This window comes from Mycolicibacterium rutilum, from assembly GCF_900108565.1.
Taxonomy (GTDB): domain Bacteria; phylum Actinomycetota; class Actinomycetes; order Mycobacteriales; family Mycobacteriaceae; genus Mycobacterium; species Mycobacterium rutilum.
In genome coordinates, this window is sequence record NZ_LT629971.1 from 4998440 (window position 1) to 5054963 (window position 56524).

The 56524-nt window shown below is 69.7% G+C and carries 54 protein-coding genes (2 of these 54 cut by a window edge); 20 read left to right on the plus strand and 34 right to left on the minus strand.

Features of this window, described 5'->3' with window-relative positions; translation table 11 throughout:
- The 3 genes in view from BLW81_RS24355 to BLW81_RS24365 are tightly spaced (at most 31 nt apart) and all read right to left on the minus strand, a layout consistent with a single transcriptional unit that may run on beyond the window.
- Positions 1-342, minus strand: partial view of a MarP family serine protease gene (locus tag BLW81_RS24355; RefSeq protein ID WP_083409414.1) — the 5' portion only. It extends 423 nt beyond the left edge of the window; the window shows 342 of its 765 coding nt (coding positions 1-342); it begins with the start codon at positions 340-342; its stop codon lies off the left edge, out of view.
- Between the two features lie 31 nt (positions 343-373).
- Positions 374-565: a ferredoxin gene (locus BLW81_RS24360; RefSeq protein WP_083409415.1), complete on the minus strand. Its 192-nt coding sequence runs from the start codon at positions 563-565 to the stop codon at positions 374-376.
- Positions 566-575: 10 nt separating this feature from the next.
- Positions 576-1808: a cytochrome P450 gene (locus tag BLW81_RS24365; protein ID WP_083409416.1), complete on the minus strand. Its 1233-nt coding sequence runs from the start codon at positions 1806-1808 to the stop codon at positions 576-578.
- A gap of 38 nt (positions 1809-1846) precedes the next feature.
- On the opposite strand from BLW81_RS24365, the gene BLW81_RS24370 reads away from it, so the two are divergent.
- Positions 1847-2383: a TetR/AcrR family transcriptional regulator gene (locus BLW81_RS24370; protein ID WP_083409417.1), complete on the plus strand. Its 537-nt coding sequence runs from the start codon at positions 1847-1849 to the stop codon at positions 2381-2383.
- Here the strand turns inward: BLW81_RS24370 and BLW81_RS24375 are convergent.
- On the minus strand, positions 2364-3530 hold the full coding sequence (locus tag BLW81_RS24375; protein ID WP_083409418.1) for a CaiB/BaiF CoA transferase family protein: 1167 nt from the start codon (positions 3528-3530) through the stop codon (positions 2364-2366). The genes BLW81_RS24370 and BLW81_RS24375 overlap by 20 nt on opposite strands.
- 44 nt (positions 3531-3574) lie before the next feature.
- On the opposite strand from BLW81_RS24375, the gene BLW81_RS24380 reads away from it, so the two are divergent.
- From BLW81_RS24380 to BLW81_RS24395, 4 genes are read left to right on the plus strand one after another with little or no spacing between them, the layout of a single operon-like run.
- Complete coding sequence (locus tag BLW81_RS24380) at positions 3575-4678, plus strand: phosphotransferase (protein ID WP_083410784.1); 1104 nt, start codon at positions 3575-3577, stop codon at positions 4676-4678.
- 42 nt (positions 4679-4720) lie between these two features.
- Entirely contained in the window at positions 4721-5257 is a 537-nt protein-coding gene (locus tag BLW81_RS24385) for a TetR/AcrR family transcriptional regulator (protein ID WP_083409419.1), read from the plus strand.
- Between the two features lie 31 nt (positions 5258-5288).
- The gene (locus tag BLW81_RS24390) at positions 5289-6773 is read left to right on the plus strand and encodes an aldehyde dehydrogenase family protein (RefSeq protein ID WP_083409420.1); all 1485 of its coding nucleotides are present in this window, start codon (positions 5289-5291) and stop codon (positions 6771-6773) included.
- Positions 6770-7180, plus strand: coding sequence for a nuclear transport factor 2 family protein (locus BLW81_RS24395; RefSeq protein WP_173839672.1), 411 nt, complete (start codon positions 6770-6772; stop codon positions 7178-7180). The genes BLW81_RS24390 and BLW81_RS24395 overlap by 4 nt, the downstream gene beginning before the upstream one ends.
- A 73-nt stretch (positions 7181-7253) precedes the next feature.
- On the opposite strand, the gene rlmN is transcribed toward BLW81_RS24395, so the two are convergent.
- Entirely contained in the window at positions 7254-8378 is a 1125-nt protein-coding gene (gene rlmN, locus BLW81_RS24400) for a dual-specificity RNA methyltransferase RlmN (RefSeq protein ID WP_083409422.1), read from the minus strand.
- Positions 8379-8445: 67 nt separating this feature from the next.
- Here rlmN and BLW81_RS24405 point away from each other — a divergent pair, with 67 nt between their 5' ends.
- On the plus strand, positions 8446-9399 hold the full coding sequence (locus BLW81_RS24405) for a DMT family transporter (protein ID WP_235632082.1): 954 nt from the start codon (positions 8446-8448) through the stop codon (positions 9397-9399).
- Here BLW81_RS24405 and BLW81_RS24410 read toward each other — a convergent pair.
- Positions 9327-9875, minus strand: a complete 549-nt coding sequence (locus tag BLW81_RS24410) for a methyltransferase family protein (protein WP_083410785.1) — start codon at positions 9873-9875, stop codon at positions 9327-9329. The two genes, BLW81_RS24405 and BLW81_RS24410, sit on opposite strands and share 73 nt — an antisense overlap.
- Before the next feature lie 91 nt (positions 9876-9966).
- On the opposite strand from BLW81_RS24410, the gene BLW81_RS24415 reads away from it, so the two are divergent.
- Positions 9967-10569 carry a TetR/AcrR family transcriptional regulator gene (locus BLW81_RS24415; RefSeq protein ID WP_162277410.1) on the plus strand — a complete coding sequence of 201 codons (603 nt, stop codon included), beginning with the start codon at positions 9967-9969 and terminating at the stop codon, positions 10567-10569.
- On the opposite strand, the gene BLW81_RS24420 is transcribed toward BLW81_RS24415, so the two are convergent.
- From BLW81_RS24420 to BLW81_RS24435, 4 genes are all read right to left on the minus strand, one after another.
- On the minus strand, positions 10566-11444 hold the full coding sequence (locus tag BLW81_RS24420; RefSeq protein ID WP_083409424.1) for a phosphatidate cytidylyltransferase: 879 nt from the start codon (positions 11442-11444) through the stop codon (positions 10566-10568). The genes BLW81_RS24415 and BLW81_RS24420 overlap by 4 nt on opposite strands.
- A complete protein-coding gene (frr, locus tag BLW81_RS24425) occupies positions 11444-12001 on the minus strand; it encodes a ribosome recycling factor (RefSeq protein WP_083409425.1) in 558 nt (185 codons plus the stop codon). The genes BLW81_RS24420 and frr overlap by 1 nt, the downstream gene beginning before the upstream one ends.
- A gap of 39 nt (positions 12002-12040) precedes the next feature.
- The gene (gene pyrH / locus BLW81_RS24430) at positions 12041-12814 is read right to left on the minus strand and encodes a UMP kinase (RefSeq protein ID WP_083409426.1); all 774 of its coding nucleotides are present in this window, start codon (positions 12812-12814) and stop codon (positions 12041-12043) included.
- A gap of 91 nt (positions 12815-12905) precedes the next feature.
- Positions 12906-13580 carry a class I SAM-dependent methyltransferase gene (locus BLW81_RS24435; RefSeq protein WP_083409427.1) on the minus strand — a complete coding sequence of 225 codons (675 nt, stop codon included), beginning with the start codon at positions 13578-13580 and terminating at the stop codon, positions 12906-12908.
- Positions 13581-13625: 45 nt separating this feature from the next.
- On the opposite strand from BLW81_RS24435, the gene BLW81_RS24440 reads away from it, so the two are divergent.
- Both BLW81_RS24440 and BLW81_RS24445 read left to right on the plus strand, forming a co-directional pair.
- The gene (locus tag BLW81_RS24440) at positions 13626-14051 is read left to right on the plus strand and encodes a MarR family winged helix-turn-helix transcriptional regulator (protein ID WP_083409428.1); all 426 of its coding nucleotides are present in this window, start codon (positions 13626-13628) and stop codon (positions 14049-14051) included.
- Between the two features lie 20 nt (positions 14052-14071).
- Positions 14072-15196 carry a glycerate kinase gene (locus BLW81_RS24445; RefSeq protein WP_083409429.1) on the plus strand — a complete coding sequence of 375 codons (1125 nt, stop codon included), beginning with the start codon at positions 14072-14074 and terminating at the stop codon, positions 15194-15196.
- A gap of 3 nt (positions 15197-15199) precedes the next feature.
- Here the strand turns inward: BLW81_RS24445 and BLW81_RS24450 are convergent, their stop codons facing one another.
- From BLW81_RS24450 to BLW81_RS29500, 6 genes are all read right to left on the minus strand, one after another.
- Entirely contained in the window at positions 15200-17173 is a 1974-nt protein-coding gene (locus BLW81_RS24450; protein ID WP_083409430.1) for a primary-amine oxidase, read from the minus strand.
- Positions 17170-18684 carry an APC family permease gene (locus BLW81_RS24455; protein ID WP_083409431.1) on the minus strand — a complete coding sequence of 505 codons (1515 nt, stop codon included), beginning with the start codon at positions 18682-18684 and terminating at the stop codon, positions 17170-17172. Before BLW81_RS24455 ends, BLW81_RS24450 begins: the two co-directional genes overlap by 4 nt.
- Before the next feature lie 18 nt (positions 18685-18702).
- Positions 18703-19425, minus strand: coding sequence for an ABC transporter ATP-binding protein (locus BLW81_RS24460; RefSeq protein WP_083409432.1), 723 nt, complete (start codon positions 19423-19425; stop codon positions 18703-18705).
- Positions 19426-19427: 2 nt separating this feature from the next.
- Entirely contained in the window at positions 19428-19994 is a 567-nt protein-coding gene (locus BLW81_RS24465) for an FtsX-like permease family protein (RefSeq protein WP_083409433.1), read from the minus strand.
- The gene (locus tag BLW81_RS24470) at positions 19994-21169 is read right to left on the minus strand and encodes an FtsX-like permease family protein (RefSeq protein WP_083409434.1); all 1176 of its coding nucleotides are present in this window, start codon (positions 21167-21169) and stop codon (positions 19994-19996) included. The genes BLW81_RS24465 and BLW81_RS24470 overlap by 1 nt, the downstream gene beginning before the upstream one ends.
- 78 nt (positions 21170-21247) lie before the next feature.
- Positions 21248-22081: a YihY/virulence factor BrkB family protein gene (locus BLW81_RS29500; RefSeq protein WP_157897824.1), complete on the minus strand. Its 834-nt coding sequence runs from the start codon at positions 22079-22081 to the stop codon at positions 21248-21250.
- A gap of 45 nt (positions 22082-22126) precedes the next feature.
- On the opposite strand from BLW81_RS29500, the gene BLW81_RS24480 reads away from it, so the two are divergent.
- A complete protein-coding gene (locus tag BLW81_RS24480; protein WP_197680340.1) occupies positions 22127-22804 on the plus strand; it encodes a CDP-alcohol phosphatidyltransferase family protein in 678 nt (225 codons plus the stop codon).
- Here BLW81_RS24480 and BLW81_RS24485 read toward each other — a convergent pair.
- Together BLW81_RS24485 and BLW81_RS24490 are read right to left on the minus strand one after the other, a co-directional pair.
- Positions 22713-24245, minus strand: a complete 1533-nt coding sequence (locus BLW81_RS24485; RefSeq protein WP_083410787.1) for a phytoene desaturase family protein — start codon at positions 24243-24245, stop codon at positions 22713-22715. The two genes, BLW81_RS24480 and BLW81_RS24485, sit on opposite strands and share 92 nt — an antisense overlap.
- Positions 24242-25360: a glycosyltransferase family 2 protein gene (locus tag BLW81_RS24490; RefSeq protein WP_235632083.1), complete on the minus strand. Its 1119-nt coding sequence runs from the start codon at positions 25358-25360 to the stop codon at positions 24242-24244. Before BLW81_RS24490 ends, BLW81_RS24485 begins: the two co-directional genes overlap by 4 nt.
- A 73-nt stretch (positions 25361-25433) precedes the next feature.
- Between BLW81_RS24490 and BLW81_RS24495 the strand changes: the two genes are divergently transcribed.
- Together BLW81_RS24495 and BLW81_RS24500 are read left to right on the plus strand one after the other, a co-directional pair.
- A complete protein-coding gene (locus BLW81_RS24495; RefSeq protein ID WP_235632084.1) occupies positions 25434-26228 on the plus strand; it encodes a carotenoid biosynthesis protein in 795 nt (264 codons plus the stop codon).
- A complete protein-coding gene (locus tag BLW81_RS24500) occupies positions 26225-27754 on the plus strand; it encodes an FAD-dependent oxidoreductase (protein WP_083409438.1) in 1530 nt (509 codons plus the stop codon). Before BLW81_RS24495 ends, BLW81_RS24500 begins: the two co-directional genes overlap by 4 nt.
- Before the next feature lie 75 nt (positions 27755-27829).
- Here the strand turns inward: BLW81_RS24500 and BLW81_RS24505 are convergent, their stop codons facing one another.
- The 3 genes from BLW81_RS24505 to rpsB form a co-directional block, all read right to left on the minus strand.
- Positions 27830-29236, minus strand: a complete 1407-nt coding sequence (locus BLW81_RS24505; protein ID WP_083409439.1) for an amidase — start codon at positions 29234-29236, stop codon at positions 27830-27832.
- A gap of 115 nt (positions 29237-29351) precedes the next feature.
- Entirely contained in the window at positions 29352-30167 is an 816-nt protein-coding gene (gene tsf, locus BLW81_RS24510; protein WP_083409440.1) for a translation elongation factor Ts, read from the minus strand.
- A 14-nt stretch (positions 30168-30181) separates the two neighbouring features.
- Complete coding sequence (rpsB, locus tag BLW81_RS24515) at positions 30182-31045, minus strand: 30S ribosomal protein S2 (RefSeq protein ID WP_083409441.1); 864 nt, start codon at positions 31043-31045, stop codon at positions 30182-30184.
- A gap of 281 nt (positions 31046-31326) precedes the next feature.
- Between rpsB and BLW81_RS24520 the strand changes: the two genes are divergently transcribed.
- Positions 31327-31824, plus strand: a complete 498-nt coding sequence (locus BLW81_RS24520) for a M23 family metallopeptidase (protein WP_083409442.1) — start codon at positions 31327-31329, stop codon at positions 31822-31824.
- On the opposite strand, the gene BLW81_RS24525 is transcribed toward BLW81_RS24520, so the two are convergent.
- Positions 31821-32810: an IS481-like element ISMav3 family transposase gene (locus tag BLW81_RS24525; protein ID WP_083410789.1), complete on the minus strand. Its 990-nt coding sequence runs from the start codon at positions 32808-32810 to the stop codon at positions 31821-31823. The two genes, BLW81_RS24520 and BLW81_RS24525, sit on opposite strands and share 4 nt — an antisense overlap.
- 140 nt (positions 32811-32950) lie before the next feature.
- Between BLW81_RS24525 and BLW81_RS24530 the strand changes: the two genes are divergently transcribed.
- Positions 32951-33913, plus strand: a complete 963-nt coding sequence (locus BLW81_RS24530; protein ID WP_083409443.1) for a TIGR03621 family F420-dependent LLM class oxidoreductase — start codon at positions 32951-32953, stop codon at positions 33911-33913.
- Here BLW81_RS24530 and BLW81_RS24535 read toward each other — a convergent pair.
- The 8 genes from BLW81_RS24535 to BLW81_RS24570 all read right to left on the minus strand — a co-directional run bounded on the left by BLW81_RS24535 (position 33897) and on the right by BLW81_RS24570 (position 41948).
- Positions 33897-34769: an alpha/beta fold hydrolase gene (locus tag BLW81_RS24535; protein ID WP_083409444.1), complete on the minus strand. Its 873-nt coding sequence runs from the start codon at positions 34767-34769 to the stop codon at positions 33897-33899. The two genes, BLW81_RS24530 and BLW81_RS24535, sit on opposite strands and share 17 nt — an antisense overlap.
- 74 nt (positions 34770-34843) lie before the next feature.
- Positions 34844-35743, minus strand: coding sequence for a tyrosine recombinase XerC (locus BLW81_RS24540; protein ID WP_083409445.1), 900 nt, complete (start codon positions 35741-35743; stop codon positions 34844-34846).
- 32 nt (positions 35744-35775) lie between these two features.
- Positions 35776-36936, minus strand: a complete 1161-nt coding sequence (locus tag BLW81_RS24545; RefSeq protein ID WP_083409446.1) for a lactate 2-monooxygenase — start codon at positions 36934-36936, stop codon at positions 35776-35778.
- Between the two features lie 16 nt (positions 36937-36952).
- Positions 36953-37807 carry a siderophore-interacting protein gene (locus tag BLW81_RS24550; protein WP_083410790.1) on the minus strand — a complete coding sequence of 285 codons (855 nt, stop codon included), beginning with the start codon at positions 37805-37807 and terminating at the stop codon, positions 36953-36955.
- Positions 37808-37887: 80 nt separating this feature from the next.
- The gene (locus BLW81_RS24555) at positions 37888-38937 is read right to left on the minus strand and encodes a glycoside hydrolase 5 family protein (protein WP_235632085.1); all 1050 of its coding nucleotides are present in this window, start codon (positions 38935-38937) and stop codon (positions 37888-37890) included.
- Positions 38938-38946: 9 nt separating this feature from the next.
- On the minus strand, positions 38947-40071 hold the full coding sequence (gene dprA / locus BLW81_RS24560) for a DNA-processing protein DprA (RefSeq protein ID WP_083409447.1): 1125 nt from the start codon (positions 40069-40071) through the stop codon (positions 38947-38949).
- Complete coding sequence (locus BLW81_RS24565) at positions 40068-41579, minus strand: YifB family Mg chelatase-like AAA ATPase (protein ID WP_083409448.1); 1512 nt, start codon at positions 41577-41579, stop codon at positions 40068-40070. The genes dprA and BLW81_RS24565 overlap by 4 nt, the downstream gene beginning before the upstream one ends.
- A complete protein-coding gene (locus tag BLW81_RS24570; protein ID WP_083409449.1) occupies positions 41580-41948 on the minus strand; it encodes a YraN family protein in 369 nt (122 codons plus the stop codon). It abuts the gene before it with no gap.
- Positions 41949-42201: 253 nt separating this feature from the next.
- Here BLW81_RS24570 and BLW81_RS24575 point away from each other — a divergent pair, with 253 nt between their 5' ends.
- Both BLW81_RS24575 and BLW81_RS24580 read left to right on the plus strand, forming a co-directional pair.
- Positions 42202-46341 carry a cadherin-like domain-containing protein gene (locus BLW81_RS24575; protein ID WP_157897825.1) on the plus strand — a complete coding sequence of 1380 codons (4140 nt, stop codon included), beginning with the start codon at positions 42202-42204 and terminating at the stop codon, positions 46339-46341.
- A 52-nt stretch (positions 46342-46393) separates the two neighbouring features.
- Positions 46394-47212, plus strand: a complete 819-nt coding sequence (locus BLW81_RS24580; protein ID WP_083409451.1) for a DUF1206 domain-containing protein — start codon at positions 46394-46396, stop codon at positions 47210-47212.
- 7 nt (positions 47213-47219) lie between these two features.
- On the opposite strand, the gene BLW81_RS24585 is transcribed toward BLW81_RS24580, so the two are convergent.
- Positions 47220-47588, minus strand: a complete 369-nt coding sequence (locus BLW81_RS24585; RefSeq protein ID WP_235632086.1) for a heme-binding protein — start codon at positions 47586-47588, stop codon at positions 47220-47222.
- 224 nt (positions 47589-47812) lie between these two features.
- On the opposite strand from BLW81_RS24585, the gene BLW81_RS24590 reads away from it, so the two are divergent.
- Genes BLW81_RS24590 through BLW81_RS24605 form a run of 4 tightly spaced genes read left to right on the plus strand, consistent with a single transcriptional unit; the run spans position 47813 to position 53933 of the window.
- Positions 47813-48829, plus strand: a complete 1017-nt coding sequence (locus BLW81_RS24590) for an iron ABC transporter substrate-binding protein (protein ID WP_083409453.1) — start codon at positions 47813-47815, stop codon at positions 48827-48829.
- Positions 48830-50407, plus strand: coding sequence for an ABC transporter permease (locus BLW81_RS24595; protein ID WP_083409454.1), 1578 nt, complete (start codon positions 48830-48832; stop codon positions 50405-50407).
- Positions 50404-51453 carry an ABC transporter ATP-binding protein gene (locus BLW81_RS24600; protein ID WP_083409455.1) on the plus strand — a complete coding sequence of 350 codons (1050 nt, stop codon included), beginning with the start codon at positions 50404-50406 and terminating at the stop codon, positions 51451-51453. The genes BLW81_RS24595 and BLW81_RS24600 overlap by 4 nt, the downstream gene beginning before the upstream one ends.
- On the plus strand, positions 51450-53933 hold the full coding sequence (locus BLW81_RS24605; RefSeq protein ID WP_083409456.1) for an AMP-binding protein: 2484 nt from the start codon (positions 51450-51452) through the stop codon (positions 53931-53933). The genes BLW81_RS24600 and BLW81_RS24605 overlap by 4 nt, the downstream gene beginning before the upstream one ends.
- Here the strand turns inward: BLW81_RS24605 and BLW81_RS24610 are convergent.
- The 3 genes in view from BLW81_RS24610 to BLW81_RS24620 are tightly spaced (at most 31 nt apart) and all read right to left on the minus strand, a layout consistent with a single transcriptional unit that may run on beyond the window.
- On the minus strand, positions 53914-54720 hold the full coding sequence (locus tag BLW81_RS24610) for an acyl-CoA thioesterase (RefSeq protein ID WP_083409457.1): 807 nt from the start codon (positions 54718-54720) through the stop codon (positions 53914-53916). The two genes, BLW81_RS24605 and BLW81_RS24610, sit on opposite strands and share 20 nt — an antisense overlap.
- Complete coding sequence (locus BLW81_RS24615; protein WP_083409458.1) at positions 54717-55937, minus strand: CoA transferase; 1221 nt, start codon at positions 55935-55937, stop codon at positions 54717-54719. Before BLW81_RS24615 ends, BLW81_RS24610 begins: the two co-directional genes overlap by 4 nt.
- 31 nt (positions 55938-55968) lie before the next feature.
- On the minus strand, positions 55969-56524 hold the 3' portion of the coding sequence (locus tag BLW81_RS24620; protein ID WP_083409459.1) for a hypothetical protein. The gene runs 110 nt beyond the window's last position; 556 of the gene's 666 nt are visible here — the last part of the coding sequence; its start codon lies off the right edge, out of view; it ends in the stop codon at positions 55969-55971.

The following is a 56524-nucleotide window of genomic DNA, read 5'->3' on the forward strand; positions in this document are numbered from 1 at the left end:
CACCACCGTCGCGGCCCGCTGCTCGTCGCCGACCGCGACGTTGACCGTGTCCGCGCCGGCGACCGCGTGCGCGGCCGACATCACCTTGTTCGGTGCGATGACGACGCCGCTGCCGTCGAGGGTGCGCTGGCAGGCCTGCGCGACGGAGTGGATCTTGACGACGCTGCGCGCCGCCTCGGCGACGGCCGGGCTGTCGGCCAGCGCCGGGTCCGGCGCCTCCACCGAGACGACGGTGGGTTCGGCCGTCGGCACGCCGGTGCCGCCAGGCTGGCTGGACGCGCCGCACCCCGTCGCGCCGATCGACACGGCGATCAGGAGCCCCGCAAGTCTTGTCGGTGTCATCGCCGAAACGATAGCCGCCCGCGGCGGTGGCTCACTCCAGGAGTCGCAGCGCCGCCGCCGGGCACTGGGTCACGGCCTGCTGCATGCGTTCGCGATCCGACTCGGGTCGGTCCGCACCGTGGATCACGGCGTACCCCTCGTCGGTCACCTCGAAGACATCCTCGGCGATCGACTCGCAGATACCGTGGCCGGTGCACCTGTCGGGATCTACTTCGACGCGCATGCTCACTCCCTCAGCGGACGACGGCGGGCAGTCGTTTGACGCCGTGCACGAAACTGCTGTACAGCAGGTCGGGTTCGCCGAACTCGATCGTCGTCAACCGGGTCAGCAACTCCGCGAACAGGTTTCGCAGCTCCGCCTTGGCCAGCTGGCTGCCCAGGCAGAAGTGCGGGCCACCGCCGCCGAACCCGAGATGCGGGTTGGGCGAGCGGGACAGGTCGAACGCCCAGGGTCTGTCGAACGCCGCCTCGTCGCGGTTGGCCGAACAGTAGAACAAGCCGACCTTGTCCCCCGCGGCGACCGGATGGCCGTTGATCTCGGTGTCCTGGGTGACGAAGCGGGCGAACTGCAGCACCGGCGAGGACCATCGGACGAATTCCTCGATGGCGGTGCCGATCCGGCCGTCGAAGTCGTCGAGCAGCCAGTCGCGCTGCTCGGGGTGGGCGACGAGCGCCATCATCGCGTGCGTCGTCGCCTGCTTGGTGGTGTCGTTGCCCGCCGAGGCGAGCAGGATCAGGAACGCGCCGATCTCCTCGTCGGTCAACCGGTGCCCGTCCACCTCGGCGTTGACGATGCTGGTCATCAGGTCGTCGCCGGGATGGCTGCGCCGGAACTTCGCCAGTTCCACCCCAGTGTTGGACAGCAGCGCGATCTGCGCGACGGGGTCGCTGACCCGCTCGTCCTCGGTGGCGTACTCCTCGTCGCTCATCCCGAACAGCTTCTCGGCGGCGTACGCCACCGCGGGCTGATCGGCGCTCGGCACTCCGAGCATGTCCATGATGGTCAGCATCGGCAGCTTCGCCGAACACGCCGACACGAAGTCGATCTCGCCGGCCCCGACGAGGTTCTCGACGATGGTGACCGCGTTCTTGTGGATCTGCTCCTCGATCAGGCGGACGTTACGCGGGGTGAACGCCGAACTGATCAGCCGGCGGTACACGGTGTGCTGCGGCGGGTCCATGGCCAAGAAGAACGCCGCGAACCGCTGGATCTCGGCGGGCATCGGGTTGAGCGCGACCCCGTCGGCGGAGGTGAACAGCTCGGGATGCTGGCTGACGTAAGCGATGTCGGCGCGGCGCGTGAGCGCCCAGAACCCCGGCTCGTCCATACCGAACATCGACGGCATCGGCGGGTGCCAGCTCAGCCCGTCAGCGGCACGCAACCGGGCGAACGATTCGTCGCGGGCGGCGAACGGCCGGCTCCAGAAGTCCTCCGACGTGATGTCGACCGCACGCGCTGAAGTCACCGATTCAGCGTGACACTTAGTGAAAAGTTTGTAAAGCTATGACGGTGCAGGGAGCCGACGCGGACACCTCGACGCGCGAACGCATCCTCGCCGCCACCGCGACGGTGCTCGGCCGCCACGGCATGACCAAGCTCAGCCTCTCGGAAGTCGCGGCACAGGCGCAGGTGTCGCGGCCCACGCTGTACCGGTGGTTCGCCTCCAAGCGTGATCTGCTCGACGCGTTCGTGGTGTGGGAGCGCCAGTACTACGAGCAGGCGGTCACCGCGGCGACCGCGGACCTCCCGCCCGAAGAGCGCCTCGACGCTGCGCTGCAGGTGATCGTCGAGTACCAGCAGTCCTATCCCGGGTTGCGGATGATCGACATCGAACCCGAACTCGTGATCAAGCGACTCTCGCGCGTCATCCCGCTGATGCGTCAGCGGCTGGAGCGCCTCGCCCCCGGGCCCGATCCCGGTCTTGCGGTGTCGACGGCGGTGCGGGTCGCGGTCTCGCATTACCTCGTTCGCAGCGACGACGACGCAGACTTCCTCGCGCAGCTGCGCCACGCCGCCCGGGTCAAGCACCTGGCTCCCTGAGTTCGGCGAGCACCTCCTCGGTGTGCTGACCCAGTTTCGGCGCCACCGACCGCGGCGCCCATGGAGTCCCGTGGAAGTCGGCGGGCGAGGCCGCCATCGGCACCGTCGCGTCGCCGTCGGGCACATAGACGATCCCGCCTGCGGCGTGGAACTGCTCGTCGCCGACCACATCCTCCAGCGAATTGATCGGCGACCAGAACAGATCCGGCTCGGCCGCAAAGGAATCTGCCCACTGCGCCAGCGTGCGGGTGGCGAAGATCTCGTCGAGCTCCGCGATCAGCGCGGCCGCGTTGGACGCCCTGGCCTGCGCGGTGTCGAAGCGCGGATCGGTCAGCCAGCCGGGACGCCCGACCGCGCGACACAGCGGCGGCCAGTGCCTGCGCGCCTCCAGGCCCACGATCCAGAACCGGCGGCCGTCGGCTGCGGTGTAGTTGTTCATGCACGGGTTGCCCATGGTCTCGCGCCGGCCGATCGCGATCGGATGCCCGGTGAGCAGGAAGGTGTTCAGGTCAAAGCTGACGGTGTAGGCGCCCTGGCGGAACAGCGATGTGCTGACCAATTGACCGGATCCGGTGCGCGACCGCGACACCAGCGCCGCGCACACCGCCGCGGCGAGCGTCATCCCCGCCGCGTGATCCCCCATCCCGCCGCGCTGAAACGGCGGCGTGTCACCTGGTCTGGTGAGCAGATGCGCCAGCCCCGAGCGGGCCCAGAACGCGGCGACGTCGTAGGCGGCCCGGTCGGCGTCCGGGCCGGTCTCGCCGTAACCGGTGATCAGCCCGTACACCAGGCGCGGGTTGCGCGCCGCGACCGTCTCGAAGTCCAAACCCAGCCGGGCCAGCGCCGCGGGCCGCACGTTGGTCAGGAAAACGTCTGCCCCGCAGATCAATTCGAGCGCGGTCACGCGGTCGTCGTCGGCGGTGACGTCGAGCACGACGCTGCGCTTGCCCCGGTTGTCCATCTCGAACGGCGGGCTCAGATCGTCCTCGATGCCGAGCATGCGGCCGAACATCCGCGCCGGGTCGCCGCCCGGCGGTTCGATTTTGACGACGTCGGCGCCCCAGTCGGCGAGGATCCCGCCGGCCGCCGGGCCGGCCACCCACACGCCGAGTTCGACCACACGCACACCCTCGAGCGGACCCGCCATCGACACCTTCTTTACATTAATCGGCGAATTTGTAAGCTGGCGTGGTGAAGCACGCTACGCCGGTGGTCGGCCTGGCCGCCCATCTGGGCCGCGGGGTACAACGTATCGCCACCGACGCCGCGATCGGCCGTCTCCGGTCACTTCCCCGATCCGTGTCCGATCTGGACGCGCCGGCCTTGTCGCGGGTCATCGGCCGCCGCGTGACCGCGGTGTCGTTGCTCGGTGGTGACGCCGGCACCTCGGCACGCGCCAGGCTCGCCCTCACCGGCGACGACGTCCCGCCGACCGTGTTCGTCAAGCTGGCCGCCGAGACCGTCGCCACCCGCCTGATGGGTGAGATGGGCCGGCTGGGCGCCACCGAAACCCGCTTCTACCGCGAACTCTCACCGCGGATGACCGGCGTGCCGGACTGTCACGGCTCGGCGTTCGACTCGGTGATCGGCCGCTACGTCCTCGTGCTGGAGGACCTACCGGCCGACGAATGCGAGTTTCCCGACACACTGCACCCGCTCAGCGCCGACCGCGCGGGCCTGATCGTCGACCTGCTCGCCCGGCTGCACGCGAAGTTCTGGAACCGGGTCCCCGGCTGGCTCTACACCGCATCGGGCGACACCGCGTCGCTGCTCACCGGCCCCCTGCTCAAGACATCGGCGCGCCGTATCGGCGAGCGCACCGACATCGCGGTCGACGCCGGGCGTTTCATCGACGAGAACTACCGGGCGGTGGCCCGCCTCATCGACGAGCCGCCGCACACCGTGATGCACGGCGACGCGCATCCGGGCAACGTGTACTTCCGCAACGGCGAGGCCGGATTGCTGGACTGGCAGGCGGTGCGCCGCGGACACCCCGGCCGCGAACTCGCCTACACGCTGGTCACCGGGATGACGCCGGAGGACCGCCGGGCCCACCAACGCGAACTGCTCGACCGCTACCGCGAGACGCTGGCCGCAGCCGGCGGGCCGAACCTGGACCGCGACGAGCTGTGGGACCGCTACCGGCAGGGCGCGCTTTACGCCTACGTCGCGGCGTTGATCACCGCCGGGATGGGCGGGATGCAGGCCGAGGGCATCGCGTTGGAGGGGCTGCGGCGGGCCGTCGCCGCGCTGACCGACCTCGACACTGTCGAATTACTCCAGAAGTCGCTGTGAGAAGGACCTACGATCGTCTCGACCGCTGACGATTGAGGAGCTGTGAACGAACCGCTGCACGACTTCGAGGACACCTCGACGCGGCACCGCATCCTCGCCGCCACCGCCGAAGTCCTCGCGCGCAGCGGCCAGACCAAGCTCAGCCTCTCCGAGGTGGCGTTGCAGGCAGGGGTGTCCCGCCCGACGCTGTACCGCTGGTTCGCCTCAAAAGGTGAACTGCTCGATGCGTTCGGCACCTACGAGCGCGACCTGTTCGACAACGGCATCAGCAAGGCGACGGCCGGCCTGCGCGGCACCGAGAAGCTCGACGCCGCGCTGCGCTTCATCGTCGACTACCAGCACTCGTACTCCGGCGTGCGGCTGGTCGACATCGAACCCGAGGTCGTCATCGCGCAGCTGGGCCGGATCGTCCCGGTGATGCGTGCGCGGCTGCAGCGGCTGCTGTCCGGCCCGAACGGAGCGGTCAAGGCGGCCACCGCAATTCGGGTCGCCATCTCGCACTACATCGTGCGCAGCGACGACGACGACCAGTTCCTCGCCCAGTTGCGGCACGCCACCGGAATCAAAGCGAACGGCTGACACTCGCGCAGAAATTTGTAAAGCTGTCCGCATGACCCAGGTGCAGAGTGAGACCGGCGTCCTGGCCGGTGACGAGCGGATGCTGATCGACGGCGAGTTGCAGACCACCGCCAGTGGCGCGACGTTCGACGTCATCCATCCGGCCAGCGAAGAGGTGGCCGGCAGGGCGACCGACGGCACCGTCGAGGACATGGCCCGCGCGGTGGGTGCGGCCCGGCGCGCCTTCGACGAGACCGACTGGTCCCGCGACCTCGAATTCCGCTACCACTGCCTGACTCAGCTCCACGAAGCTCTCGAACGCAACAAGGAACGGCTGCGGCGCATCCTGATCACCGAGGTCGGCTGCCCGGTGACGGTGACCGGCAGCCAGATCGAGAGTCCGATCGAGGAGGTCAAGCACTGGGCCGAGCACGGCAAGGCGTTCGACTACCTAGTCGACAACGGCGTACACGACACGCCGCTGGGGCCCGCTCGCCGCAAGATCCATTACGAGCCCGTCGGCGTCGTCGGCGCGATCACGCCGTGGAACGTGCCGTTCTACCTCAACGTCGCCGAGACCGTGCCCGCGCTGATGGCGGGGAACACCGTCGTGCTCAAACCCGCACAGCTGACCCCGTGGTCGGGCAGCGAGTACGGGCGCATCGTCGCCGAGGAGACCGACATCCCGGCCGGGGTGTTCAACGTCGTGGTGTCCAACGCCAACGAGGTCGGCGCGGCGCTGTCGGCCGATCCGCGGGTCGACATGATCACGTTCACCGGGTCGACCGCGACCGGGCGGGCGATCCTGGCGGCCGGCGCGCCGACGGTGAAGAAGACGCTGCTTGAGCTGGGCGGAAAGTCGGCCCACATCGTGCTCGACGACGCCGATTTCAACTCCGCGCTGCCGATGGCCGCGATGATGGCGTGCGTGATGAGCGGCCAGTCCTGCATCCTGCCCAGCCGGATCCTGTTGCCGCGCAGCCGCTATGACGAGGGCATCGAGATGCTCAAGGCGATGATGGAAGGCTTCCCGGTCGGCGACCCCTGGACGCCGGGCAACATGCAGGGCCCGCAGATCAGCGAGACGCAACGTCAGAAGGTGCTCGGCCTGATCAAGAGCGGCGTCGACTCCGGCGCGCGGCTGGTCACCGGCGGCGGCATCCCGGAGAACCTGCCGACCGGCTACTACACCCAGCCCACCCTGCTCGCCGATGTCGACCCGAATTCGCAAGTGGCGCAGGAGGAGATCTTCGGCCCCGTGCTCACGGTCACGCCCTACGACACCGACGACGAGGCGATCGCGATCGCCAACAACTCGATCTACGGGCTGTCCGGCGAGGTGTCCTCCGGCGACGTGGACCGCGCGTTCGAGGTCGCCAAGCGCATGCGCACCGGCAACGTGACGATCAACGGCAAGAGCCACTTCGGAATCGGCAGCCCGTTCGGCGGCACCAAGCAATCCGGGTTGGGCTACCGCAACGGCGAAGAGGGGTACAAGGAGTACCTGGAGGCCAAGACGATCGGCATGCCGGAGTGAGCGACGAGGCCGACATCGCCCGGCTGCTGTACCGCTACGCCCGCGCCGTCGACACCAAGGACTGGGACCTGTACCGCTCGGTGTTCACCGACGACGCGGTGATCGACTACTCGTCGGCCGGCATCCCGCCGGGTTCGCGCGACGAGATCGCCGAACTGTTCAGCTCGGCGTTCACCGCGATCCCGTGGAGCATGCACTACATCACCAACATCGAAGCCGACATCTCCGGAGACACCGCCGAGGTCCGGGCGATGTTCTACAACCCGATCCAGCTTCCGGGGATGGCCGAGCAGAGTTCGTGTGGCGGTTACTACTTCCACCAACTGGTGCGCACGGCCGACGGGTGGCGCAGCCGCCATCTGCGCGAGGACAACGTCTGGTTCATCAACCGGCCGGGAGCCGATTGACGTCGAGACCGACGTTTTGGCGGAAATCCGCGCGCGAAATCCGCCAAAGCGTCGGTCTCGGCGCAACGAGAGCTCAGCTCTGGGCCGCCAACTGGCCGCAGGCGGCGGCGATCTCGCGGCCGCGGGTGTCGCGCACCGTGCATGAGACGCCGCGCTCGCGCACCCGCCGGACGAACTCGCGCTCGACGGGCTTGGGACTGGCGTCCCACTCGCTGCCGGGCGTGGGGTTGAGCGGGATGAGGTTGACGTGCGCCAGCGGTCCCAGCGCGGCGTGCAGCTTCTTGCCCAAAAGGTCTGCGCGCCAGGGCTGGTCGTTGACGTCGCGGATCAGCGCGTACTCGATCGACACGCGCCGCCCGGTCACGTCGGCGTAGTACCGCGCCGCGTCGAGCACTTCGGACACCTTCCACCGGTTGTTCACCGGGACGAGCGTGTCGCGCAGTTCGTCGTCGGGGGTGTGCAGTGACAGCGCCAGCGTCACACCGAGCCGTTCGTCGGCGAGCTTGCGGATGGCCGGCGCCAGCCCGACGGTCGACACCGTGACCGAGCGCGCCGAGATGCCGAAGCCGTTGGGCGCGGGCGCGATGATCCGCCGCACGGCGGCCAGCACCCGGTTGTAGTTGGCCAGCGGCTCCCCCATGCCCATGAACACGATGTTCGACAACCTGCCGCCGCGGGCCGCGGGCGCGATCCCGTCGCCGTCGCGGTCGCGCAGTTCCACCGCCGCGGCCCGCACCTGTTCGAGGATCTCGGCCGTCGACAGGTTGCGCTTGAGCCCGCCCTGGCCCGTCGCGCAGAAGGGACACGCCATTCCACACCCGGCCTGCGAGGAGATGCAGACGGTGTTGCGCTGCGGATAGCGCATCAGGACCGACTCGAACGTCGTGCCGTCGACCGCGCGCCACAGCATCTTGCGCGTCTCCCCGGCGTCGGTCTCGATCTCGCGGACCGCGTCGAGCAGCGTCGGGAACAGCGCGTCGGCGACCTGGTCGCGCACGCCCGCGGGCAGATCGGTCATCTGGTGCGGATCGGCGATCAGCCTGCCGTAGTACTGGTTGGCCAGCTGTTTGGCACGGAACTTCGGCAGCCCGAGGTCCGCGACGGCAGCGACGCGACCCGCTTCGTCGAGGTCGGCGAGATGCCGCGGCGGCATCGCGCGGCGCGGCGGGTCGAAGACGAGGGGCAAGGACGTGGGCATGTGAACCCAGTATCCCACTTCCGGCGGGGTCGAAATTAATTCGCCAACGGAGACGTTGGTCGCCACCATGGGACCCGTGCCCCGCCCGTCCATGCCGCTGCGCACCGCGGCGCCGCTGACGTTCTTCTATGCGTTGGGCTATCCCATTGGTGCGCTTGCTGTTTCAGTCATGTCGCCGATGGCGGTGCTGGTGTTCAGATTCGGTCTGGCCGCCGCCATCCTGTCGGCATGGGCCGCGGCCGCGCGAGTGAAATGGCCCACAGGACGAACGCTGGTGCATGTGCTCATCAGTGGGTTGCTCGCCCAGGGTGTGCTGTTCTCGTGCCTGTACCTGGCGCTGCTGCACGGCGCGCCCGCAGTACTCGGCGCCGTGATCATCTCGATGAATCCCGTGGTCACCGCGGTGTTGGCGGCGATGTTCCTCGGCGAGGGCATGACGCCGGCCCGAGTGGGCGCGTTGGCGTTGGGCGTCGCGGCAGTGCTCGCGGCATGCGCGGGACGGTTGATTGCGGTCGGCGGAGTCGATGCGGCGGTGCTGCTGATCCTGGTGTCCTTGTTCGCGGTGGCCGCGGGCGGCGTCTACCAGCAGAAGTTCTGCTCAGGAGTCGATTTCCGCGCAACGGCGGCGCTGCAGAACGCCGCGTGCGTGCTGCCCATCGCCGTGCTGGCCGCCGTCACGCCGTGGTCGGTGACCGATCCGTGGAAGGCCGCAGCCACCGTCGCGGCGGTGGTGCTGTTGAACGCCGTGCTGTCGATGACGCTCTACGTGCGCGGGATCAACGAATACGGCGCCGCGACCGTCGCCATGCTGTTCACCGTCATCCCCGCGGTCGCCGGGCTGTTGTCGTGGGTCATGCTCGGCCAGCGGCCCGACGTCGGCGTCGCGGTCGGCCTGGCCGTCGGCGCCGCGGCGTGCTGGCTCAACGGCACCGATGCACGACGGCGCCGTCAAGATGACCGTGATGCCTGCGGTTCCCACGCCGTGATGCGCGGCAGCCATCGCGGCACATTGCGCCGGTAGGTCGTGTACTCCTCACCGAAGCGTTCGGCCAGATGCGGCTCCTCCCACACCTGAATGAAGGTCGTGAGCATCACGAAAAACGTTGCGGCCCATAGTAACATCCATCCCGACGCCGCGATCGCCGCCTCGCCGAGCAGGATCGCGACGACACCGCTGATCATCGGGTTGCGGACATGCCGATACGGCCCGTGCACCACCAGGTTGACCGGCTGGCCCATCACCTCGCCCACGCCGAGCGTGCCCTTGCCCACCCGGTCGAACAGGTACACCGTCCACAGCAGCATCCCCACGCCGCCGGCGACCAACAGGCACCCGACGAGCAGCAGACCGATGGTCGACGGCGAGTCGTACGCGGGCAGTCGGATGTCGGCCCAGGCCACGATCAGCGCCGGGATGAACACCGTCATCGTCACGGGCGCGACGAGAAACGACAGCGCGTGGCGCCACCACAGCCGACGGTTGCGTGTCTCGGTCATCGGATCCTCCTTTTCATCAACAGGCGTTGAACAATCGACGCTACGCCCGCGGACAGCCATACATCAACGCGTGTTGAAGTATTCTGGGCCGGTGACCGAGAAGAAGCGGGCGGGCCGGTGGCGCACTGGACAGGAGAGCAAACAACGCATCGTGGACGCGGCGCGAAAGACCTTCATGCGCGACGGATACGAGGGCGCCACGGTGCGCCGGATCGCCGCCTACGCGGGTGTCGATGTCGCGATGGTGTACTACTTCTTCGGCAACAAGGAGGGGCTCTTCGGCGCCTCCGTGCTCACCGGGCCGCAACACCCGCTGTTTCAGGCCGACGCGCTCCTCGACGAGGGCACCGACGACATCGGCCGCCGACTGGTGCGCCGCTTCCTCGAGCGCTGGGACGAAGGCGGCGCGTTCGAACCTCTGCTGACGTTGTGGCGGTCGGCGGCGATACAACCCATGGCGCGCAAGGTGTTACACGACGCGCTCGCCGGCCCGATGGCGAAGCGCGTCGCCGCCGAGTTCGGTGTCGACGACGCCGAGCTGCGGGTCGAACTCGTGGCCAGCCATCTGATGGGGTTGGCCTTCGCGCGCTATCAACTCAAGATCGAACCGATGGCGTCCACGTCCATCGACGACCTGGTGGCGTTCGTCGGCCCGACCGTCGAGCGCTATCTGACCGGCCCGGCGCCGGGCTAGGCCAACAGCGTCAACACGATCCAGCCCGCCACCGCCGACGGCAGCATCGCGTCGATGCGGTCCATGATCCCGCCGTGACCCGGCAGCAGCGCGCCCATGTCCTTGATCCCGAGCTCACGCTTGACCTGCGACTCGACCAGGTCACCCAGCACGCCGGTGATCACCAGCATCAGCCCGAGCGGCACCCCGACCCACGCCGGCTTGTCCATGAAGAACGTCACCGACACCACAGCGGCGGCGATGCCGAACACCATCGAGCCGCCCAGGCCCTCCCAGGACTTCTTCGGGCTGATCGCCGGCGCCATCAGGTGTCGGCCGAACAGCACACCGGCGACGTATCCGCCGATGTCGGCGAAGACGACCGTCGCGATCACCGTGAAGACGCGGCCGCCGCCGTGGTCCTGGAAAATCAGGAGCGCGGTGAACCCGGCGAACAGCGGCACCCAGGTCGCCAGCAGGACCGATGCGGAGATGTCGCGCAGGTAGTTCACCGGCTGCTGACGCAGGCCGCGGCCGACGAGCCGCCACACCATGCACACGACGATCGTGCCGCCGTACGCGCCGAGCAGACCGGCCGGTCCGAAGGGCCAGGTCAGCCAGATCATCGCCTGGCCGCCGAGCAGCAGCGGGATCGCGGGCAGGTCGTAGCCGGCCTCCCGCAGCCGGCGGATCACCTCGTGGGTGGCGATCGGGATGAAGAACGCCAGCACCGGCAGCCAGCCGATCGGCGCGAAGAGCAGCGTGCCGATCGCCACGCCGCCGAGCAGGACGCCGACGCCGATCGCCGCGGGTAGGTCGCGACCCGCCCGCGATTTCTTCTTGGGCGGTTCGTCGACCGGCGTCTCTGCCACAGGACTCGAGTGCTGTTCGGTCACTAGACCTCCAGCAGCTCGCCTTCTTTGTGCTTGACCAGCTCGTCGATCTGGCCGGTGTAGTTGGCGGTGGCCTTGTCGAGGTCCTTCTCCGCGCGGGCGACCTCGTCTTCACCCGCCTCGCCGTCCTTCTTGATGCGGTGCAGTTCCTCCATCGCTTTACGACGGATGTTGCGCACCGACACCTTCGCGTCCTCGCCCTTGGCCTTGGCCTGCTTGACCAGGTCACGGCGGCGTTCCTCGGTCAGCTGCGGGATGGCCACGCGGATGACGTTGCCGTCGTTGGTCGGGTTCACGCCCAGGTCGGAGTTGCGGATCGCGTCCTCGATGTTGCGCAGCTGGTTGGCCTCGTACGGCTTGATGACGACCAGGCGCGCCTCGGGCACGTTGATGCTGGACAGCTGCGTGATCGGGGTGGCCGAGCCGTAGTAGTCGACGTGAACACGCGCGAACATGCCCGGATTCGCCCGCCCGGTGCGGATCGCGCCCAGGTCGTCGCGGGCCACCGACACCGCCTTCTCCATCTTCTCCTCGGCGTCGAAGAGGGTCTCGTCGATCACGCTCGTTCTCCCGTCGCTTACGTTCGCCCGATTTCCGGGTCAGGTGGTGACCAGTGTTCCGATCTTCTCACCCGCGACCGCTCGCGCGATATTGCCGTCGGTGAGCAGGTTGAACACCAGGATCGGCATGCCGTTGTCCATGCACAGGCTGAACGCGGTGGCGTCGGCCACCTTCAGGCCGCGGTCGATGACCTCGCGGTGGCTGATCGCGGTCAGCAGTTCGGCGTCGGGGTGCTCGCGCGGGTCGGCGGTGAACACGCCGTCGACGGCCTTGGCCATCAGCACCACCTCCGCGCCGATCTCCAGCGCGCGCTGTGCGGCGGTCGTGTCGGTGGAGAAGTACGGCAGCCCCATGCCGGCCCCGAAGATCACCACGCGGCCCTTCTCCAGGTGGCGGACCGCGCGCAGCGGGATGTACGGCTCGGCGACCTGGCCCATCGCGATCGCGGTCTGCACCCGTGTCGCGATGCCCTCCTTCTCCAGAAAGTCCTGCAGCGCCAGGCTGTTCATCACGGTGCCGAGCATGCCCATGTAGTCGCTGCGGGTCCGTTCCATCCCGCGCTGCTGCAGTTGAGCCCCGCGGAAGAAATTGCCGCCGCCGATCACGACGGCGACCTGCACCCCGCTGCGCACCACCTCGGCGATCTGGCGCGCCACCTGGTGCACGACGTCGGGGTCGAGCCCGACCGCGCCGCCGCCGAACATCTCCCCGCCGAGTTTGAGCAGCACCCGGCGGTAGGGCCGGTTCGAATCGCGGGAGACCTTGCCGTTCGGATCGGAAGTTGCCTGGCCGGTGACACTGGAATCCGCCATCCGACTCCTTCGGGTCTCGCTGAGATTTTCCTCATCCTGCCTCATGGCGCAGCGGTTCGCGGCCAAGGGGGTGAGAGAACCGGCGAGTCGGCTACCCCAGGTGGGCGGACAGCAGCCAGGCAGGCACGGACTTGCGTCCGTTGGGCTCGTCGCGGACGTCCTCGAACGGCATCGGCGCGTCGAAGTTGGGGGGCAGGTTGGCGTGGATGCGGGCGGGCCGGATCTCGTCGATCACCCAGTACTTGGACACCACGTCGCGCAGCTCGTCCTCGGTGACGGGGTTGGCGGGCCCTTCGGGCAGCTTGTTGCGGTCGAACACCAACACGAAGTACGACGCGCCGGGCGCGGCCGCGCGCACGATCGATTGCTGGTAGCCCTCGCGCAGTTCCACCGGCATCGAGTGGAACAGCGTGCTGTCGACGATCGTGCCGAACCGGCCGTCGTAGCCGGTGAACGAGCTGATGTCGGCCACCTCGAAGCTCGTGGTGGTCAGACCGCGCCGCTGCGCCTCGGCACGGGCCATCTCGATCGGCGTCGGCGACATGTCCAGCCCGACGGTGGTGAAGCCGCGCTCGGCCAAATACATCGACGTTGCCGCCTCGCCGCAGCCGGCGTCGAGCACGTCACCGTGGAACTTGCCGGCGTCGATCAGCGCGCGGATCTCCGGTTGCGGCTCGCCGATGCTCCACGGCGGGCGGTTTCCCAGGCCCATCTCCTCGGCCTCGCCACGGTAGGCACTTTCGAACATCTCGTCATGATCAGTCATCACTCGTTGATATCAACGTGGTTGATATATGTCAACATACTTGACATGAACGAATCGCTCGAGGACAAGCCGTTGGGCTTCCTGCTGTCGCGGGTCGCGAACGCCCTGCGCGCGGAGGTCACCGCGACGGTCCTCGAACCGCTGGGCGTGACGTTCCCGCAATACCTCTGCATGCGGATCCTCTCGCAGCACGAGGGCCGGTCCAACGCCGAACTCGCCCGCGACTTCAACGTCTCTCCGCAGGCGATGAACGTGGTGCTGCGTGGCCTCGAGGAGCGCGGACTGGTGGCCCGGCCCGCCACCGTCGCCTCCGGCCGGTCGCTGCCCGCGCGCATCACCCGCGACGGCACGGAACTGTTGAAGCGCACCGATTCCGGTGTCCGCGCGGCCGAGCGCAGCCTGATGGCCAACCTCACGGCGCGGCAGCAGCAGGAGTTCAAGAAGATCCTGGCGGCCCTCGGCACCGACTGAAGTCTGCGAGACTACGCACCATGAAGATCGTGCTGGCCCCGGACTCGTTCAAGGAGTCGATGACCGCGTCGGAGGCGGTCGCCGCGATGCGCGCCGGGGTCGAGGCGGTGCTGCCGGACGCCGAGGTCGTCGGTGTGCCGATGGCCGACGGCGGCGAAGGCACCGTCGAGGCCGTGGTCGACGCGCTGCACGGGCAATACGTCGAGGCGCAGGTCGCCGACGCGCTGGGCCGCAGGGTGACCGCCCGCTACGGTCATGTGCCGCTGCGGGCCTTGGCCGTCATCGAGATGGCCGCCGCCGCCGGACTCGAACGCATCGCCCCGGGTGGGCGGGATGCGCTGCGCGCCAGCACCTTCGGTGTCGGACAGCTGATCTCGTCGGCGCTCGACCGCGGGGCCGAGGACTTCCTGATCGGGCTGGGCGGCTCAGCCACCAACGACGGCGGGACCGGGATGCTCACCGCGCTGGGCGTACGGTTCCTCGACGCCGACGGCAACCCGCTCGAACCCGGCGGCGCCGCGCTGGAACGCCTCGACCGCATCGACACCACCGGCCTGGATCCGCGCCTGCGCGAGGTGCGGATCCGCGTCGCCTCCGACGTCACCGCTCCCCTGCTCGGCCCCACCGGCGCCAGCGCGGTGTTCGGGCCGCAGAAAGGCGCCAGCCCCGCCGACGTCGACCGGCTCGACGCGGCGCTGGCGCGGCTGGCACAGGTCACGGCGGCCACGTTGGGCGGCGCGCAGCCGCAGCGTCCCGGTGCCGGCGCGGCCGGCGGCATGGGCTTCGCGCTGGTCGAGTTCCTGGGCGCCACAAGCGAACCCGGGGTCAATGAGGTCGCGGCCACAGTGAACCTGGAGCGGGCGCTGCACGGCGCCGACTGGGTGTTCACCGGCGAGGGCAGCGTCGACGCCCAGACCGTGATGGGCAAGACACCGTTCGGCGTCGCGCAAGCCGCACACCGCGCGGGCGCCCGGGTGGTGATCTTCGCCGGGCGGGTCGCCCCGGACGCCTCGGTGCTACTCGACCACGGCGTGCACCGCCTGGTGGCGATCACCCCCGACGGCACCCCGCTCGAGCAGGCGCTGCGTGAAGGCGCCGCATCGCTGAGCAGGGCGACCGCCGAGGTGTGCCGCGAGATCGCCTGAGCGTCAGTGGTGGTGGCACGCCTTCGGCGGTGACGGCGGAAAGTCGAGCGCGGGGTTGCCGTCGAAGAAGCCGACCGGCTTGAGGTGAAAACCCGTGTACGCGCATGGCATCACCGGCCAGTCCTCCGGGCGCACCACGTGGTGGGCCCCGACCGTGTACCACAGCACGACGTCGGTGTTCTCCAGCGGCGCGTCGTCCTCGAGATACACGGGCAGGCCCTGCATCTCGGCGGACTGGTACATGTAGTCACCCGCGGCGTACTTCTCGGCGGGGTCGTACTTGGTCACCCACAGGTTGTGCTGGACGAACCGCGCGCGGTCGTAGATGTAGGAGCCCTCCTGCACCATCACCGGCACGACGTCGCGCGGGGTGAGCTTGTAGGCCACCGGATTGCCGACCTCGTTGCGCTTGTTCGGGTTGGTGATCTTCCAGTACCGCCCCGTCGACCAGTCCCAGTCACGCGCACCCGCCGCCTCGGATGCCACCAGCGTGTCGCGGGTGATCCAGGCGTTGTGGTGCGGGTTCAGGGCCGGATCGGGTTCGGGAACGGAATCCACCTCGTACACGCTGTTGCCGGCACCGTCGATGCTCATGTCGAGGCGGAAGTTGAAGAAGTGCTGGTGGTTCGGCCCGTAGATGTTCGGCGCCACCAGCTTTCCCCACCGGGGCTCCTCACCGTCGAGCACCGCACCGGTGGTCAACACACCGGACAGCTTGACCTCGACCTCCATCGAGGCGTCGTTGTAGAAGTACCAGAAAAAGCCGTACTCGTAGTTGCCGACGGTGCAGATCATCGAGATCACCAGCCGCCGCGAGCGGCGCACCTCGACCTCCCCGGTGCGGAAGTCGGTGTGCTTCCACGAGATCCCGAAGTCCTCCTCGTGCATGCAGATCGCGTTGGGAATGGTCACCGGGTTACCCGACGAGTCGTTGAGCGTCGCGTCGAAGTAGTGGATCTCACCGAGACAGTCGCAGCCCAGCGTCAGCGGGTTGGCGCTGAATCCCATGCCCACTTCACCCATGTCGAACACGTTCTTGTTCCAGTGGGTCGGTGAGGAGTCGCCGTAGGGCACCACCATCTCCGACAGCGACGCCCGGTAGATCAGCGGCCGGGTCTCACCGCGGTCGGTGTAGGTGATCTCGTGCAGCGTGATGCCCTCGCGGGCATTGAATCCCAGCCGCATCGACCACTTCTGCCACTCGACCTTCCAGCCGTCGACGGTGAAGCTGGGGCCCTCGGGCTGGGTGATCTCGATCGGCTTGACGTCGGGGCGGAACTCGGTGAACGCCGGGCGGTTGTTCTCGTCGAACATGAACCGCTCGGTGTAGTTGCCTGCCGTCGGGGGCAGCGGCACCGTGCCGTGGTCCTCGACGTCGATGACCTCCATGGCGTCCAGGTTGAACGTCACGATCAGCCCCTCGACCGGGCGCGCGTAGCCGTGCTCGCCCGGCGCGGACCGCACGAACGTCAGCGGCCGGCACACCAGCGGCGAGTCGTCGTAGTGGTCCTGCGGGCCGTAGTAGCCGGCCGGCCACGGATCGATCATCGCCAGGTCGAAGTCGGTGACGCCGCGTTTGCGCATGGCCTCCTGCCAGCGGGGGTCTTCGCGGACCTTCTCCTCGACGCCGGTCATCCACTCCACCAGGTACGACGGGAACTTGCCCGGAATCGGGGTCCACGAGGTGATCAGCCGCGCTCGGACGTCGACGGTGGCCTCGTAGAGCATCTTGGCGCCCGGGTCGTACATCGTGACGAACGCCTCGCGCGGCACGTCGTCGTCGCTGGTGAAGGTGAGCGCCGCCGGTTTCGCCGGCTCGGCCAGCTGGATCATCACGAAACGCAGGGTGGGCGTGGCGTATTCGGATTCCCCGATGACGGTGGCCGCGGTGACGATCTCGGCGCCCGTCAGCGGGTCGAGCGGGTAGCCGGCGGCGTCGGTGGTGTCCGTGGCGGGCACGGTGCTTTCCATCGTCATTTGGTGTCGTCCTTCAGGTCGAGTACTGCCAGATGTGCGAGTGCGTCTTCTTGGGAGACCTTGTGCGCGGACCGCCTGCCGAAGACGTAGACGACCAGGCCCAGCGCGAACATGCCGAGGCTGATGCCGCCGACCCAGGTCATCCAGTTCGCGGTGGACACGTCGATCCAGGGGGTGACGAACGAGTAGTAGACGCCGCCGATCGTGCCGAGAGTACCGACGATGACGGTGATCCACACCCCGACCATTCCGCCCGGGATCCGCCAGAACTGTTCTGTGGCATAGCGATCCGCATACTTCTTGCGGGCGATGATGACCGGGAACAGGAAGAAGAAGCCGGACAGCAGCCAGACGGTCGACAACCCGCCCTGCAGGTAGATCGTGACGTTGGCCATGCTGCTCTGCGAGTACAGCCCCACCAGGATCAGCGAGGAGATCACACCCTGGATCAGGATGGCCGTCACCGGGTTGCGGGTGCGCGGGTTGAGGTGGGTGAAGATGCGGGGCAGATGACGCTCCAGGCCGGAGACGAAGATCAGCCGCGAATACGCCACCTGGTAGGTCATCAGCGCGACGATGATGATGCCGGCCAGCACAACCGCACAGATCTCCATCAGCCCGGGAAACCCTGCGACGTCGAGCATTCCGATGATCCCGGTGACGGGGTCGATCTCGTCGCCGGGCAGCGCCATCATCGTGCCGAGCGTGGTCAGCAGGTAGATCGCGACCAGCGCAACCGAGCCCCACAGGATCATCCGGGGACCGCTCTTGCGCACCGACAGGAACTCGGCGCCCATGTTGTACGGGGTCTCCACGCCCAGCAGATACAGCAGCACCGTGCCGTAGAGGAAGCCGGCGGCGGCGAAGTTCGGCACCGTGGCGTCGTGCCAGCTGAACGGTGTCGCCGAACCGTGTTCACCGGCATAGAGCAGTCCGCAGATGAATATCGTCAGCGTCAGCGCGCAGTAGACGACGAAGACGATGTTCATGATCCGTTGGTTGGCGGCGAGTTTGGCCAGCGCCAGCCCGATCACCGTCCACAGGATCACCAGTTGCAGGATGATGCTGGTCATCAGGCCGAGTTCGGCGTGGAACGCCAGCAGCAGGAACTGCAGCACGACCGCCGGTGAGGAGGCGGCGTTGAGGATCACCGGCACCCACGACAGGTATCCGCCGATGAAACCCCAGGTCTCCCCCATCGTCCGGTACGCCCAGATGTAGACGCCACCCTGACCGGGCCACAGGTTGCCCAGTTCGACCACGGCCATGCCCGCCGGGATCAGGAAGGTCAGGATGCCCAGCACCCACATCGGGATCGCGGTCCAGCCGCCGGAGGCCATCACCGACGAGCCGGTGACCCAGCAGATGATGAAGACGTAGGCGGCGGTCAGCCCGAACGTGCTCATCACCTTCGGCAGGATCTGCTCGGGGACGAGCTCGGTGGTCATGAGTTTGTCGCGGCCGGCCACCGGCGCGGAGCTGCTGGGCGGGGCCGCTTCTGCTTGTGTCATATGTTGTCTCCAAGCGGTTCAGTTGACGATCTGTCCGTCTTTCATCCGGACGACACGGCTCGCTTCGTCGGCCACCGTGGGGTCGTGGGTGCTGGCGACCACGGTGACGCCCATGGTCGAGCACAGGTCGCGCAGCATGCGCACCACCGTCTCCCCCGTGCGGTGGTCGAGATTGGCTGTCGGTTCGTCGGCGAGCACCAGCGTCGGGCTGCTGATCAGTGAGCGCGCGATCGCGGTGCGCTGCTGCTCGCCGCCGGACATCTTGGTGGGCTGATGGTGCACGCGGTGCGCCAGGCCGACGAGCTCGAGAAGTTCGACCGCTCTGGCGCGCAACGCCTTCCGGTCGTACGGCTCGAACATCAGCGGCAGTTCGACATTCTCGACCGCCGACAGGAACGGGATCAGGTTGTAGCTCTGGAAGATGAAGCCGATGGTGTCGTGACGCAGCGCGGCGTACTGGCTCTCGGTCAGCGACGCGGTGTCGGTGCCCGCGATCTTCACGGTGCCCTTGGTGGGCCGATCCAATCCGCCGATGATGTTGAGCAGGGTGGACTTGCCGCTGCCGCTCGGTCCCATCAGGCAGACGAATTCGCTGGGCATCACCTGCAGTTCGGCGGCGACCAGCGCCTTGACGACCTCGTCGCCGAGCTTGTGCAGTTTCCACACGTCAGAGATGTCGATCACCGGGGCCGGACCGTCGGCGGCGGGTACGACGTCGGTGCTGTCTTCGAGAGCGGTCATCGTCAGCCTCCTGCGGTCAGGGAACGGATCGGCGGCTTGGACGCCGCGGTGTAGGTGGGCACGATGCTGGTGGCCAGCGCCGCGGCCACGCTCACCCCCACCGCGACCGCGACACCGGCCAGCAGGCCGCCACCCGAGACGCCGGTGGCGACCAGTCCTGTTGCGCCCAGCACGGTTACGCACACCGCGGCCAGACCGGCACCGGCGAGCGCGCCGGCGACGGCGGCGATCACCGGTTCGACCAGCAGCGCGGCGACCACCGGCCGGCGCGGCACTCCGTTGGCGCCCAGGACCCCGAGTTCGCGGGTGCGGTGCGCGACGGTGCGGGTGGTCGCGACCGCGACCTCCACGACGCCGACCAGCAGCACGGTGATGGCGATCAGCAGCACCGCGCGCCCGATCTCCTCGGCGTGGCCGAGCGAGGCCGACTGCGCGCGGATCCCGTCGGCCATCCCGAACACCACGACCACCAGGAAGGCACCCGTCGCGGTGGTGACAGCCGGCAGCAGCAACTCGCGGAGCCGGCGGCGGGTCGCGAGCCACCCGTAGGACAGTCCCTTGGTCAACATCAGGTTGCCTCCAGAAGGGCGACCGGCCGTTGCTGCAGCAGCCGGTGCACCGGTATCAGGGCGCCGACGATCGCCATCGCCGGCAGGAACGCCGCGACCATCCCGGCCGCCTGCAGCCAGGCGGTCGGCGTGGCGATGCCCGGGATCACCAGCGCCACAGCGCAACCGGCACCCAGCACGCCGACGACGTAGGCGGCGATGAACACGATCGCCGATTCGACGAGGAAGAAGTACAGGACCTCGTCGGCCAGCCCGATGCTCGACATGATGCCGAACTCGCGTCGCCGTTCGTGGACGGCGGCGAGGAACGACGACACCGCGATCACGAAGCCGAGGCCCAGACCGATCGTCGAGATCAGCCCGAGCGTCGAACTGGTCACCTTGCCGGAGAACAGCGCGGAGAACTTCTGCTCGAAGCTGAGCGGGCTGCTGCCGCCGACGGTGTCGTAGATCAGCCCGCGACCGTGCGGGTCGGGTTGCTGCGACGGATCGGCCGTCGAAGCGAGACCGACGGCGGAGCCGAAGGTCTGGGCGATGTCGCGGCGCTTCTCGTCGCCCGGCGGCGCCCACACCGTCCACCAGCCGTTGGCGCCGACGACGGCCGCAGCGACCGGTGTGGCGACCGTGACCGACTGACCGGCGCCGTCGACGCGCACGACCAGTGTGCGCCCGCCGATGCTGACCGGGTCGCCCGGGCGCACGCCGGTGCGGTCGACGACCGCGGATCCGAAGACAGCTTCGCCGGGTGGAGTTGCCTCGTTGCCGCGCAACGAGATCCGGTGTCCGTCGAATTCGGTGACACCGGACAGTGTGCGGACGGCGGTCCACCCGGCGGGCACGTCGAGGTCGGGCGCGGGCCCGTCGGCGACGAGGGCTTCGGCGTTGCTGTCGTAGTGCACGCCCGCGGCGGGGACGACCCACAGCTGGGCGTCGCTGAGCACGTCGGTCACCGAATCGGCGCCGGTGATCGCGAAACTCGCCGAAATCGTGCGCACCACGGTGACACAGGCGATCGCGAGCGCGATGCCGATGACAGAGAGCAGGAACCGCTCTGGACGTCGCCGAATGTTCGCCAGCGCGAACCGGACGAGGCACAGGAACGTGTTGCCGGATGCGGTGGCGATCGCCGGTGATCGAACGGTTGTGGGTGCGCTACTGACCTGACTGGTCTCCACGAGAAGGAATCGTCAGACCGCCAGGTTTCACCTACAGCAGCGCGCAGTGTCTCCTGCGTTAACTCACAACCGTTTCCGTTACGGCGCTGTATCCCGCCGCCCCCCGCCGGCCGGACGCATCACCTCGTCGAGCGCCACGGTGACGCGAAAACCGCACAGCACCAGGATGTGCAGGAGATACAGCCACAGCGCCAGCGCCGAGACCGCACCGACGATCGGCAGCCCGCCGAACGGCGCCGACCACGGAATCGGGATCGCCAGGAACAGCACGAAACCCTGCAGGAACCCGGCCAGGATCGCGCCGGTGTTGAACGCGCCGATCAGCACCGGCCGCCAGGCCAACCGGCCGGGGCCGATCAACGCGAACACGCCGACCAGCGCCGTCGACACCGTCAGCCAGACGACGTGGAAGGCCACCACGATTCCCCACATCAACGCCCAGCCGCCCCGGTCGTACAGCGGGCCGACGTAGGGCGCCGACGCCAACACCGCCAGCACCAGAAACGGTGCGACCGCCGCGACCCCGAGCAGGCCGGCCCGGCCGCGCCAACCGGTGAGAGTGTCGGGCGCAGAGGACATCTGGACGAACGCGCGGCGCAGCCCCTCGCCGTACAGGCTGGCCGGGAACAGCACCACCAGCGCCTGCAGCCACGACATCGACAGCGCCACCGACGTCAGCGTGCGCAGCGCCTCGGGGGTGCCGTGCCCGTCGGGCAGCCCGCCGATCGCCGCGTCCATCGCCCGGGTGACGGCGTCGTGGCCGACCAGGGCGCCGACGGCCCACAACGACGCCAACGCCAGCGGCGCGATCCCGATGATGCCGAAGAACGTCGCGCCCGCCGCCCACAGCGACAGGTCGCTGCCCGGGAACGTGCGGCGGACCTCGGTCGCCAGTCGGCGGGCCCGGCTCACCGCGACCTCCCACCGAGCGACGCCCGCTGCTGGCAGGCTGAGGCCGTGAGCCGAGCACCCGGGGCCGACGACGACGGCTGGTCGGCGCTGCACGACGGCGTCGAACCGTCGGCGGTGGTCCGCGGCTGGCTGAGGATGGTCCGCGCGTTGGCCGCCGGGCCCGTGCTGCGCATTCCTCCCGATGTGTTGTCGGTGACCGGGGTCGCGGCACTGGCGGGCGCGCTCGCCGTGGTCGCCGGGCCGGGCCGGCCGTGGCTGGCGGTGCCGCTGATCGTCGCGGCCGGGGTGCTCGACGGCCTGGACGGCGCGGTCGCGCTGCGCACCGGCCGGGCCCGACCGCTGGGCGCCGTCGTCGACGCGGTGGCCGACCGGATCGGTGATCTGCTGCTCGGCGCCGTGCTGCTGGCGCTCGGAGCTCCGGCGGCGTGGGTGGTCGCGGCGGTGACCCTCGTCCTGCTGCACGAGTATCTGCGCTCACGCGCCCAGGCGGCGGGCATGCCGGGCGTCGGCGCGGTGACGGTCGCCGAACGGCCGACCCGGTTGATCGTCGTCGCGATGGCCGCCGGCGGCGCGGCGGCGTTCCCGGCCGGGCTTCCGGTGCTCGGCTGGAACTGGGGGGCGACGTTCGCGATCACGTGGACCGGAATCGGGGTCGTCGGCCTGGCGCAGCTGATGGTCGGGGTGCGCCGGTCGATACCGCCGCGGTTTCCGCCGGCCCGATGAGCCCGGCGACGATCTCTGCCGACATCAGCACCAGCGGGATGCCGCCGCCGGGATGCGCGGAACCGCCGACGAGATACAGCCCCGGCAGGTGCCCGCGGTTGGCGGGCCTGCGCAGCGCGGCCCGCGGTCCATGGGACGCCGTGCCGTAGATCGCTCCTCCCGGCGCACCGGTGCGGCGCTCGAGGTCGGCGGGAGTGATGGTGTCGGCGAACCGGACCCGGTCCCGGACGTCGGCGCCGCGCTCGGCGAGCAGGTCCAGCACCCGCCGGGTGTACCGCTCGCGCAGCCCGGGGGCGTCCCAGTCGACGCCGCCGGCGGGGTCGTGGGCGGGCGCATTGACGAGCACGAACCAACCCTCGCAGTCGTCGCCGGGCCGCAACGCCGGGTCGTCGGGCGCGTGCACGTAGATGGTCGGGTCGGGCACCGGGTGCGGTGCGCTGCCGAAGATCGCGTCGAACTCGGCGTCGTAGTCGCGGGGGAAGTAGATGCGGTGCGCGGCACCGGGCCGCCGCCCGGACAGGCCGAGCAGCAGCACGAAGCCGGCCATCGACGGGGACCGGCCGCGCAGTCGGCGCCGGGCGCCGGCGGGCAGCAGCCGCTCGTAGAGCACGGTCGCGTCGGCATTGCTGACCACCGCGTCGGCGGCGACCTCGACGCCGTCGACCCGGACCCCGGTCGCCCGACCGCCCGCCACCGTGACCGCCTCGACCGTCGCGCCGGTGCGGATCTGCACCCCGAGGTCACCGCAGCGGTGCGCGACGGCGTCGACGATGCGGCGCAACCCGCCCGGCACGTACCAGGCGCCGAACTCCTGCTCCACGAACGACGTCACCGACAGCACCGCCGGCGTGCGGCGCGGATCCGACCCGGAGTAGGTGGCATACCGGTTGAGCCACAACCGCATTCGCGGGTCAGGCAGAAGCCGGCGGGCCAGCCCGTCGATCGTTCGCCACGGGGCGACCGCCGTCAGGTCGGCCGGTCGCGCGCTCATCCGCGCCAGCGCGGCCAGCGACACCGGGCGCCGCAGCACCGGTTCGCCGACCAGCTCCCACAGCCGCTCCGAGCGCGCGTGCAGCCGCGACCACGCCTCCCCCGCGCCGGGACCGAACGCCGCGTCGAACGCCGCGGGCGCCCGCGACCGGTCGAACGGCAACTCGAGCGTCGTGCCGTCGGCGAAGGTGTAGACGCACGCCGGGTCGACCGGCGTGAGCGGCAGTGCGGCGGGGCCGCCCGTGTCGGCGAACAACTGCTCCAGCACCGCGGGCATGGTGAGCAGCGACGGCCCGGTGTCGAAGGTGAACCCGTCGCGCTCGATCACCCCGAGTTTCCCGCCGACGGTGCCCGCGCTCTCGAAGACCGTGACGCGATGACCGGCGGCACCGAGCCGCGCGGCGGCCGCGAGACCACCGAGCCCCGCGCCGATCACCACCACGTGGCTCATACCGGCCTGCCCTTCCACTGCAGAGCACCGCGCCGCCGCCCCGACCACGACGACGCCAACAGCCCGAGCAACGTCAGCACCGACACCGGATGCGCGACGCCGTCCCACCACCGGCCGCACCACGGCGCCGCCAAGATCCGACCCACCACGGCCGCCGAGTACCCGAGCGCGCCGACCCGCGAACCCGTCACCGCCGCGGCCGCGGGCAGGACGTAGACGACGGCGAGCGCCGCACCGACCGCGACCGCGCCGACCGGGGAGCCGAACGCCGCCCACAGCGACTTGCGGTACCCGTCGCGCAGTTCCCGGCCGCTGGCGTACATCCGGCATGTCGCCAGCCGCGAGCCGTCGGCCAGCCCGGTGCGGCCGCCGGACGTCCGCACGGCCCGCGCCAGCGAGATGTCGTCGAGGACCGCACCGGCCACCGACCGCCAGCCGCCGGCGCGGGCCAGCGCATCGGCCTCGACGAGCAGGAACTGGCCGTTGGCCGCCGCCATCGACGGCCGCCGCGACCGCTCGGCGAGCCGCAGCGGCAGCGTGGTCAGCCACGACCACGCCAGCAGCGGCTGCACCAGCCGGGCCGCGGCCCCGGAGGTGATCTGGCGGGGCCACGGGCTGAGCAGGTCCAGCGGGCGCGGTCCGCGCAGCACCGCGACGGCAGCGGCCACCGCGTGCGGGGCGAGCACGACGTCGGCGTCGACGAACACCAGGATCTCGCCGCGGGCCGCGGCGGCCAGCTGGGCGCAGGCGTGCGGTTTTCCGAGCCAGCCCGGCGGCGGCTCGGCGCCGGTGAGCACGGTGACGCGCGGGTCGGATCCGGCGGCGGCGCGCACGACGTCGGCGGTGCCGTCGGTGGACCCGTCGTCGAGCACCACGATCTCGGCGTCGGACAGGCCGCGCTGCGCCAACAGCGAGCGGATCGTCGGCGCGATGCGGTGCGCCTCGTCGCGGGCCGGGACCAGGATCGACACACCCGCGGTGACCGGCGGCGGGTGCTCGGGCGGGCGCCGCAGCAGGCACAGGTTGACGATCTGGTGGGCCGTGCCCGCGCAGGCAAGTGTCGAACCGGTGACGACGAGTGCGCGCAGGGTTTCGGCAACGCGCGCAGGGGGCACCTTGCAAACTCTACGAAGTCGCACCCGGACCGCCCGGTGCAGGCGTCGTCCCGACAGCGGAGGTACCAGAACTGTGGCGCTGGCCATGCCCGTCGCGCCGGTGCGCGGCACCGTCGTGGTCTGGGCGCTGGTGTCGGCCGCCATCCTGGTGCAGATCGCCTACCCGCTGATGCCTGAGGCCGCGCGCACGACGGTGACGGTGGCCAGCGTCGTGGTGTTCTTCGTCGCGGCGGTCGCCGACGCCGCCCGTGTGCACGGCGCGGCAGGCGCCGGGGTCCTGATCGTGGTGGCCGGCGGCGGCGGTCTGCTCGCCGAGGCGGTCGGCGTGGCGACGGGGTGGCCGTTCGGGCACTACGCCTACACCGGGACGCTGGGTCCCGAACTGTTCGGCGTGCCGGTCGTCGTCCCGCTGGCCTGGGCGATGATGGCCTGGCCCGCGCTGGTGGTGGCCAGGACGCTGGCGGTGCGCGGTGTGGCGGTCGTCGCGCTGGGCGCCGTGGCGCTGACGGCGTGGGACGTCTTCCTGGACCCGCAGATGGTCGCGGCCGGCCACTGGACGTGGTTCGACAGCCTGCCGGGCCTGCCGTTGATACCCGGCATCCCGTGGACGAATTACCTTGGCTGGCTGATGGTTTCGGTGGTGATCATGGCGACACTGAACCGGATGCTGCGCCGGGAGGGGGCACCGTCGGCGCCCGCCGCCGCGCTGTACCTGTGGGTGTACTTCTCCTCGGTGCTCGGGCACGCGGTGTTCTTCGGCCTGCCGGGGTCCGCGCTGATCGGCGGCGTGCTGATGGGTGCGGTCGCGGTGCCGTTCGCGGTCGCGCTGAGCCGGCGTCGCCGCGACTTCGCGGCGGTGCCCGGATGAGCGGCGGACGGGCCGCACCCGGCCGGATGCGGCCGCGGCGGCTCGTCGAACCCGATCCCCTGGCGCCGCGGGACGTCGCGCCGGGCGCCCGTGCGGTCGTCGTCGGCGGCGGTATCGCCGGCATCTCGGCGGCGGTCGTGCTGGCCGAACGCGGGGTGTCCGTCACGGTGCTCGAGGCGGCCGAGCACCTCGGCGGGCGGCTGGGTGCATGGCCGGAACGCCTGCCCGACGGCTCTGAGCAGAACATCGAGCACGGCTTCCACGCCTTCTTCCGCCACTACTACACGTGGCGGTCGGTGCTGCGCCGCGTCGACGCCGACCTGTCGTTTCTCGCACCGGTGCCGAGCTACCCGGTCATCTCGGCGCGGTGGCCGGACGAGAACCTCGCCGGCCTGCCCGCCGCGCCGCCGTTCAACCTGCTGGCGCTGGCGCTGCGGTCGAAGAGCCTGAGCCGGCGCGACCTGACCGGGGCGGACCCCGACGCCGGCCGGGCACTGCTGGCCTATGACCGGGCGACCACGGTGGCCGAACTCGACACCGTCGACGCCGCCACGTTTCTCAACAAGCTGGGCATGTCCGAGCGCACCCGCAGCATGCTGTTCGAGGCGTTCGCACGGTCGTTCTTCTGCAACCAGGGCGAGTTGTCGGCGGCCGAGCTGGTGGCGATGTTCCACTACTACTTCCTCGGCAATCCGGAGGGCATCGGGTTCGACGTGCCCACCACCGACCACGCCACCGCGATCTGGAATCCGCTGCGCGACTACCTGATCGGCCTCGGCGCCGATGTGCGCACCGCCACCGCGGCCACCGCTGTCGAACCGGACGGGCAGGGGTGGCGGGTCAGCACCGCAGCCGGGGACCTCGTCGCGCGCGATGTGGTGCTCGCGGTCGATCCCGGCGCGCTGCGCACGGTGGTCGCGGGCTCCCCCGCGCTGGCGGCGGCCGCCCCGCTGCTGACTTCGCGCTGCGAAACGCTTACCGTCGCACCACCGTTCGCGGTCAGCAGGCTGTGGTTGGACCGCGACGTGGCGCCCGGGCGCGCACCGTTCAGCGCCGTCACAGGGCAGCCGACGCTCGACTCGGTGGCCGTGTACTCACGGCTCGAAGAGCCCAGCGCGCAGTGGGCCCGCACAACCGGCGGCTCGGTGATCGAATTGCATTCGTACGCTTGCCGATTGGACGATGTGGACGCGGCGGCGCGGGCGTTGCGCGACGAACTCGCGGTGTTGTGGCCGGAGACCGCGCACGCCGGCGTCGTGCACGAGCGCCACCGGCTGGAGGCGACGGCGCCCGCGTTCCCGCCGGGGTCGACGGGCACGCGGCCGGGCGTGCGCAGCGACGCCCGCGGCCTGCGGGTGGCCGGCGACTTCGTCGAATTGCCGTTCCTCGCCGGGCTGATGGAACGGTCGGCGATGTCGGGGGTGTTGGCGGCCAACGACATCCTGGCCGAGCTGGGCGCGGCCGCCGAACCCGTCATGGGCATCCCGCAGCGCGGCCTGCTCGCCGGCGTCCCGCGTGTGCGCTGAACCGCGCGAGCAGACGTGAAATCCCCCTTCTCTGCCGCATTTTTGGGGGTGTTCGCGTCTGCTCGGCAGTGGAAATCAGTCCTGGATGCGCCGCCAGGGGCGGGCTTCCTCCAGCTCGTAGGCCAGGTGCAGCAGCCGCTTCTCCTGGCCGAGCGGCGCGGCGAACATCATGCCGACCGGCAGCCCGGACGCCGATTCGGCCAGCGGCAGCGAGATCGCCGGTTCGCCGGTGGCGTTCTGCAGCGGGGTGAATGCCACCCAGTCGACGAGCCGCTCGATGATCTGCTCGTAGTCCTGCGTCGGGTCGAGATGCCCGATGCGCGGCGGGGTGTCGGCGAGCGTCGGCATCAGCACCGCGTCGAAGGTGGCGGTCAGTCGGGCGGTGATCCGCCGGACCCGTGACAGCCGCGCGATCGCTACCGGCAGCTTGTGCAGGTTGCGCGCCGCGTGGCGCTCCAGGCCCAGCGTCAGGTTGTCGAGCCGCCCGCGGTCGAAACTCGGTCCGACGGTGCGGCGGCCGCCGCGCACGAGGGCGAACGCCAGAAACGACCAGTACAGCAGGAAGTCGTTCATGAAGTGTGCGGGCACCGGGTTGTGGATCGTCTCGACCTTGTGGCCCAGTTCCTCGAGCAGCGCCGCGTTTTTCATCGTCAGCTCGCGGATCTCCGGGCTGGCCTCGCGCGCAATGGATTGCGTGCAGACCGCGATGCGCAACCGCTGCGCCCCCGGGCCGGTGACGTCGCCGACGGCGGGCAGCCGCGGATTGGCGTGCACGCGCTCGGCCTCGCGGAAGAACGCCGCGGTGTCGCGCACCGAACGGGTGACGGCGCCGTTGGCGACGATGCGCACCGGCATCGCCCGCATGTCCTTGTCCAGCGGCAGCCGGCCGCGCGACGGCTTGAGGCCGACAAGGCCGTTGCAGGAGGCCGGGATTCGGATCGACCCGCCGCCGTCGTTGGCGTGTGCGATGGGCACCACTCCGGCGGCGACGAACGCGCCTGAACCCGATGACGACGCGCCGGCGGTGTACTCCGGGTTCCACGGGTTGCGCACGGCGCCGAGGCGCGGGTGTTCGGCCGACGCGCTGAAGCCGTACTCCGATAGTTGCGTCTTGCCCAGCGGCGCAAGGCCGGTCGCGAGGAACGACCGTGCGAAGTCGCCGTCGGCGCGTTCGGGCCGCGGTGTCCACGCGTCGGTCCCGCTCATCGTCGGCATGCCGGCGACGGCGACGTTGTCCTTGAGGAACGACGGCACGCCGTCGAAGTAGCCGCCGTACGGGCGGGGCGCGGCGGCGCGAGCCCTGGCGCGGTCGAACGCTTCATACGCCAGGCCGTTGAGGGTCGGGTTGACCGCCTCGGTGCGGGCGATCGCGGCCTCGACGAGTTCGGCCCGCGACACCTGGCCCGCTCGCAGCGCCTCCACCAGCCCGACCGCGTCGAGGTCACCGAGGGCGTCGTCGCCGAAGGCACTTATCCGTGTCATGCCGATGACGGTACCAAGTCGTACCGCCGCTGCCCCCAGAAACGGACGAGCGCTCACCCTTGTACGGTCTGGGGCTTACCAGCCGTACAACGATGAGCGCTCGCCGCGGAAAAAGTTAGGCCTGGCCGACCTCGAAGCGCACGAACCGGGTCACGGTCACACCCGCCTCGTCGAGCAGGGCCTTGACCGTCTTCTTGCTGTCGGACACCGACGGCTGGTCGAGCAGCACGACGTCCTTGTAGAAACCGGTCACCCGGCCCTCGACGATCTTGGTCAGCGCCTGCTCGGGCTTGCCCTCGGCACGCGCGGTCTCCTCGGCGATGCGGCGCTCGTTGGCGACGACATCCTCGGGCACGTCCTCGCGGGTGAGGTACTTCGCCTTGAGCGCGGCGATCTGCAGCGCGACGGCGTGCGCGGCCTCTTTGTTGCCACCCTGGTACTCGACCAGCACACCGACGGCCGGCGGCAGGTCCGCGGCACGCTTGTGCAGGTAGGTCTCCACGGTGCCGTCGAAGTAGGCGACGCGGCGCAGTTCGAGCTTCTCGCCGATCTTGGCCGACAGGTCCGCGATGACCTGCTCGACGGTGGTGTCCCCGACCTTGGCGGCCTTGAGCGCGTCGATGTCGTCGGCCTTGGCGGCCGCCGCAGCGGCGACGATCTGGTCGGCGACGCCCTGGAATTCAGCGTTCTTGGCGACGAAGTCGGTCTCGGAGTTCAGCTCGATCAGCGCGCCGTCCTTGGCCGCGACCAGACCTTCGGCGGTCGCGCGCTCGGCGCGCTTGCCGACGTCCTTGGCGCCCTTGATGCGCAGCAACTCGACGGCCTTGTCGAAATCGCCGTCAGCCTCGACGAGCGCGTTCTTGCTGTCGAGCATGCCGGCGCCGGTCAGCTCCCGCAGGCGCTTGACGTCGGCGGCGGTGTAGTTAGCCATGTTTGTAGCTCTCCCTAAGCTTCTGGAGTCTTCGGTTCGGTCTGGATGTCGGCCTCGGGGGTGCCGGGCTCGGCACCCGCGGCGGTCGGCGATGCGGTGGCCGGCGCGGTCGCGGAAGCCAGCAGCTCCTGCTCCCACTCGGCGAGCGGCTCGGCGCCGGCTTCGGGCTTGTCGCCGTCACGGCCTGCGCCGGCGCGGGCCTGCAGCCCCTCGGCGACGGCCGCGGCGATGACCTTCGTCAGCAGGGCGGCCGAGCGGATCGCGTCGTCGTTGCCCGGGATCGGGTAGTCGACGAGATCGGGGTCGCAGTTGGTGTCGAGGATCGCGATGACCGGGATGCCCAGCTTGCGCGCCTCGCCGACGGCGATGTGCTCCTTGTTGGTGTCGACGACCCACACGGCCGAGGGCACCTTGGCCATGTCGCGGATACCGCCGAGCGACCGCTCGAGCTTGTTCTTCTCGCGGGTCAGCATCAGGATTTCCTTCTTGGTGCGACCCTCGAACCCGCCGGTCTGCTCCATCGTCTCGAGTTCCTTGAGACGCTGCAGGCGCTTGTGCACGGTCGAGAAGTTGGTGAGCATGCCGCCCAGCCAGCGCTGGTTCACGTACGGCATGCCGACGCGGGTGGCCTCTTCGGCGATCGACTCCTGCGCCTGCTTCTTGGTGCCGACGAACATGATCGTCCCGCCGTGGGCGACGGTCTCCTTGACGAACTCGTACGCCTTGTCGATGTAGGTCAGCGTCTGCTGCAGGTCGATGATGTAGATGCCGTTGCGGTCGGTGAAGATGAACCGCTTCATCTTGGGATTCCAGCGCCGGGTCTGGTGCCCGAAGTGGGCGCCGCTGTCCAGCAGCTGCTTCATGGTGACGACAGCCATAGTCGTATGCCTCTTTGCGTTGTCGGTTGTCGCCCGGCGTCGGGTGATGCCAGGCCCTGGTGCCCGCTCGGAATGCCAGACCCGTCTCGGAAGATGGGACCGACGGCATCCGGGTTACGACCCTGGGTCGTGGTGCAGACACGCGAAGTCAGCCCGCGCAAGCGAGCTGCGGTTAGCAGTTTACACCCTGCACAGGGGTGGTTTTGCCACGACGACCTGGCCATCCACAGATCGCCGCGCGGGGCTGGCGCGGTTCGCCCAGTATGCGCTGAACTGGGCAAATGCGAAGGATCGGGGCCGTTGCCGCGGTGCTGGCAGCCGCGTGCGTGTGGGCGGCGCCTGCCGACGCCCAGCCGGACCGGTTGGACTGGCCACTGCGCCCGCGCCCGGACGTCGTGCGGGAGTTCGACGCCCCGTCGCCCGACTGGCAGCCGGGTCATCGCGGGGTCGACCTGGCCGGCGCACCCGGGCAGTCGGTGTACGCGGCCGCCGGAGGCACCGTGGTGTTCGCCGGTGAGCTGGCGGGCCGGCCGCTGGTGTCGATCGCGCACCCCGGCGGGCTGCGGACCAGCTATGAACCCGTCGAGGCCGTGGTGCGGGCCGGTCAGCGTGTCGCGGCGGGCACGGCGATCGGCGCGCTGCGACCCGGGCACTCGGGCTGCCCCGCGTCGGCGTGTCTGCACTGGGGCGCGATGTGGGGGCCGGCGTCGCGCGCGGACTACGTGGACCCGCTGGGCCTGCTCGCATCGACCCCGATCCGCCTGAAACCCACGCGCTAGGTGTACTGACCTGAGAGGTTAGGTACGCGGGTGGCAGGTGGTTGGCCGCCGAGTGCGGTGTGGCCGCGGTGGTGATTGTAGGTGTGCAGCCAGCGGGGGAACTCGGCGCAGCGTTCGGCGTCGCTGCGGTAAAGCCGTGCGTAGGCCCATTCGTCGGCCAGGGTGCGGTGGAATCTCTCCACCTTTCCGTTTGTCTGGGGGCGGTAGGGGCGTGTTCGGCGGTGCTCGATGTCGCCAAGAGCGTCCCTGAACGCATGTGATCGGTAACAGGAGCCGTTGTCGGTCAATACTTTCCGTACCGTGAAACCGCACGTGCTGAACCAGGCTTGCGCGCGAAGCCAGAAGGCTGCGGCAGTCTCTTTGCGTTCGTCTGTTAGCAGCTCGCTGTAGGCCAGCCGCGAGTGCGCGTCGATCGCGGTGTGCAGGAAGTGGTAGCCGCGTAGCGGGTGGCGGTGCTTGCTGCGCTGTCCTGAAGTCTTGTCGGCCTGGGCGTTGCGATTGCCGACGATGCGTCCCAGCATGCGCCATCCTCCGCCGGCAGGGATCTTGCCGAGCTTCTTGACGTCCACATGGACGAGGTCTCCGCAGCACGCAGATTCCATCCGGCGGACGACCTGGCCGGTGGCGCGGTCCAGCCAGCGCAGTTTGGCCAGCTTGTAGCGGGTGAGCACCCGATGCACTGTGGACACATTTAGGCCCAGTAGATAAGCGATCCGGGCCGGACCCCACCGCCGCAGGACACGGACTTTGATGATCCGGCGCTCGGTACGGGTGGGTGTCTGGTTGGGGCTTCGAAGTGGGCGTGAGCTGCGATCAGCCATGCCGGCTGGACCGAGCTCGCGATAACGCGAAGCCCAGCGCTGGGCTGTGGTGACCGCGACCTGAAACCGTTCGGCGGCCCGGCGCAGCGACCAACCGTCCTCGACGACGCAACGGGCCAAGCGCAGACGCCCGGTTTCAGACAATGGGGCATTACGGTGGGACACGAAGACCTCCGGAGTGAGTTGTGCGTTCTTCAGCAGCTCGCACTTCACTCGGAGGTCTTCGTTATGTCACCACGCCACGCCGTACCTAACGTCCGTGGTCAGTACAGCTAGCCACGCGACCGTGCCCTACCGTCGAAACCGTGACCACCGACGCGCACCGATCACGAAAGCTTCGCTTCGGCCTGACCACCGCCACACCGCGCACCGGCACGCAGATACGCGATTTCGCGCGAGAGGTCGAAGCCGCCGGATTCGACGTGCTGACCTTCGCCGACCACCTGGTGCCGTTGGCCCCGCCGTTCACCAGCGCTGCCGCCGCCGCGACAGCCACCGATCGGTTACATGTCGGAACGTTGGTGCTCAACAACGACTTTCGGCATCCGGTCGAGACCGCACGCGAAACCGCCGGGCTGGCTTGGGTTTCCGACGGGCGTTTCGAGCTCGGCATCGGCGCCGGGCACATGAAGTCGGAGTACGACGCCGCCGGGCTCCGGTTCGACGCCGGCGCCGTGCGCGTCTCGCGGTTGGAGGAATCGGTCGCCGTCATCCGCACGCTCCTCGACGGTGAGGCAGTCAACGTCGACGGCGCGCACTACCGCGTGCACGCCGAGGCGGGACAGCTGGTGGCGCCGCCACTCGGTCGGGTCCCGCTGCTGATCGGCGGCAACGGCGAGCGCGTGCTGCGGCTGGCCGGCCGCGTCGCCGACATCGCGGGATTCGCGGGCATCACCCACAACCACGACGCGACCGAGGTGCGGTTGTCGCACTTCGGGCCCGACGGACTCGACGACCGGATCGCCGTGGTCGCCGACGCCGCGGGCGAACGGTTCGAGCGCATCGAGCTCAACGCGCTGATCCAGGCGGTGGTCGCCACGGACCAGCCGCGGCGCGCGGCCGAGCAATTGGCCGCGACGCTCAACGTCTCCCCCGATGCGCTGCTCGACTCCCCGTTCGTCCTGCTCGGCACCCACGAGCAGATGGCCGAAGAACTCGTGCGCCGACAACAGCGTTTCGGCGTGAGCTACTGGACGGTGTTCGACGAGCTCCCCGGCAGGGCGTCGACGATGCCCGACCTCGCCGAGATCATCACGCTGCTGGGCTGAGCGTCTCGAGGAATCCGAGCATGGCGGCCAGAACCACGTCCGGCTGATCCCGCTGCACCCAATGTGCTGCTCCGGCAATGACTTCGAGACGCGCGTCGGGCATCAGGTCGGCTGCTGCGCGCGCCGCCGACACCGGCACGCTGGTGTCGCGGCCGCCGTGGATCAGCAGCGCCGGCCGCGGAAACGACGGCAACCGGTCGCGGTAGTCGGTGCGCAGGCCGGCGAACCCGACCTGGTCACGCTGCCACTGCCCGTAGGCCTCGAACGCGTGCTCGGCCCGCGCGGCGGCGAGGATCTCGTCGAGGAGTTCGGGTGTGCGCGCGGCAGGGTCTCGGATCAGCGCCGGCATGAGCGGGGCCATGAGGGTTCGGCTTCGGCCGGACCACCGGGTGACCGCGCCGAGCAGACCACTGCGCAGCGTCAGCCACGTCGCGGCTTGGCGCATGCCCGACAGCGGCCCGTCCGACAACCGTCCCATGAGGCCGTAGCTCGCCAACAGCATTGCGCCCGTGACGTTTTGCGGTCGTTCCAGTACGTGCCCGATCGTCATGCCGCCGCCGAGCGACAGCCCGCCGATCGCGTAGGACGTCACGCCCACGGCGTCGACGAACTCGCCAACGTAGGCGACCAGGCGGTCCTGGGTCGACGGCCATGGAGCCGGCGGGGTGTGCCCGTAGCCGGGGTGGTCGGGGGCGAGCACGCGGTAGCCGGCCGCCGCGAGCCGCGGCCCGAGGTCACCCCAGGACAGCGACGCACTGTCCACCCCGGCGCCGTGCAGCAGCACCACCGGCGCGCCCTCGCCCCACTCGAGGTAACTGACGTTCCCCCACGGCAGCCGGACCGTCGACCGCTGCACGACTCCTCCTCTCGCAGCGATTTCGGTGTCGGCAGTTGCGCTGAACGCCACTAACTACACCGAAACCGCCAAGGTTAGGCGCGGGGGTGGGCCTGGTCGTGGACCGCCCGCAGCCGCGCGACCGTCACGTGCGTATACAGCTGGGTCGTCGCGAGCGTCGAGTGCCCGAGCAGTTCCTGCACCACGCGCAGGTCGGCCCCGCCCTCGAGCAGATGTGTCGCGGCGCTGTGCCGCAACCCGTGCGGCCCGATGTCGGGCGCGCCGTCGACCGCCGCGATCGTCTGGTGCACGACCGTGCGCGCCTGCCGGGGATCGAGCCGACGGCCGCGGGCGCCCAACAGCAGCGCGGGCCCGGAGTCGGCGGTGACCAGCGCGGGTCTGCCGACGTCGAGCCACGACGACAGCACCGCCTGCGCCGGCTCGCCGAACGGCACGGTGCGCTGCTTGTTGCCCTTGCCCAGCACCCGCAGCAGCCGCCGCGGCATGTCCACGTCGTCGATGTCGAGCCCGCACAGCTCGCTGACCCGGATCCCGGTGGCGTACAACAGTTCCACGATCAGCTGGTCGCGCAGCGCCAGCGGATCGCCCTGTTGCGCACCGGATTTCGCGGCGGCCATGGCGTCGAGCGCCTGGTCTTGCCGCAGCACCGCGGGCAGGGTGCGACGCGCCTTGGGCACCTGCAGCCGCAACGCCGGATCGGCCGCGATCAGCCCGCGCCGCGCGGCCCACGCGGTGAACGTCTTGACCGCCGAGGTGCGTCGCGCCAGCGTCGTGCGGGCCGCACCGGCAGCGGCCTGCGCGGCCAGCCACCCCCGCAGTGTCGGAAGGGTCAGACCGGCCAGGCCGGAGGCGCCGCGTTCATCGATGAACTCGAACAACGCCCGCAGATCGCCGAGGTAGGCGCGCCGCGTGTGGTCCGACCGGCCGCGTTCCAGCGCGAGGTACTCGTCGAACTCGTCGAGGACGGCATCCACGACACCACCGTGGCAGACGCCGGTCGCGACGTTCAGGTGACGCGCCGCAATGTGTCCGGAGTGAGATCAGCCAGTGTCGGATAGCCGTCGACGGCCATCGTGAGATCGGCCTCGGCGAGCAACGAACGCAGCACGTGCACCACGCCCTCGACGCCACCGAGCGCCAGCCCGTACGCGTACGGCCGCCCGATACCGACCCCGGTAGCGCCGAGTGCGAGCGCCTTGACGATGTCGGCGCCGCTCCGGATCCCCGAGTCGAACAGCACCGGCAGACCGTCGGCCGCTTCCACCACGCCGGGCAGGCAGTCGATGGCGGCCAGCCCGCCATTGGCTTGCCGCCCACCGTGGTTCGAGCAGTAGATCGCGTCGACGCCGCCGTCCTTGGCGCGTCGGGCGTCGTCGGGATGGCAGATCCCCTTGACGATCAGCGGAAGGTCGGTGAGCGACCGCAGCCACGGCAGGTCGTCCCACGTCAACGGGTTGCCGAACAGTCCGACCCAGTGCAGGACGGTGGCCTGCGGGTTCTCCTCGGGCGGCTGCGCCAGGCCCGCGCGGAACACCGGGTCGCTGGTGTAGTTGGCCAGGCACTTGCCGCGCAGTTGCGGGAAGTTCGACGTCGACAGGTCGCGGGGCCGCCATCCCGGCACCCAGGTGTCGAGGGTGACGACGATGCCTTTGTATCCGGCTGCTTCGGCGCGGTGCACCAGGCTCGCGGCCAGCTCCCGGTCGGTCGGCGTGTAAAGCTGGAAAAAGCCTGGCGTGTCACCGAATTCGGCGGCCACGTCCTCCAGCGGATCCTCGGTCAGCGTCGAGACCATCATCGGCACGCCGGTGCGGGCGGCGGCCTTCGCCGTTTTGATGTCGCCGTGCCCGTCCTGCGCGCAGATGCCGATGACGCCGACCGGAGCCATGAACACCGGCGACGGCAACGTCAGGCCGAACAGGTCGACCGACAGATCGCGTTCGCGGGTGGCGCGGAACATCCGCGGCATCAGGCCCCAGTTGTCGAACGCGGTGCGGTTGAGCCGTTGGGTGCGTTCGTCACCGGCGCCGCCCGCGACGTAGGAGTACACCGACGGCGGCATCGCCGACTCGGCCTTGGCCTCCCACTCCGCGAACGTCATCGGCAGCGTCGGCACGATGCCCGAAAGGCCCTGCAGATAGATCTCGAACTGGTAGTTCCCGAACGTCATGCCGCCAGCTTGCCAGTCAGCCGCCCTGACCGGACTCCGCTTTGGCCAGTTCGGCCTTCCACTGGCGGAAGGTCTCCTCGGTGCGCCCGCGCCGCCAGTACCCCGAGATCGACGACGCCCACTTGGCCTCGACGCCGCGTTCCTTGCGGATGTAGGGCCGCAAGTTCTGCATGACGGTCTGCGCCTCGCCGTGGATGAACACCTGCACCTGGCCGGGCAGCCACGGGGTTTCCTTGACCGCGGCGATGAGCGGTGCGTGGTCGCCGGCCTGGTCCTCGGGCACCAGGTCGGCGCGTCCGCCGCGATAGATCCAGCGCACCTCGACGCCGTCGGGTTTCTTCAGCGGGATCTCGTCGTCGGGTCCGGCGACCTCGATGAAGACCCGCCCGATCGCGTTGTCCGGCAACGCTTCCAGCGCAACGCTGATCGCCGGGATCGCGGCTTCGTCGCCGGCCATCAGGTGCCAGTCGGCGGCCGGGTCGGGCGCATAGGCGCCGCTGGGGCCCATCAAGTAGGCGGGCTGGCCGGGTTGGGCCTTGGCTGCCCACGGTCCGGCGACGCCGTGTTCACCGTGCGTGACGAAGTCGATGCTCAGTTCGCGGCGCTGCGGGTCGACGTTGCGCACGGTGTAGGTACGCACGGTGGGGCGCTGCTCGGGCGGCAGCTCCGAGAAGCTGTCGAGCGTCAGCGGCTGCGGCAGGCCGGCGACGTCGATGTCGGGGTTGACGATGACCAGCTTGACGTAGGCGTCGGTGAAGTCGTTCGGGGTGAAGGTGTCGAAACCGGACCCGCCCAGCACGAGCCGGATGAGATGCGGTGTCAACTCTTCGGTGCGCACCACCTCGAAGGTGTGTATCGGACGCCCTGCCACGTGTTCCTCCAAATCACGCCGACGTCTCCATACCGGTCGGCATCTTTCGACTATACGAGCGCACTGCGGCCCGCTGGCCCCTACCTTGCGAGGGCCGAAGCCGCCAGTTTCGGCTGCCAGTCGGTCGTCACCAGCGCCCCGAAGTTGTCCTCGCGGTTGTCCTGGTTGGCGGTGTCGGAGTCGCGGATGCTGAAGATGAACGCCGGACCGCTGTACGGGGTCTGCGCCGCACGCCGCAGTCCGTCGAGGATCTGTTTGGCCTGCTCCTGCTGGCTGACCCCTTCGGCGGTCGGGGCGCTGGTCGGCGCGCCCATCTCGGTCATCCAGATCTTCTTGTCGCCGTCACCGTTGGCGACCATGAGCTGACGTACCCGTTCGACGTCGGACCAGCCGTTGAGGGTGTCGGCCTCCAGTCCGTGCGGAAACACGTACGGATGCATCGCCATGGCGTCGAAGAACCCCTTCGCGCCGCGGTCATACATCTCGGCGACGAAGGTCGGCGGTGCGTCGGGCGCGAACGCCGGGCTCAGGCCGCCGGCGATCACGGTGCTGCCGGGTTGGACGGCTTTCACGGCCGGATACGCGGCCTTGAGCAGTTCGGTGTAGCCGGCGGCGCGGTCGCCGAGATAGCCCCAGAACAGGGGCAGGTTCGGTTCGTTCCAGATCTCCCAGTTCGCGACGCGGTCGCCGTAGCGCTGCACGACGGTCGTGACGAAGCTGGCGAACACCGCGGGATCGGTTGGCGGGCCGGTGAAGTAGACGCCGGGCGCGCGCGCCCAGTCGGGGCTGTAGCCGATCAACCCGAGAACGCGGATGCCGCGGGCGAGCGCGCCGTTGATCCAGTGGTCGACGTAGCCCCAGTTGTAGGCGCCGGGCATCGGTTCGACGCGGCTCCAGTCGATGAACACCCGCAGCCACGACGCCCCGGTGCGCGCCGCTGCGTCGAGTTCACCGTCGGCCTCGGCGCGGCTCATCCAGGTCATCGGCGCCCCGACGCTGAACCCGTAGCCGTCGGCCGGCGCGACGACGGCCTCCGCGCGGGCGGTGACCGTCTCGGCGGACAGCATCGCGGCGATCAGCCACCCGGCGGCCGCGACACGGGCCATCACGCTGTTCAGCCGCTTGTTCATGGCGACAACTTACCGGAGCGCGAGTTTCCACCGGCCGTCTCGGCTGGTCACGAGCCCCTGCAGTTCGAGGTTCGCCAGCGGCCCCAGCACGTGGCGGGCCGGCAATCCGGACGCGACGGCGATCTCGTCGGGGGTGCGGGCCCCGCGCCGCGGCAGCGCGTCGTACACGCGTTTCTCGGCCTCGCTCAACTCATCCAGCGGCGAGGCCGGATGTTGTTCTTCGGATGCCAGTTCGCCGATGCGCCCGACACATTCGACGACCTCATCGGCGCGCGTCACGATCCTGGCGCCGTCACGCAGAAGCACGTGGCAGCCGACCGAGGCCGCCGACGTGACGGGGCCCGGCACCGCGCAGACCGGCCGGCCCAGCGCGCGGGCCCACGCCGCGGTGTTGGCGGCGCCGCTGCGCGCCCCGGCCTCGACGACCACCGTCGCCCCCGCCAACGCGGCCACCAGCCGGTTGCGGGTCAGGAAGCGGTGCCGCGCTGGCCGGGTGCCCGGCGGATACTCGCTGATGACCAGGCCGCTCTCGGCGATGCGTCGCAGCAGTGCGGTGTGCCCCGCGGGATAGGGGACGTCGACGCCGCCGGCGAGCACCGCGACCGTCGTCCCCTCGGCGGCCAGCGCCGCTCGATGCGCGGCGCCGTCGATGCCGTACGCACCGCCCGAGACGACCGCCACCTCACGTTCTACCAGCCCGGTCGCCAGATCGGCGGTGACGAACTCCCCATATGCGGTCGCGGCTCGGGTTCCGACGAGCGCGGCCGCGCGGTAGGCGATTTCGTCGAGCGCTGCGGGACCGACGGCCCACAGCACCATCGGCGCATGAGCCTGCGACCGCAGCCGTTCGGGCACACCGCCGAAACCGGTGAACGCCAGCAGCGGCCACTCGTCGTCGTGCGCGGTGATCAGCCGCCCACCCAACCGATCGAGAACTTCGAGATCGCGGGCGGCACAGTCGAGTTGACGACGCGCCTCGGCACTGCGGTTGATGTCCTCCCCCGCCTGGCCCCGTCGCACCCGGTCGGCGGCCTCGACCGGGCCCACCTGTGCCACCAGTTCGGTCAGCGCCGGACACGGCGGTTCGACCACCCGCGCCAGGTAGGCCCACGCCACGGCCAGATCGTCGGTCATCGTGCTCGTCCTCCCTGCCGGAAACTCAGCGCGGTGGTGACGTCGTCCGATGAGGGCGACGCGCGGCCCGCCAAGTCCGCGAGCGTCCACGCCACCCGCAGCGTGCGGTCCATCCCCCGTACGCTCAGCGACCCGCGGGCGAGGGCCAGATCGAGTGGCTTCATCACCTCCCGCGGTAACCGAAACCTGCGGCGGAGCAACGAACCACTGACCTCGGCATTGGTTCGGATGCCGTACGGCCGCCATCGCTCGGCGGCCGCTGCCCGCGCAGCCGCCACCCGTTCGCGTACCACGGCAGTCGATTCGCCGTCGTCGGCGGCGGTGGTGCCCGCGCGCAACGCGTGCATCTGGATGTCGAGATCCACCCGGTCGAGCAGCGGGCCGGACAGCTTGCCGAGGTAGCGCCGCTTCTCCTGGCCGCCGCAGATACAGTCACGCGGGTCCGGACGGGCGCACGGGCACGGATTCGCGGCCAGCACGAGTTGGAACCTCGCCGGGTAACGGGCCACCCCGTCGCGCCGGGCGATCCGCACCTCCCCGTCTTCGAGCGGTGTCCGCAACGCCTCGAGGACCGGGGTGGCGATCTCGGCGCACTCGTCGAGAAACAGCACCCCGCGGTGCGCGCGACTGACCGCGCCCGGCCGCGCCAACCCCGACCCGCCGCCCACCATCGCCGCCACACTTGCCGTGTGATGCGGCGCCACGAACGGGGCCCCGGTGATCAGCGGCGTGCTGTTCGACAACAGACCCGCCACCGAGTGGATCGCGGTCACCTCCAGCGCCTCCTCCTCCGAGAGCGGCGGCAACAGCCCCGGAAGGCGTTGCGCCAGCATCGTTTTACCGGCGCCGGGTGGTCCGGTCAGCATCAGATGATGGCCGCCGGCGGCGGCGACTTCGACGGCATACCGCGCCTGGCTCTGACCGATCACGTCGGCGAGATCGACGGTGGATTCCTGCACCGACGGCGACGAGTCGACCCGCGGTTCCAGCGATCCCTTGCCCCTGATCCATGACCGCAGTTGACGGAGGTGGCGCACGCCCCACACGTCGATGCCGTCGATCAGGCTGGCTTCGGCAAGGTTGTCGACGGGGACGACCGCGGTGGGCCAGCCCTCGCGTTTGGCTGCCGCCACCGCCGGAAGGATCCCCGTGACGGGGCGGACACGTCCGTCGAGCGCCAATTCGCCGAGCAGAACGGTCTTCTCGAGCCGCGCCCAATCCTTCTTGGTGGACGCCGACAACACAGACATCGCCAGCGCCAGGTCGTAGACCGATCCCATCTTCGGGAGCGTCGCCGGGGAGAGGGCCAACGTCAGCCGGGTCTTCGGCCAGTCATCGGTGCAGTTCATGATCGCGGCGCGGACCCGGTCGCGGGACTCGTGCAGCGCCGCATCGGGCAGGCCGACCAGATGTACGCCGGGCAGTCCACCCTCGATGTGGGCTTCGATCTCGACGATCTGACCGTCGAGCGCGCGGACCGCGACCGAGAAGGCGCGCCCCAGCGCCATCTAACCCACCCCCTGCAAGTGCATGATCTCCGGCGTCGGACACCGGCCGAGGCGGACACCGACGACGTCGATGCGCACCTGCGCCCAGCGCGTGTTCTGGTCCGCCAGCCACAGGCCGGCGAGCCGCCGCAGCCGACGCACCTTCTGCGGTGTCACCGCCTCCTCCACCCCGCCGAACCGATCACTGGTGCGGGTCTTCACTTCCACGAACACCACCGCGCCCACCGCGTCGTCGGCGGCGATCACGTCCAGTTCGCCGTAGCGGCACCGCCAATTGCGCGCGAGGATCCGCAGCCCCAGCGACCGCAGGTGCTCGACCGCAAGCTGTTCGCCCAAAGCGCCGATCTCGGCGCGGGTCATCGAAGTCATGCCTGCACCGTCCGGCAGGGCACCGACACCTCACCGGGTTCCGGCTCCCGCCATCCCCAAGTGCGGATTCATCCCCAGATCCGGCCCACGCGGTTGCGTCGAGACAAACCGAGAGATCTCCCCTTCGGCCACGCGAAACGCCGCAACGAGAGGGTCAACTGTAGGGAAACCCCTGATTCTTCACATCGCAAATTCGAGGAGGCTTGCCTGACATTTGCTGAGACCCCGTCAGGGGCAAGGAGGGCTCGGTTCCGTGGGATATGCGCGCTATGTCGGCCGTGTCGGGGCGTTAGCCGTCGCGTTGGGCGTGGGGATGGCGGTCGCCACCACCCCCGGCGTGGCATGGGCCGAGGAGACGGGCGAAGGCACGTCCGACGCCGGACCAGCCGCGGCGCAACCGGCCGCCACCGAACCCACCGCCGAGGGCAGCGACGCGACCGCCGACGGCAACGTCGGCCCGACCACCTCAACATCAGCGACCACTTCGACAACAACGACCGAGGCCGGTCGCAGCACCACGGTGTTCGGCGGCGACGGTACCCCGGAAGTCACGATCAGCGGATCGACCGTCGACATGTCGGAACCCACCTCTGCCGAGCAGACGCCAGAGCCCACGACGCCCGAACCCACGACGCCAGCCGCACCGACGCCGACGGCGCAATCGCCCGCCGCGACCGCCGCGCCAGCCCCCACCTCGGCCGCGCCCACCAACGCCCCGGACTCGAGCGTCGGCGATCTGCCGCCGGCCAACAGTCCGACGGCAACGAAGCAGCCCGCCGCCGAGGACACCGACGCTGACGGAGTCCTGCTGCGCGTGACGAACAGCGCGCCCACCGAGTCACCGGACACCATGGCGGCGAACGTCGCTCGCCTGCTCCCCAACGCCATCGCTCCGGCGCCCGACCCGGTCGACCCGATTGAGGCTGTTCTCGCGCTCGGCGGCACCTTCATCAGCGGTGTGCTCAACGCAATCGTGAACACATTCCTGGCGCCGGTCTTCGGACCCACCGGCCCCCTGTACAACTCGCTGTTGTGGGGCCTGGTCGAGTCGGTGCGCCGCCAGTACAACCAGGCGTACGCCAACTCCACCCCGACGCTGAACCTGCAGACGACCGGCCAGCAGGACGCGGACGATCGCCAAATTCACGGGACCCTGGGCGGTTTCGACCCTGACGGTGACGCGCTGGCCTACAGCGTGCCCACCACCGGACCGGGCGCGCCCGCCCACGGCGAGGTCACCATCAACGCTGTCGCCGGCACGTGGACCTACACCCCCGACGCCGGCTACAGCGGTGCCGACAGCTTCACCATCAGCGCGTCGGACGCGGCCGGTTTTCATATCCACCGCCTCGGCCACACCCACTCCACCACCGACTCGATCACGGTCACCGTCGGCGCCGCCGCCACTGGCCCACAGATCATCTCCGGACCGTCCGGGGCCGGCGGCGACGTGCAGATCGTCACCACGACGGATGGCACACGCGCGCTGACGCAAACGCGCACATACGACGAGGCCACCGGGGCGTACACGACTACGTTGACGTTGGTCGACCTCGAAACCGGCGCCCTGATCGGCGATCCGCGGGTCTTCGCCGGCGATTACGAGTCCACGCACTACAGCGGCGACGACCGCCGACTGTTGACGATCAGCGATTCGGTTGGGAACACCTCGAGCTTCGTCGTCATCGACATGGGCAGCGGAGCCGTCCTGGGTGAGCCGGTGACCGAGACGGGGTGGCTGGTCGTGCACCACAGCAGCGACGCCACGCGTGCATTCCTTTTCTTCCGCGATTCGCCCCTCGAGGCGCAGAGCAGCTTTGCGATCGTGGACACGAGGACCGGGGAAGTGCTGACCGCGCCGGCACCCGGCTACGCGCCGACATACCAATTGTCGGATTTCGAGACTCGGGTTTTCGTCGCCAAGTACGACAGCGATAACGACACCACCGCGATAACCGTCGTCGACACCACAACCGGAGCATTGCTCGGGGAGCCGATAACGCTCGACGGCAACCACCAATGGGTGCAGCACACGGCAGCCGGCGACCGCGTGTTTTCGTACGCGTACAGCGAGTCCCGCGGTACCAGTGTTCTCGCGGTGATCGACCCGGCGACGGGAGCGCTGGTCGGGTCACAGATGACGCTGGCGGGCCGGGCGGTTCAACTCAAGGTCAGCGCGGATGGCACGAGAGCCGTTGCCTACGAACCATCTTGGAGCGACACGTCGAACACCGTCAGGCTTGTGAACCTCGAGACCGGCAGCTTGATTGGGGCCCCGGTCTCGGTGCAGGGCAGTATCTCTTACGTTGCCCTCCCCGACGACGGTGGCAGCGTTCTCTTGATGAGCGGTCCGCAGTTCGGCGATCCGATTTTTGTTACCGTTATCGATGCCGACGCCGGCACGACGCTGGGCGACACGATCGAGATGACTGCGCCAGTCTCCGACATCCGATTCAACGAGGACGCTACCCGGGCCTATCTCATCGCGACCGAGAGCGGGAGCGGGTTCACCAACCTCGATTTCCGGGTCGTCGACACCGCCACCGGTCAAGTGCTCGGCGCGCCGGTCCAGTTCACCGACTACCACCTCACCAATGTGGTGTTCAGCGCCGACGGCAGCCGGGCCATAGTGACCGGGTCGGGTCTACAGACGTCGCTGTACGTATTCGACACTTCGACCGGGGCAACGGTTCTCGAGAAGCACTCCGTCATCGACGCCTACGCGGTGCCGAGCGAGGACGGCACCCGAGTGTACTTTTTGGTGCGTGACTACGCCGCCGACGCCGGTTCCATCGAGATCTACGACACGGCGACCGGGCAGCAGTTGGGCCAGCAGATCGACGCCGGCGCTGCCGACTTCGGGTGGTCGACCACCGACGACGGCAAACGTATCTACGTCGAGCGTCAAGAGAACGACACCACGAGTATCCGCGTTTTCGACGCCTTATCCCTTGCGGCCCTTGGTGATTCGTTCACCGTAGACGGCAACGGCATTTTCAGCATCGTGACGAGTTCCGACGGACGGTATGACTTCGTCCGTAGCATTGCCTACGCCGACGATGCACTCGATCGCGACGAATCGACGATCACCGTGATCGACACCGCCAGTGGGGAGCGGCTTGATTCCTTCACCTTCTTCGCCGGGTCCGGCGAGACCAGCCTGATCGAAACGGACGATCGCATCTACGTCTTCGCCAAACGGGAGGAAGGCTATTGGTCGACCGTTCGCGCCACCACGGTTGCGGTTGTCGACGCCGACACCGGGCGGATACTGGGCACACCCGTCACCATGGACGGGCCGACCACAACGACGTCGTTCAGCGAGGACGGGAGTCGTCTGAACCTCATCTGGCACACGAGTGACGACAGTCCGTGGGTTTCCGAACGCTTCGCTGCCATCGACACCGAGTCTGGCCTGCTCGCAGAGGGTCCGGTGACCTCGACCACGCTCGTGGCCGGGCAAGTGGTGACCGCGCCGGATGGTCGACCGATCCTGATCCTTCAAACCATCGAGTCGCCGGACCGGTCGACCATCGAAACCGTGGTGGTCGTGGGCGGGGCCGGACAACACGATGTACCGGTCGTACTCCCGGGCACCATGCAGAGGTACTGGTACAACGCGGACCAGACGACGATGTACGTGCTGACCACGTCGGGTGACTACCCCGGCGGGGAGGGTGTGGCAACGCACCTCGTAGCCATCGATCTCGCCACGGGTGCTCCTTGGCAGGCCGGCCCAGTCACGGCCGACGGACGAGTCCCGACGGAATTCGGTCAGCACCCTGGCCGGGATGTTGTCGTCGGGGACCGCAACGTGTACCTGACCACGGTGATGACCGGGTCCGACGGGGCCGCCGTCACCCGAACGACCATCGTCGATCGACTGACAGGCGCGCAGATCGGATTCGTCGACGTCGAGGGCCGGCCCACGACCTACGTACTTCCCTCGGCCGACGACAACCATCTGCTGCAGGTCACCGAATCCACCGACGCGGCCTTCGAGAAGCGCACCACACTCGCGGTGATCGACACCCGGACCGCGACCGTGATCGGCGGCCCGACCACCTTCGACAGTGCGTTGCACACCGTGCTGTACACCGCCGACGGCTCACACATCGTCGCCGTGACCCAACCCGGCAAGGAGACACGTGGACCGGTCGGCACCGTTTTCACGCGATACAGCGGGCCGACCACGTTCACGCTCATCGACATGTCGACCGGAGCCGTGGTGGGTGACCCGCTGGTGATCGACAGCACGTTCACCCACTGGGCCGCGTCGCTGGGCAACAACGGTGACCGCGCGATCGCGGTGATGAGCACACGGGACGAGGCAGACACACCCGTGTCCCACGTGTACGTGCTCGACATCGACGGCAACGTGACGGCCACCTAGAGGAGATCCCCGCCTCGGTTTCGTCGTCGTCAAAATCGGGGTACACGCCGGCATGGCCGACAAGTCGTTTACCGGGGTCGCCGACCGCGCGACCGACAGCGATGCCTTCGAGTACACCGCGCGAGCGGGTTTCGCCGTCAGCGGCGTGCTGCACCTGCTCGTCGGATATCTGATCCTGCGGATCGCGTTCGGCGCATCCGGCAACGCGGACCAGTCCGGCGCGCTGGCCACGCTGGCGCAGCAGACCGGTGGCGCGGTGCTGCTGTGGGTGGTCGCCGTCGGCCTGTTGGCGCTCGGGTTGTGGCGGATCGCCGAGGCGATCATCGGCGCCAAGCCCGGCGAGGGCGCCGGCCGCCACGGCGACGACACCCCGGCGTGGAAACGCGCCAAGTCGGTCGGGTTGGCGATCGTCAACTTCGCGATCGCGGTGTCGGCGGTGCGTTACGCCATGGGCAGCGGGCAGCAGAGCAGCCAGCAGAACGCCGGCCTGAGCGCTCAGATGATGCAGTCCGGGTGGGGTAAGGCGGTGCTGATCGCGGTCGGTCTCGGCCTGCTGGCCGTCGGCGGCTACCACGTCTACAAGGGCGTGACGAAGAAGTTCTTCAAAGATCTGCGGGTCCGGGGCGGCACCGGGGTCACCGCCGTCGGCGTCGCCGGCTACGCCGCAAAGGGCCTGGTACTCGCCGGTGCGGGCCTGCTGGTCATCGTCGCGACCCTGCAGGCCGATCCCGCCAAGGCGACCGGGATCGACGCGGCGGTCAAGACCCTCGGGCAGGCGCCGTTCGGCAAGTTCCTGCTGATCCTCGCCGCGGTGGGCATCGCCGCGTTCGGTGCGTACAGCTTCGTGCGCGCCCGGCACGGCCGGATGTGAGCGCGGACTATGACCCCATCGTCTCGAGCAGTGTCGCGAGTTGCACTGGGCTGACCGAGATTCCGCACTGATTACGCATATCGCTGAGCGGGCCGGCGATGCGGCGCAGATCGAGGTACTCGCCCGGATGGGCGGTGAAGTAGGCCCGCACATTGTTCCGCGCCTGATCCGCCGGCTGCGTGGCGGCGGCGGTCAACACGTCGTTGGCACCGGGATGCGCCTCGAGGTAGCCACCGGCTTCTGCGAGCACACCGCTCGCGGTCGTCGCCAGACCGCTCGCCGTGCACGGCGCCGCCGTCGCGGTCGGAGCGGCCACGACCACCCACGCCCCCACCGCCACCGCACCCAGCACCGCCGACCGCATCGTTGTTCTCATCCGTCCCGTCCTCGATGTCGCCGCGGGCCGGCCGCCCCCGGATCGGGTCAACGTACCGCCCCACCGCCGGTACCAGCAGCGTTGTGCCGAAATGGTCACGAAGGGTTAACCGCCGCCGGGAATGCGCACCGCAAACCGGGCCGGTGCGGAGAAGGGGTATCTTCTTTAGGTAAACCTCAGCTAATGAACACCGTTTGAACTGCACAAACGCCGAAAGGACCGGTATGCGACCACGGTGGAAGCGGATCGCCGCTCTAGTGTCGACTCTTGCCGTGGTGGCCGGTGCCACCGCCTGCTCGGGCTCCGACGACAGCGACGAACTCCTGATCTACAACGCCCAGCACGAATCGCTGACCAAGGAGTGGATCGACGCCTTCACCAAGGAAACCGGCATCAAGGTGACCTACCGGCAGGGCGGCGACACCGAACTCGGCAACCAGCTCGTCGCCGAGGGCGAGGCGTCACCGGCCGACGTGTTCCTGACCGAGAACTCTCCGGCGATGGCCGCCGTCGAGCGTGCGGGCCTGTTCGCCGATCTCGACGCCGCGACGCTCGACCAGGTCCCCGCCCAGTACCGCCCGCCGACCGGCAAGTGGACCGGGGTCGCCGCGCGCAGCACCGTGTTCGTCTACAACACCTCCCGCCTGCAGCCCGACCAGCTGCCTAAGTCGCTGCTCGATCTGCAGCAGCCGCAGTGGAAGGGCCGGTGGGGCGCGCCGCCGACCAAGGCCGACTTCCAGGCCATCGTCTCGGCGCTGCTGCAGCTGGAGGGCGAGCCCGCGACTGCGCAGTGGCTGGGCGCGATGAAGGCCAACGCCAAGCTCTACAGCGACAACATCGCCACCCTCAAGGCGGTCAACGCCGGTGAGGTCGACGGCGGTGTGATCTACCACTACTACTGGTTCCGCGATCAGTCGAAAACCAAGGAGATCAGCGGCAATACGGCGCTGCACTACTTCAAGAACCAAGACCCGGGCGCGTTCGTCAGCCTGTCCGGCGGCGGTGTGCTGGCCTCCAGCGACAAGAAGGACCAGGCGCAGCAGTTCCTGACCTTCATCACCGGCAAGGCCGGCCAGGAGGTGCTGGAGAAAGGCACCTCGTTCGAGTACCCCGTCGCCAGCGGTGTGCCCGCCAATCCTGCTCTGCCACCACTGGATACGCTCGACGCCCCCGCGGTCGATCCGTCGAACCTCAACGCGCAGCAGGTCACCGATCTGATGACGAAGGCTGGCTTGCTGTAGGTGGTCGCCGCTCCCCCCGCTCCCCGTCCCGCGGCACCGCCTCCGCGGTCGGAGCGGACGGCCCGGCCGGGCCCGCTGGTCTCGGTGACGGTCGGGATTTTGGTCGCCGCGACCTGCATTCCGCTCGGTTACGTGGCGTGGGCGGCGGTATCGGTCGGATGGGCCCGCGCGTACGAACTGATCGTGCGCCCGCGTGTCGGCGAACTGCTCGTCAACACCCTGGCACTCGTCGTCATCACGGTGCCGCTGTGCGTGGTTCTCGGCGTCGCGGTGGCCTGGCTGGTGGAGCGCACCGACCTGCCGGGCCGCGCAGTGTGGCGGCCGCTGTTCGTTGCGCCGCTGGCGGTCCCGGCGTTCGTCAACAGCTACGCCTGGATCGGGGTGCTGCCCTCGCTGCACGGGCTGTGGGCGGGCGTGCTCGTCACCACGCTGTCTTACTTTCCGTTCATGTACCTGCCCGTCGCGGCCACGATGCGCCGGCTGGACCCTGCCGTCGAGGAGTCGGCGCGCACGCTGGGGTCCGGCTCGGCCGCGGTGTTCTTCCGCGTCGTGCTCCCGCAGCTGCGCTTGGCGATCCTGGGCGGCGCACTGCTGGTCGGCGTGCACCTGCTCGCCGAGTTCGGCGCGTTCGCGATGCTGCGGTTCGACACCTTCACCGTCGCGATCTTCCAGCAGTTCCAGGTGACCTTCGACGGGGCCGCGGGCAGCATGCTGGCCGGGGTCCTCGTCGTGCTGTGCCTGGCCCTGCTGATCGGTGAGGCGGCCGCCCGCGGCAGTGCCCGCTTCGCCAGGATCGGTGCGGGCGCACCCCGCGCGGTCACTCCGATTCATCTGCGGGCGAGCCGCTTTCCGGCGGTGGCCGCGCTGACCGCCCTGGCCGTGCTGGCCATCGGCGTTCCGGTCGGCACCATCATGCGGTGGCTGTGGCGCGGCGGCGCGCAGGTTTGGCTGGTCGACGAGATCCTCACCGCGCTCGGCCAGACCATCGGCCTGGCCACCGCGGCCGCGGTGCTGACAACGGTGCTGGCGTTCCCCGTAGCATGGGTCGCCGTGCGCTCCAGCGGTTTTCTGGCCCGCGCCGTGGAGGGCGCCAACTACGTCACCAGCTCGCTGCCCGGCATCGTCACCGCGCTGGCGCTGGTGACCGTCACCATCCACTTCGCTCGGCCGCTCTACCAGAGCGTGCCGCTGATCGTCTTCGCCTACGTGCTGCTGTTCATGCCGCGCGCGCTGGTCAACGTCCGCGCCGGGCTCGCCCAGGTACCGGCCGGGCTCGAGGAGGCGTCGCGCTCGCTGGGCCGCTCACCGACGGCCACGTTCCTGCGGGTGACGCTGCGGCTCACCGCGCCCGCCGCGGCGGCCGGCGCCTCGCTCGTGTTCGTCGCGGTCGCAACCGAATTGACCGCGACCCTGCTGCTGGCCCCGACCGGCACCCGCACGCTGTCGATGCTGTTCTGGTCGTACTCGAGCGAACTGGACTACGCGGCCGCGGCACCGTATGCACTGGTGCTGGTGCTGCTGGCCATCCCGGTCACGCTGCTGCTGTACCGACAGTCGACGAAGGCGGCGGCGCTGTGAGCATCCTGCAGACCCGACAACTGGCCAAGGCCTTCAACGGCCACACCGTGCTCGACCACATCGACCTCGACCTGCCCCCCGGCACCATCACCGCGGTGGTGGGCGCATCGGGCTGCGGCAAGACCACACTGTTGCGGTTGATCGCCGGCTTCGAAACCCCCGACGCCGGAACGGTGACGATCGCCGGGCGGCAGGTGGCCGGTCCCACCGGCTCGGTGGCCCCGCACCGGCGCGCGGTCGGCTACGTCGCCCAGGACGGCGCGCTGTTCCCCCACCTGACCGTCGGGCAGAACATCGCCTACGGACTGCCCGGCTCGGCGCGACGCGCCGAGGTCCGGGCCCGCGTCGCCGAACTGCTCGAGACCGTCTCACTGGATCCCTCCTACGCCGCGCGCCGCCCGCACCAGTTGTCCGGCGGCCAGCAGCAGCGGGTGGCATTGGCCCGGGCGCTGGCGCGCAAGCCGGTCGTGATGCTGCTCGACGAACCGTTCAGCGCCCTCGACACCGGGTTGCGCGCGTCGACCCGAAAAGCGGTGGCACGCCTGCTGATCGAGGCCGAGGTGACGACGCTGCTGGTCACCCACGACCAGGAGGAGGCGCTGTCGATCGCCGATCAGGTGGCGGTCATGCGCGACGGACGCTTCACCCAGGTCGGCCCGCCGCAGCAGGTGTACCGCCGCCCCAGCGACCACTTCACCGCGGCGTTCCTCGGTGACTGTATTTCGCTGCCCTGCACGGTCGACGGCGACACCGCCGAGTGCGCGTTGGGCCGGATCCCCGTGGCCGACGGCTCCGGGCTGTCCGGCCCGGCGACGCTGCTGCTGCGTCCCGAACAACTCGTGGCGACCGTGGTCACCGACACCGAGCGTCACGACGGCATCGCCACGGTGCTGGCCGTCGAATTCCTCGGCCACGACGTGTTGCTCACCGTCGACCCCGGCGGCGACACCGGCCCGATCATCGTGCGCCAGCACAGCCTCAACCCGCCCCCCGTCGACGCCAAGGTGCACATCGACGTGGCGGGCAGCGGGGTCGCGTTGCCATGAGCCGGTTGGTCGAGCATCTCCGCACCTACGGGGAAAACGTTGCGATCCACACCGACTCGCAGCAGCTGTGCTACCGCGACCTCGCCGACCGCGTCGAGGCCGCGGCCTCGTCGCTGGGCCGCGACCGCCGCCTGGTGCTGTTGGAGACCCGCAACGACATCGCCACCCTGGTGCACTATCTCGGCGCCCTCGCCGGCCGCCACGTCGTGCTGCCGGTACCGGCCGGGCGCGACCACACCGCGGTGCTGCAGACCTACGATCCCGACGTCGTCGTCAGCGACGGCGACGTCCAGCACCGCCGCACGAGCGCCGGTCACCGACTGCACGACGACCTGGCGATGCTGCTGTCCACCTCGGGCAGCACCGGTTCGCCAAAGCTGGTGCGGCTGTCCCCCACGAACCTGATCTCGAACGCCCAGGCCATCGCCGACTACCTCCACATCGACGAAACCGACATCGCGGCAACGACACTGCCGATGTCGTACTGCTACGGGCTCTCGGTCATCAACAGCCACCTCGCCCGCGGCGCCGGGTTGATCCTGACCGACCGCTCGGTCACCGACGAGCGGTTCTGGGAGACGTTCCGCCGTCACCGCGGCACCTCCTTCGCCGGTGTGCCCTACACCTTCGAACTGCTCGAGCGGATCTCGTTCGACACGATGGACCTCCCCGACCTGCGTTATGTCACCCAGGCGGGCGGACGGATGCCCCCCGAGCGCGTGCACCGGTTCGCCGAGCACGCCCAGACCGGCGGGTGGCAACTGTTCGTCATGTACGGCGCCACCGAGGCGACCGCCCGGATGGCTTATCTGGCACCGGAATTGGCGCTGTCACGGCCGGACGCGATCGGCACTCCCATACCCGGCGGCTCGTTCAGCGTCGAAGCCCCGGACGGCGACACCATCGGCGAACTGGTGTACCACGGGCCGAACGTGATGCTGGGATACGCCCGCGGACCCGCCGACCTCGCGCTCGGCAAGACCGTCGACGCTTTGCACACCGGGGACCTGGCCCGCCGCGCCCCGGATGGTCTCTACGAAATCGTCGGTCGCACCAGCAGATTCGTCAAGATGTACGGGCTGCGCATCGACCTGCAGCGCGTCGAGTCGGCGCTGAGCGCCGCCGGCATCAGCGCGTTCTGCGCCGATGATGACGACCGCCTGATCGTGGCCGCCAGGACCGGCCGGGACGCCGGCGTCGTGCAGCGGATCGCAGCCGAGGCCGCGGGCGTGCCGGCATCCGCGGTGCGGGCCGTCATCGTCGACGAGCTGCCGCTGCTGCCGTCGGGCAAGCCGGACTACCCCGCGGTGCGCGAGCTCGCCCAGGAGCACGGCCTGCCGTCGGCGGGCACGCTGCGTGAATTGTTCGCCGACGTGCTCCAACTCGACCCGGCCGATGTGGACCCCGACGCGAGCTTCGTCGACCTCGGCGGTAACTCGCTGACCTACGTGGCGATGTCGGTGCGACTGGAGCGGGCGATCGGTCAGCTGCCCGCCGACTGGCAGCAGCGGCCGTTGCAGGAACTGGAGGCGGTGGCCACACCCGCGCGACGGCGGCGGTTCTGGGCCGCGACGGTGGAAACCAGTGTGGCGCTTCGCGCGGCGGCGATCGTGTTGATCGTCGGCTCGCACGCCGAACTGTTCGAACTGTGGGGCGGCGCGCACCTGCTGCTCGGCATCGCCGGCTACAACTTCGGACGGTTCTGCCTGACGCCGCTGCCCCGCGCCAAACGGGTCCGCCATCTGCGCAACACCATCGGCTGGATCGCGGTCCCGTCGATCCTGTGGGTGGCGCTGGCGCTGCTGCTGACCGACGACTACACCTGGACGAACCTGTTGTTGGGCAACAAGATCCTCGGCCCGCACGACAGCATGACCGCGGGCCGGCTGTGGTTCGTCGAGGTGCTGGTGTGGACGCTGGTCGCGCTGGCCGTGCTGTTCTGGCTGCCCGCGATGGACCGCGCCGAGCGGCGACGTCCGTTCGCCGTCGCCATGGCGTTCCTGGCCGTCGGTCTGGCGTTGCGCTACGACGCGCTGGGCCTCGAGCTCGGCCGCGACGCGTGGTTCACCATGCTGGCGTTCTGGTTCTTCGCGATCGGCTGGGCGGCGGCCAAGGCCACCACGGCGCTGCAGCGGGTGCTGCTGACGGTGGTGCTGGCGGTTGCGCTGCAGGGCTACTTCGACAGCCTCACCCGTGAACTGCTCGTGCTGGTGGGGCTGGCGCTGGTGATCTGGCTGCCGACGCTGCGCTGCCCGGCGGCGCTGACCGCGGCGGCCGGTGTGCTGGCCGAGGCGTCGCTGTACACCTATCTCGTGCACTACCAGGTGTACGCGCTGTTCCCCGGCGACCCGCTGATCGGGGTGCTCGCCTCGCTGGCCGTCGGCATCCTGATCACCCAACTGGTGACCATGGCCCGGCATCGGCTCCGGGCGCGCCGCGGCGCGGTCAGGGCGGCGAAACTCACTCCCGCTCGGCGATAAGGCCTTCCTGCGCCACCGTCGCCGCGATGACGCCGTCGGAGCGGATCAGCGCGCCGGTCACGACTCCCCGCCCGCGGGCAGCCGCGGGCGACGTGGTCTCCAACAGGTTCCACTCGTCGGCGCGCACGGGGTGGTGAAACCAGATCGACGAATCGGTGGTACCGCTGCGGTGTGTCCGCGCCTGCATCGAGTGCCCGTGCACCTGCAGCGCCGGGTCGATCATGTACACGTCGCAGACGTACACCGCCACCAGCGTGTGCACCAACGGATCGTCGGGAAGCGTGATCGTGGCGCGCCACCACAGCCGGCGCACGAACTCGCCCGACGAGGTGTCGTCGGCGATGCGGATGTCGAGCTCCGCCAACGGCATCGACGGCGCCGGGCCGGCGGGCCCGGTCTGCGGCACCGACTCCGGCAGCGACTCCGGCGGCATCGTCCGCTGCCCGTGCTGCGGGCCGGGCAAGGGCACCGCGAACGACACCGTCGCCGCGGTCAGCAGCCGGTCCTGCTGGCGGGACTCGACGCGCCGAGCGGAGGAGGTGCGGCCGTCGAAAACCCGGGTGACGGCGTAGTCGACGTCGTCGCCGGCCTCACCCCCGCGCAGGAACTGCAGGTGCATGTTGGTGGGCAACCGGTCCGCGTCGACGCTGCGGCACGCCGCGGCCAGGCTCTGCGCCATGAACTGCCCGCCGTAGGCCCGCTTGCCCGCCGGCCCGCTGGCCGGCCCGATCCAGTGGTCGGCGTCGACGCCGGGGCGCACGTCGAGCAGGGTGAGCAGCGCGCTCATCCGGCCCGTCCGGTGGCCACCGTGCCCGACTGCACCAACCGGTCGACCTGTTCGCCGGACAACCCCAGCCAGTCGCTCAGCACGCCGGCGGTGTCATCGCCCAGGGCGGGGGCGGCGACGGCGCGCGGGTACGCCCCGTCGAACGCGATCGGCAGCCCCGGTGCGAGATACGACCCGATGCGCGGTTGATCCAGCGCGCTGAACAACGGGTTGTCGGTCACCTTCGGGGCGCTCGCCGTCTCGGTGAAGGTGCGGTAGCGCTCCCACAGCACCGAGGTGGTGGCCAGCGCCGCGGCGATCTCGTCTGCGGTGTGGGTGGCGAACCACTCGCCGAACAGACCCGACAACGCCTCGCGGTGCTCGTACCGCTGGCCTTCGTCGGTGAAATCCGCGCCGAGTGTGTCGGCCAGCGCGGCAACGGCTTTCGCCGTGCCGGTCAGTTCGGCGAGGTCACCGAAATGCCTGCCGGTCAGGGCGACCACCATGAACGAGACCCCGTCGCTGCTGACGAAGTCCTGGCCGTACTGCCCGTATACCGAGTTGCCGATGCGTTCGCGGGCGGTGCCGTTGATCATCACCTCGGTGAAGAAGCCGAGGTTGCCGGCGGTGGCCAGCGCCACGTTCTCCAACGGGATGCTGATCCGTTGGCCCTCGCCCGTCGCGTCCCGGTGCCGCAGCGCGGTGACCACCGCCAGCGCGGTGTAGATTCCGCAGGCCACGTCCCAGGCGGGCAGCACGTGGTTGACCGGCGTGGCGAGTTCGGCGGGTCCGGTGACCATCGGGAAGCCGACGCCCGCGTTGACCGTGTAGTCGACCCCGGTGCCGCCGTCGGCGCGCCCGGACACCTCGACATGGATCAGGTCGGGGCGCATCTCACGCAACGTGTCATACGAATGCCATTGCCGTCCAGCCACATTGGTGATCAATACGCCGCTGGCGGCGATCAGCCGCTGGACGAGTTCCTGCCCCTCCGGCGAGCGCATGTCGGCGGCCGTGGAGCGCTTGCCCTTGTTCAGGCCGGCCCAGTAGATGCTGTCGCCACCGTCGGTGACCGGCCAGCGCCGGTAGTCGGCGGCCCCGCCGATCGGATCGACGCGCGTGACCTCGGCTCCGAGCTGGGTCAGGGTCATGCCGGCGAGCGGCACGGCGACGAAGCTGGAGATCTCGACGATGCGCACACCGGCCAGCGGGCGGGCGAGGTGGGGTGTCTCGGTCATCGGGCACAGTGTAAGCAGCGGCGTCGCGCGCTCAGCCCTCGGTGATCACGGCGGTGCCGTCACGGCCCGACAGGAGAAGGCCGCCGTCGCCGTCGATGATCACGGCGCGCAGCGACCGCCATGCCGGCGTGGCACCGTCGTAGATCTCGCCCTTGATCTCCTCGACGAGGATCGACCGGCCTGCGGCGTCGACCCAGCTGTAGGTCCAGCGCGTCTCGGTCTCGCCCTGGCCGAGGTCCGCGCTCGAGTACCGGAGTTCAACGCCGTCGGGCTTGCTGATGCCCAGCACCGCCAGCACCGCGTCCGGGTCCGAGCCGGGCAGCTCGACGAGCCGGGTGGTCTCGGGCCGCACACGGTAGTCCGCGCCGTCGGCGAAGCGCACCAGTCGCCAGCCGTCGTCCACACCGCGGAACACGATCCGCTCCCCGCTCGGTGCCAGCTCGGCGACCATCACGCTCTCGTCGACGAAAACCGCACGCGCCGAAACGATCTCACCGAGAGCGGCTGCTCGTTGCCGAAGCGCCTGCAGATCCCAGGGCCGGACGGCGGAGTCGAGGGTGTCGTCGGCCAGCCCGCGCACCGCGCCG

What these genes read in the sequence shown, in the direction of transcription:
- BLW81_RS24450 (WP_083409430.1), bottom strand. Translation starts at nt 17,173, where the DNA reads ATGACGATGGAAAGCACCGTGCCCGCCACGGACACCACCGACGCCGCC.
- BLW81_RS24585 (WP_235632086.1), bottom strand. Translation starts at nt 47,588, where the DNA reads ATGAGAACAACGATGCGGTCGGCGGTGCTGGGTGCGGTGGCGGTGGGG.
- BLW81_RS24405 (WP_235632082.1), top strand. Translation starts at nt 8,446, where the DNA reads ATGGGACCCGTGCCCCGCCCGTCCATGCCGCTGCGCACCGCGGCGCCG.
- BLW81_RS24370 (WP_083409417.1), top strand. Translation starts at nt 1,847, where the DNA reads ATGACGGTGCAGGGAGCCGACGCGGACACCTCGACGCGCGAACGCATC.
- BLW81_RS24610 (WP_083409457.1), bottom strand. Translation starts at nt 54,720, where the DNA reads ATGAGCGCGCTGCTCACCCTGCTCGACGTGCGCCCCGGCGTCGACGCC.
- BLW81_RS24445 (WP_083409429.1), top strand. Translation starts at nt 14,072, where the DNA reads ATGAAGATCGTGCTGGCCCCGGACTCGTTCAAGGAGTCGATGACCGCG.
- tsf (WP_083409440.1), bottom strand. Translation starts at nt 30,167, where the DNA reads ATGGCTAACTACACCGCCGCCGACGTCAAGCGCCTGCGGGAGCTGACC.
- BLW81_RS24455 (WP_083409431.1), bottom strand. Translation starts at nt 18,684, where the DNA reads ATGACACAAGCAGAAGCGGCCCCGCCCAGCAGCTCCGCGCCGGTGGCC.
- BLW81_RS24440 (WP_083409428.1), top strand. Translation starts at nt 13,626, where the DNA reads ATGAACGAATCGCTCGAGGACAAGCCGTTGGGCTTCCTGCTGTCGCGG.
- BLW81_RS24605 (WP_083409456.1), top strand. Translation starts at nt 51,450, where the DNA reads ATGAGCCGGTTGGTCGAGCATCTCCGCACCTACGGGGAAAACGTTGCG.
- BLW81_RS24545 (WP_083409446.1), bottom strand. Translation starts at nt 36,936, where the DNA reads ATGACGTTCGGGAACTACCAGTTCGAGATCTATCTGCAGGGCCTTTCG.
- BLW81_RS24500 (WP_083409438.1), top strand. Translation starts at nt 26,225, where the DNA reads ATGAGCGGCGGACGGGCCGCACCCGGCCGGATGCGGCCGCGGCGGCTC.
- rpsB (WP_083409441.1), bottom strand. Translation starts at nt 31,045, where the DNA reads ATGGCTGTCGTCACCATGAAGCAGCTGCTGGACAGCGGCGCCCACTTC.
- BLW81_RS24390 (WP_083409420.1), top strand. Translation starts at nt 5,289, where the DNA reads ATGACCCAGGTGCAGAGTGAGACCGGCGTCCTGGCCGGTGACGAGCGG.
- BLW81_RS24460 (WP_083409432.1), bottom strand. Translation starts at nt 19,425, where the DNA reads ATGACCGCTCTCGAAGACAGCACCGACGTCGTACCCGCCGCCGACGGT.
- BLW81_RS24375 (WP_083409418.1), bottom strand. Translation starts at nt 3,530, where the DNA reads ATGGCGGGTCCGCTCGAGGGTGTGCGTGTGGTCGAACTCGGCGTGTGG.
- BLW81_RS24505 (WP_083409439.1), bottom strand. Translation starts at nt 29,236, where the DNA reads ATGACACGGATAAGTGCCTTCGGCGACGACGCCCTCGGTGACCTCGAC.
- BLW81_RS24590 (WP_083409453.1), top strand. Translation starts at nt 47,813, where the DNA reads ATGCGACCACGGTGGAAGCGGATCGCCGCTCTAGTGTCGACTCTTGCC.
- pyrH (WP_083409426.1), bottom strand. Translation starts at nt 12,814, where the DNA reads ATGGCGGATTCCAGTGTCACCGGCCAGGCAACTTCCGATCCGAACGGC.
- BLW81_RS24410 (WP_083410785.1), bottom strand. Translation starts at nt 9,875, where the DNA reads ATGACCGAGACACGCAACCGTCGGCTGTGGTGGCGCCACGCGCTGTCG.
- rlmN (WP_083409422.1), bottom strand. Translation starts at nt 8,378, where the DNA reads ATGCCCACGTCCTTGCCCCTCGTCTTCGACCCGCCGCGCCGCGCGATG.
- BLW81_RS24565 (WP_083409448.1), bottom strand. Translation starts at nt 41,579, where the DNA reads ATGGCGCTGGGGCGCGCCTTCTCGGTCGCGGTCCGCGCGCTCGACGGT.
- BLW81_RS24520 (WP_083409442.1), top strand. Translation starts at nt 31,327, where the DNA reads ATGCGAAGGATCGGGGCCGTTGCCGCGGTGCTGGCAGCCGCGTGCGTG.
- BLW81_RS24570 (WP_083409449.1), bottom strand. Translation starts at nt 41,948, where the DNA reads ATGACTTCGATGACCCGCGCCGAGATCGGCGCTTTGGGCGAACAGCTT.
- BLW81_RS24580 (WP_083409451.1), top strand. Translation starts at nt 46,394, where the DNA reads ATGGCCGACAAGTCGTTTACCGGGGTCGCCGACCGCGCGACCGACAGC.
- dprA (WP_083409447.1), bottom strand. Translation starts at nt 40,071, where the DNA reads ATGACCGACGATCTGGCCGTGGCGTGGGCCTACCTGGCGCGGGTGGTC.
- BLW81_RS24485 (WP_083410787.1), bottom strand. Translation starts at nt 24,245, where the DNA reads ATGAGCCACGTGGTGGTGATCGGCGCGGGGCTCGGTGGTCTCGCGGCC.
- BLW81_RS24555 (WP_235632085.1), bottom strand. Translation starts at nt 38,937, where the DNA reads ATGAACAAGCGGCTGAACAGCGTGATGGCCCGTGTCGCGGCCGCCGGG.
- BLW81_RS24465 (WP_083409433.1), bottom strand. Translation starts at nt 19,994, where the DNA reads ATGTTGACCAAGGGACTGTCCTACGGGTGGCTCGCGACCCGCCGCCGG.
- BLW81_RS24360 (WP_083409415.1), bottom strand. Translation starts at nt 565, where the DNA reads ATGCGCGTCGAAGTAGATCCCGACAGGTGCACCGGCCACGGTATCTGC.
- BLW81_RS24615 (WP_083409458.1), bottom strand. Translation starts at nt 55,937, where the DNA reads ATGACCGAGACACCCCACCTCGCCCGCCCGCTGGCCGGTGTGCGCATC.
- BLW81_RS24435 (WP_083409427.1), bottom strand. Translation starts at nt 13,580, where the DNA reads ATGACTGATCATGACGAGATGTTCGAAAGTGCCTACCGTGGCGAGGCC.